This is a genomic window from Pseudoalteromonas sp. XMcav11-Q, assembly GCF_040104525.1.
Lineage (GTDB): Bacteria > Pseudomonadota > Gammaproteobacteria > Enterobacterales > Alteromonadaceae > Pseudoalteromonas.
Map to the genome: position 1 here is coordinate 403,700 of NZ_JBECOX010000001.1, position 57,671 is coordinate 461,370.

The window sequence follows — 57,671 nt, forward strand, 5'->3', positions numbered from 1 at the left end:
GTTTTGCCCGCGCTATCTTCTAACACAACGCCTAAGGCAGTTAGCGCATCACGCGCTTCATCCGCTGCAGCCCAATCTTTATTTTCACGAGCGCTGCGGCGCTTTTCAATCAATGCTTCGATTTGCGCTACTTCGTCGTCGTCTTGTTCACCTTGTAAGAAAGATTCAGGGTCTTGCTGCGCAATACCTAAGACTTCCGCGAGTTTCACAAGAATAAATGCATGCTCACCTGCAGCTTTTGCGTCACTCTCTTTTAAGCGATTCACTTCTTTTGATAATTCAAAAATCACTGGCAGTGCTTCTGGCGTGTTAAAGTCGTCGTTCATTGCTGTCTCAAAACGTTCAGCGTAAACATTACCTTTAAGCTCGACTTCCACCAGCTCAACGCCACGTAGCGCAGTGTAAATACGCTCAAGCGACGAACGTGCTTGTTCAAGGTTTTCTTGTGAATAGTTTAGCTGGCTACGATAATGACCATTGATTAAGAAATAGCGTACTGTTTCTCTATCAAAAGCTTTTAGCACTTCACGTACGGTAAAGAAATTGCCAAGAGACTTAGACATTTTCTCTTTGTTAACTTGTACCATGCCGGTGTGGATCCAGGTGTTCACATAACGGCCATTATTTGCGCAGCAAGATTGGGCAATCTCGTTTTCATGGTGCGGGAATTGCAAATCTGAACCCCCACCGTGAATATCAAAAAATTCACCCAAATGCTTTGAACTCATTGCGCTACATTCAATGTGCCAACCCGGACGACCTTCGCCCCACGGAGATTGCCACGCAGGCTCACCCGCTTTGGCTTTTTTCCACAATACAAAGTCAAGTGGATCATCTTTGTCTTGCGCTACTTCAACGCGTGCACCCGCTTGTAGCATTTCTAAATCTTGCTGAGATAACTGACCATATTGCTCAAACGTTGAAACATCAAACAATACATCCCCGTCCTTCGCAACGTAAGCATGGCCTTTTTCAATCAAGCGCGCGATCATCTCGATGATTTCGTCCATATGCCCTGTTACCGTCGGCTCAATATCCGCAGGCAGCATATTCAACGCAGTAAAGTCTTCATGCATGGCTTTGGTCATGCGAACGGTTAGGTCATTAATCGACTCTTTGTTTTCCGCGGCGCGTTTAATGATTTTGTCATCCACGTCAGTAATATTACGCACATACGTGACGTCATAACCTAAATAACGTAAATAACGGTTCATTACGTCAAATGAAACGTAAGTGCGTGCGTGTCCTACATGACAGAAATCATAGATAGTGATACCACACACGTACATATCAACCTTGCCTTCTTTGAGCGGTTTAAAAGGGGCTTTTTGGCGAGTGAGTGTGTTGAAAATCTGCAACATGTAGTTTTCTTCCTAAGTACGGTTCATTTTTTAACAAAAGTGCTTTTAATCATACCACCTGCATAGCAGCGCCTCTAGATTTTAATAACAAATTACGGCAGTTTTTTGATTTTTTACGCTGATTTTTAAGGAATGCTTTTTCACAAAAGCCCAGTTGATATAAAATAGGGTTTTATCATTCAACACGATGGACACTAACATGGTTGTTTTAGAAACAAATCACGGCGAAATCCGTATTAATCTTTTCGCTGACAAAGCGCCTGAAACGGTAGCTAACTTCCTAAACTACGTAAATAGCGAGTTTTATAACGGTACTATTTTCCACCGTGTAATCGACGGTTTTATGGTTCAAGGTGGCGGATTCGCATCGGGTATGGAACAAAAACCAGTTGAAGCACCGATCAAAAACGAAGCTAACAACGGTGTTGCAAACAAAGTGGGTACCCTAGCAATGGCACGTACGCCAGATCCACACTCTGCAACTGCACAATTTTTTATCAATGTTAACGACAATGACTTCCTTAACTTCTCTAGCGAAACATCGCAAGGTTGGGGTTACTGTGTATTCGGTGAAGTTGTTGAAGGCATGGACGTAGTAAATAAGATTAAAGGTGTTGCTACTGGTTCTTCTGGTTTCCACCAAGACGTACCGCTTGAAGATGTGATCATCGAAAAAGCATACGTTGCTGAGTAATATCCTACTTTTTATTCAAGGCCAGTATTTATGCTGGCCTTATTAGTTTTGAGGTCCCATGGGTAAAACCTATTTTATCGCCGACTTGCATTTAACCGAGCACCGCACTGATATCACCGACGCATTTTTCGCTTTTCTCGACCATCATATGACCGCCGATGTCGACGCTTTATATATTCTGGGTGATTTTTTTGAAGTGTGGATTGGAGACGATGAAAAAGACCCCTACGCCCTGAGTATTGCACAAAAACTGCGAAGCTTGAGTCACCTCGGCATTCAAGTATTTTTTATTCACGGTAACCGTGATTTTTTAATCAAACAAGCCTTTGCTGACGAATGCCAAATGACTTTGCTACCTGAACAAGCGGTGATAGATCTATACGGCACACCAACGGTGATTTTGCACGGCGACGAGATGTGTACACAAGACGAAGCCTATCAAAAGTTTCGCAGGAAGAGCCGCGGCTGGTGGTGGCCAAGGCTGATGCTTGCTATGCCACTTTGGTATCGTCGCAGAGTCGCTGCAAATGCAAGACGTAAGAGTATTGAAAACCAAAAAGGCAAGCCCCTCGAGATTCTAGATGTCACCGAAGAAGCAGTGGCTGAAATGTTCGCAAAACATGGCGTAGACAATATGATCCACGGCCACACCCACAGACCAAAAGTGCACACCTACCAAGGTGGTAAGGTACGCACTGTGCTTGGCGATTGGTATTCACAAAGTTCATATATCGTCGTTGACGAAAGTGGTAAACAGCAGCTCCTTTGCCATCCTTTTGAATAAATTTAGTGCTTAAATAGGCGCACCTGAGTGAAACTTGAAATCGGGGTCCGGCGAGCTGATAAGCTCGTTTTCTACTTGTTGAAATAGTTTAATGCGCCCAGCTACGTCACAGCGCTTAGGATCGGTTGCGTTGGCTACTTGATGCGCCAAATCAATATAGTCTTGGTAATGTCTAGCTTCAGAGCGCAATAGCGACACATAAAACTTAGCAATTTCTTGATCTAAGTGTGGCGCAAGTTTAGCGAAACGCTCACATGAACGAGCCTCAATGTAGGCACCAATGATCAGTTTATCAACCAGAGCTGCGGGTTCATAGGTGCGAATATGTTTGATCATTCCAGACGCATAGCGAGATGCTTGTACGTACTCAACAGGAATATCACGTGCCCTTATGATTTCTAGCACCTGTTCAAAGTGATGTAGCTCTTCTTTGATAAGCCTCACCATCTTACTCAAGATATCTTGATTGTAAGCATATTCAGGTCGTGCAGTTAACTCACCAATCAATTCATTTTTACTGCCTGAAAACTCGCCATCACCAACACTGCGATAAATAAAATCTTCGTAGGGTTGCAACCAACTTAACAATGTTTTTGCAGACGCATCATCTATTGCATATTTGCGAATTAAGAAGGCCGCACTTTGTGCCGCTTTTAACTCACAATGCATATGATCGATAAGCAACAATGGTAAGTGCTCGCTTTGTTTTGCTTTTTCAATCCAAGCTTGCGGGGTTTCACAGCCTAAAAATTGGTTAATAGGCGCAAGTAAATCTGTGTACTTTTCTAACATAACAACAAAAGACTAATGTGTTTGCGCCATTTTATCATAACTTCTCGCTGCAAGGTGCACCACAAGGCTATTCCCCAAGAAGTTTTAGATCATTCTGAAAATAGTAATATTGCTATTCAACTACATTTTCTTGACAAAAATTAACTCATCTCTCATAACTTAATTGAATTGTACAAAAATAGTACAAACCTATATTTGAGGGGCTAACTATGATCTTTAATCATCTATGGGGCTTATATGCTCACCCGCACGAAGAGTGGCAAACAATCGATAACCGTCACGAAAGTATGTTTTACAGTTTGTCACATATCGCACTTGTTGCGCTGATCCCAAGCATTATGGGGTATTATTCTTCGGTCTACTTAGGCTGGAGTGTTGGTACTGGGGATGCTGTCTATTTAACTCATGAGTCGGCAATATTAATTGGTGTTGCAATGTACTGCGCATTAATTGCAGGCGTCTTTATTCTGGCGTATCTCGCCCACTGGATGGCCATCACTTTTGGCTCAACACCGACCTATACACAAACTCTAGAGTTATCGGCTTACACGGCAACGCCAATGTTTATGTCGGCATTTGCGGCATTTTATCCTGAGCTTTGGTTTGTCGTATCGGTTGGGATGGTTGCACTGGCGTACTCCGTTTATCTGCTTTATACGGGCGTGCCTATTCTTATGCATATTCCTGAAGAGCGCGGTTTTATTTATGCCAGCTCGGTTGTGACTTGTGGCCTAGTGCTGTTAGTCATCATTCTTGCTGCAACCGCTATCTTGTGGACTAATGGCATAATTAGCCCTACGTTTACGTAGCCTGAGGGTGGGATAAAAATAGATTAATCTATGTCTGCTAACGCTAGTTGTATTTGCTTGGAAAATGAAAAGACGAACGTTTTCTTGGCTTTTATCCTAAATGATGAATAAAAACGGCGCTTGTTTAGCGCCGTTTTTATTTTGTAGGTCGAAATATGACATGGGGTTGTCGATATTTGTCGACATAAATGTCGACCTACTGTGCTGCGAATACTTCGTCAGTTTTAGCGGCACAAATAAAATCGTTTTTATGAAGACCTTTGATAGAGTGGCTCCACCACGTTACCGTCACTTTACCCCATTCGGTAAGTAAACCTGGGTGATGGCCTTCTTCTTCAGCCATATCGCCCACCTTGTTTGTGAACGCAATTGCTTGTTTAAAGTTTTTAAACTTGTAAACACGCTCAAGCTGCATAATACCATCGCGTACCTCAGGTACCCAATCAGGGATCTGTTTGATCAGAACCGCTAGTTCTTCATCTGATACTTTAGGCGCATCCGCACGACACGCTTCACATTTTTGTGCACTTAAATCAGACATTGATAATTCCTTAACTTGCTAGTTTTTCTTTTGGCGGAAACTTAGGTTCAAATAACCCTAGCTCTTTTGCTTGTTCAACCTGCGACATGATATCCATTTTAGAGATCTCAAATAAGTCGTTGATTGAGTTAATTGTATAGTAAACAGGTTGCATAATGTCGATGCGATAAGGTGTACGTAACACATCTAACACTTTAAGCGGATTAATTTCTGGTTTGTCAGAGTAAACATATTGAGTCTCACCTGGGCTTGACAGCACACCGCCACCATAGATACGTAGACCTTGCTCAGTTTGCATTAAACCGAACTCGACGGTAAACCAGTATAAGCGTGCAAGGTATACGCGATCTTTCTTCTCAGCGGCATAGCCTAGCTGACCATACTTGTGTGTAAACTCAGCGAATGCTGGGTTTGTTAGCATTGCACAGTGGCCAAAAATCTCATGGAAGATATCTGGTTCTTGCAAGTAATCAAATTCTTCTCTGGAGCGAATAAAGGTCGCTACAGGAAACTGTTTGTTGGCAAGTAATCGAAAGAACTCATCAAAATCAATCAGTGCCGGCACTGGTGCTACCTGCCAACCCGTTTCTTTCGCTAGTGCTTCGTTTAATTCACTTAGTTGTGGAATGCGGTCTTTTGGTAAGTTAATTTTCTCAAGGCCCGCCAAATATTCATCACAGGCTTTGCCTTCGATACACGCTAGCTGACGTGCAACTAACTCTGACCAAATTTGGTTCTCTTCATCTGTCCAAGCAATAACGCCATTTTCATCTGGCTGCTTAGATACATATTTACTTGCTTTAGCCATTTTACATTCTCACTTACTTCACCCCGAGTTTATGATCTTGCAATTTCAATTGCCGTCCTGTTGATGGTTCGGAGCGCTTCAACTTGTGACTTTGATACTAAGTAAAAGTGAAGGAAAGTTTAATAGTGCGCACGTTTATCACATTTCGCACAACAAGCATTTTCGTAAACTATAAAATACACACCTGTAAAATTAAAATTACACACATAATAAAAAGGGGCTAAACCCAGCCCCTTTGTAAAAATTAACTTACAGCTATATTTTATCAAACGCCTGCTTAAGATCGTCAATAATGTCTTCTACGTCTTCAAGCCCCACTGAAATCCGAATTAGTCCATCAGAAATTCCCGCAGCTAACCTTTCCTCTTGTGTATAAGGAGAGTGTGTCATTGATGCCGGATGTTGAATGAGCGTTTCCGGATCACCTAGACTTACCGCTAACGTACACAGCTCAGTCGCATTGATAAATTGTTCACCCTGCTCTAGTGAGCCGTTGATTTCAAAAGCAATTACCCCACCAGCCCCTTTCATTTGTTCACCAAGAAATTGGTAACCAGGATGCGAAGGTAAACCAGGGTAGTAGACTTTATTCACTTTAGGGTGCGCTTCTAGGAACTCTGCTACCGTTTGTGCGCTTTGACAGTGGCGTTGTACACGCAAAGCTAAGGTTTTCAACCCTCGATTGATTAACCAAGCATCATGCGGACTGATTGTAGCGCCAATGTCTTTTAACACGGTTAATTTGATAAGTTCTATGTGCTCTTTTGAACCGCACACGAGCCCTGCTACCACATCCCCATGACCATTTAGATACTTGGTTGCGCTGTGCACAATAAGATCAGCACCATAATTCACAGGCTTTTGTAAAAGCGGTGTCATAAAGGTATTGTCAACGACAAACAAGAGCTCGTACTGTTTAGCGATCTCTCCTAACATTTTCAGATCTAATACCGTCATGTTGGGGTTGATCGGCGTTTCGGCAAACAATAGTTTTGTATTTTCCTGTACCGCATCACGTAACGCGTGCTCATCGGTTAAGTCTACAAATGACACCTCAATACCGAATTTAGGCAACATATGCGCAAATAGTGCGAAGCTACAGCCATATAATGCGCTTGATGCAATCATATGGTCGCCTTGCTGCAAAAAGCTCAGCACCGATGCAGACACAGCCCCCATACCAGTGGCGGTCGCCGCAGCATCTTCCATTCCCTCGAGTCGAGCTACTTTTTCTTCTAGCTCTCGCGTCGTAGGGTTGCCTAAGCGAGTATAGATATAGCCGGGCTCTTCACCGGCAAACCGTGCGGCTCCTTGCGCTGCGTCTTTAAAGTGGAATGTTGAGGTTTGATACAAAGGAGCTGTTAACGCCCCATGTGGGTCGTCAAAATGATTGGGTCCGTGAATACACTGACTGTCATCTCTTAATTTTTTCATACTTGCCTGCTGATTTTATTATTGCCAACCAAATAAACATGGTAGTGAATTGATTAGCGTCGTTTTTGTGTAATAACCAATATGTAGGGCAGTTTAGAATAATAGACAAGCATGCCAGATGGGGAGACGGCTAGTTCACTTATTGTGACTAGCCAATTTTACTTAAAGAGGTGTATAAAATTGTTGCCGCTTAATCTTTTTTGCTACGCCTTAATAGCACATCAACGACTGAGCTAATCGCATTTTTTAAAAGACTTTGTTTGTGCTCCAAGCGTGGCAATGGTCGACAAAGTTCCATCGCCTTATAGCCCAAGCGGGCTGTGAATATCCCAGCACTTAGGCCCTGTGCCGAACGGGTAGAAAGCTTGCCAAGTAATTCAGCCCCCACACTGGTCGCAGCAAGGTCGCTTACCAGTTCACTTGCGCCAACAAATACCATTTGCTTCAACAACATTTTATACAAGGTGATGCGGCTACGATACGCTAATCGAATACCATAATGTTTGCTGATCTTTTCCACCAGCACGACTCCGCGCCAAAGCACCGCCAGCATATCCACAAGTGCAAGTGGACTTAAAGCAACTAAGAGCGCCGATGTTGTTGCATGCTCCTGAATTAGCTTTTTAGCTTCAGCATCTTGGCCTCGGAGCAAAGTTTTTTCATATAAAGTGATGACTTCTTTGTCTGTGTGGTGAGGCTGTAACGCCTCTTCAAATGCGGCAACCTTTTGCTCTGGATGCGCTTTTAATAGTGGCCCAAGCCAAGCTCGCGCCTCGCCAATTTGGTCACTCTGTAATAAGCGCAGGGCATCATGCTTAATTTGCTGATGTTGTTTTAGCTTGCTAAGTGCGATGACTTCCGAAAATAAGAACTTAAATAGCGCAAGTAAACCAAGAGACAACACGGTGGTGTATAGACTAAACAGCAGAATATTTTGCTCATAGCTCTCTATCAAGGTCAGTGCTGCTTCCACAATGATAAGTATTAATAGCGCAAGCAAAAAGCACTGCTTAAACCCAAATCGCCAAGGCGATTCGTAAATACGTTCAATTTTCGGTAACTCGGGTTCAGGCACAGCATCAAGGCTTTCACTCACAACCAGCTCGTTGCCGAGAACTTTGCCTTCACCACCCAAATGTTGAGACTCATCTTGGCGTTCAGTATCGATGTTTAAGCGCCTACCCGAGCCTTGGTAAGATTTTGTCTGATCTGTCATCTTAATTTATCTCCAATTAAGAACTGCAAAGCATGATCAAGCCTGATATGCGATAAGTTTCCTTGCCTCGCAGGTAGCGGCTCAAACGCTAAAAACTCAAACCCATTTTGAGGCCAAGCCTGCGCTTTTGGAACGTGATCAGGCGGGGTTGGTGGCACATAATTAATAAACTGCTGCTCGCCGACTGGCTTGCCGTAGATACATTGCACATGTTGCGTCCCCTCTTTCACCGCTCTCGCCTCAACACTTCTCACCGAAGAAAGAGACATCGTGTCCACGGTTACCCCATTGAAGCGCAGCTCATTGGCGCTGTCCACCAGCATTTCATTTAACAACCTTGTCAAATTGGTCTGCTGCTCGTTCAAGACACCATCACATTTGTTGGCGGCAAATAGCACCTTATCTATTTTTGGGTTAAATAAACGAGACAAAAAGCCACTTTTACCATGAGAAAACATGGCGAGGATCTGCTTTAACGCAACTTCTTGCTCTTTCAGTGTGTCATAGCCATCACTTAGGCTACCCAATAGATCAACTAACACGACTTGGCGGTCAAACTGACAAAAGTAATCTTTGTAAAAAGGTGCGACGACTTGCTTTTTGTAGGCTTCAAAACGCTCCACAAGCTGTTGATATTGTGAATGCTCGGTAATGTCGTTTGGGTGAACTTGTACCGGGAAAAACAGCAATATTGGCGCTCCCTCAAGGTCACCTGGGATCAACGCTCTGCCAGGTTGCAAGTTAGATAAACGAGTGTCCCGCTGCAACTGCGCTAAAAGCGCATGGTAACTTTGTGCAAGCATTTTCAGCTTACTTTCATCCACCGCTTCCGTCCCATCAAACTGCTTGAGGAGCTGTAAAAACGTTTGTGCAAATGGCTGGTATTTAGGCTTATTTAATAATGCAAATTGCTGCTCACACCACTCGGGAAAAGTCATTTTAAGTAGCGGCAAGTCCATTAACCATTCACCTGGGTAATCATATAGTTCAAGGTATAGTGTATGGGTTTGCGCTAAGTGCTGTTTGAGTCCGCGTTCACTATGATACCTAAACGCCAGTGTTAAGGTGTTGATACGTTTGGTTGACGCAGGCCATGTTGGCGGCTCTTCCAATAAACAAGTTATCGCTTGCTGATAGTCAAAAGTTGGTACCGCCAGTGCCTTCTGCGGCTCAGGACGACACGCAACAAGACGACCTTCACTCACGACATCTAAAAACGGTAAGTTGTCGGTGCGCGTTTGGGTAGTCAGGTGCTTGATAAGAGCCGTGATAAATGCGGTTTTCCCGCTGCCACTAAACCCGGTTACGGCAAGCTTTATATGCTTATCAAAAGAGCGGTGGAGCGTTTTTTTGGCTTGTTGTTTTAACTTATCTAGGGAAGATGGGGTTCGAAAACGTGACGTAGTCATAAGTAGAAAAGTGCCCCTCAAGAAAATGCCAAGGCGGCCAATACCGCCTTATAGCTTGTCAATTTCTCTGCTAACCGTAAATTCAGGGGAAGTTACGTAGCGTTCCATGTTCTGAATGCGACCATCAAGTCGTGATAATCTGTCTTTTAGGTCGTAAAGTGCCTGTCTTGGCGGCTCGCCTTTTTGCCACACCTTAAACTTCACCGATACTTTATCTTCATCTTTTGCATCAGGTGAACGGTTTGGCGTCACTTCACGTTTATCTAAAATAAACCAGCATGCCACATACACGACGATAAATAATGGACCACCTGATAATAGCACGGCTGTGATGAATAAGATCCTAACAAGCCATAACTCCATGTTGAAGTAATCGCTAAGACCTGCGCATACCCCAGCTATCTTGCCGCGACTTGGGTCACGATATAGCTCTCGCTTTACTCTACTCATAACTTGCGTCTCCATTGTGGTGACTCTTGGTCAAGTAAAGCTTCTAACGTTTCAACACGATCTGCCATTTTTTCTGCCTTGCTGGCTAATTCGATAAGCTGACGATGCTCGTGTTCACTTAACCCTTGGCTTACCTGCTTTTTGCTACGGTAGTGCAAAATCAACCAAAGTGGTGCCACGATGACCATAAAAATAATCAACGGAGCCATTAAAACTTCTGCGTCAAACATAATCTTCTCCTGCCTTCAACCTGGCTGTTATTATTGTAGTTGGTTAGCACCTACCCTGACAGTAGGTGCGACTATTTTCACTTTTCAGCCATTTTCTTTTTCAGCTGTTCAAGCTCATCGTCAATCTTTTCGTTCTTTTGCAGATCAGCAATCTCATCCGCTAAAGATTTCTTACCTAAATCGTAAGATTCGATTTGCGACTCTAGGCCATCGATTTTGCTCTCATAACGCTCAAAGCGATTTAGGGCATCATCTACTTTACTGCTGTCGAGTGCCTTTTTCACCTCTAAACGAGATTCTGCTGAGCGCTGACGTAGTACAATCGCTTTTTGGCGCGCTTTTGCGTCGGCCAGTTTATCTTGTAATGTACTGACTTCTTGCTGCAGCTTTTCAATGTGCGTGTCTACATGCTCTAGCTCTTTTTCAAGGGCTGCAACATCTTCCGCAGACTTTTGCTTTTCAAGTAAAGCAGCACGTGCTAAATCTTCACGTTCCTTACTTAGTGCAAGCTCTGCTTTGGTTTGCCAATCATCTACCTGTGCTTTTAGCTGATCTAGACGGCGTGTTAACTCCTTTTTCTCAGCGAGTGTTTTTGCTGAGGTCGATCTTACTTCGACTAGTGTATCTTCCATTTCTTGGATAATTAGGCGAACCATTTTTTCTGGATCTTCGGCTTTATCCAAAATAGCATTGATATTAGAATTCACTATGTCTGCAAAACGAGAAAAAATTCCCATAGTGGTTACCTCTTTGGTTAATAGCTAAATTGCTTACTTCTATGTATCAAATAGCTTGCCAACTTTAACAAAATTAAAAACACAATAAAATCATAATGTTATTTTATTTTTAAAAAGCCTTTAGTTATCACTTTTTTTAAAATACACTAGTTATTAGTAAAAACCACTAAGAGTTAGGCAATATGAGCCGTTTTCGCCAACAGGATAATTTATTAGGCCAATCTGACAGCTTTTTAGCTGTGCTAGACAAGGTTTCACAGCTCGCTCCTTTAGAAAAGCCCGTGCTTATTATTGGCGAGCGTGGCACAGGTAAAGAGTTAATTGCGGCACGTTTGCATTATCTCTCAGAGCGGTGGGATCAGGAATACGTCAAACTAAACTGTGCAGCCCTAAACGAAAACCTTTTAGAGAGTGAATTATTTGGTCACGAGAGCGGTGCCTTTACTGGTGCAAGCAAGCGCCATGAAGGTCGATTTGAACGCGCTAACAGTGGCACACTGTTTTTGGATGAGTTAGCTAATACCTCTGCGATGGTGCAAGAAAAGCTCTTGCGTGTAATTGAATACGGTGAGTTCGAGCGAGTTGGCGGCAAGCAAACCGTAAAAGTAGATACTCGACTGGTATGCGCTACCAATGAAGACCTCCCCACTCTTGCCGATGCTGGAGAGTTCAGACACGACTTATTGGACCGCCTCGCATTTGACGTCATCACCTTACCGCCATTAAGAGCGAGAAAAGAAGACATCTTATTATTGGCCGAACATTTTGCAATAAATATGGCTCGGGATTTAGGATGGGAGTTATTTAGCGGCTTTACCCGCAAAGCCATCGAGAAACTGCTTGATTACCCGTGGCCCGGTAATGTACGAGAGCTCAAAAATGTGGTGGAGCGTAGTTTATATCGTCATGGCAATGACCAAATTCCGGTTCATGATATTGTGTTTGACCCCTTTGCCAGCCCATTTAGGCCGAGTCAACGGATCAAAGCGCCAAATGCCCAGCCAACAACTGCAGCCACTCATAAAGTTGAGCCTTTGCCTGCAGCGCAACCGAGTAACGAACAACAGGCAGATCCTGCCCTCGAATTCGACTTCCCTTGTGATTTAAAATCGCTTTCCAACGACTATGAAATCACAATGCTGCAAAAAGCACTTGAATTTAGTCAATTTAATCAAAAGAAAACTGCACAAAACCTTGGTTTGACGTATCATCAACTTAGAGGTTATTTGAAAAAATACAACCTACTGGACCAAAACTAAAAACAAGAGGCATAGTGGTGCGTAAATTGTTTTTTGGTGTGCTGTGTACCGCTTTATTTGGCTGTACGGATCAGACGCCAAATAAAGTGAATGATAAGTCACAAGGCTTAGTATATTGTGCAGAAGCGAACCCTGTGTCATTTAATCCACAAGTGACCACAACAGGGTCTACGATTGATATTATTGCCAATCAGCTTTATGACACCTTGATCAGTATTGATCCTGAAAGCGGCGAATTCTTACCTGAGTTGGCAACGTCTTGGCAGGTCAGCGATGACGGTAAATCTTTCACTTTTACCCTGAGGGATGATGTCCAATTTCACGATACCCTCTACTTCACACCAACAAGAAAAATGAATGCCGATGATGTGGTATTCTCATTTAACCGTTTATTTGATGTTTACAATCCGTACCACTTTGTTGGTGATGCAAATTATCCTTATTTTCAAAGTATTGGACTCGACCAACTGATCCGCCAAGTAAAAAAAGTGGATGAACATACCGTTCGCTTTGATCTGTTCAACGCGGAAAGTAGCTTTTTATCCAATATCGCCACAGACTTCGCTGTCATTCTTTCTAAAGAATATGCCGATCAGCTTATACAGCTTGAACATAAGCAAGATTTTGATCAAAAGCCCGTAGGCACAGGTCCGTATAAGTACCGTGAATTTTTACGTGATAACCTGATCCGATATTATCGCCATGAGCATTACTGGAAACACCCGGTATACATGGAACAATTGGTCTACGATATCACCACCAATGGCACTAGCCGCATCGCAAAAATGCTAACTAAAGAATGTGATATTACGGCGCACCCCAGTGCTACCCAGCTCACCGTGCTTGAGCAAAGAAAAGACATAGAAGTTGAAAAGGCCGCAAATCTGAATATAGGCTACTGGGCATTCAACACCGAAAAGCCACCATTTGATAATCCGTTGGTCCGCAAAGCGCTGGCGCACAGCATAGATTTTGAAAAAATCATGCAAGCGGTATTTTACAACAATGGAATTTTAGCCCGCTCGATGCTTCCCCCTTCTTCATGGGCATTTGAAGCACAGCAAAAAATGCCAACATATGACCCTGAAAAAGCCAAAGAGTATTTGAAACAGGCTGGTCTTGAGGGTGGTTTTTCCATGACCTTATGGGCCATGCCGGTGTCGCGAATTTACAATCCTAACGCGCGGAAAATGGCTGAGCTTATTCAACGTGATCTACGTGATATTGGCGTCAATGCCAGAATCGTCGAGTACGAATGGAATACCTTTATTGAACGCGTTGGCCGCCATGAGCATGATAGCGTGTTATTAGGCTGGGCCGCAGATACACCTGATCCAGACAATTTCTTCAGCCCATTATTGAGCTGCACTGCGACATTTAGTGGCAAAAACCCTTCCAACTGGTGTAATCCGGAGTTTGACTTATTGCTCACTCAAGCGTTAGACACCAACGATATGGAAGAAAGAAAATACTATTATCAGCAAGCACAAAAAATGGTCATTGAGCAACTGCCTCTCGTCCCAATTGCGCACGGGCTAAGGTTCCAAGCAACTAGCTCTGATATCAAGGGCGTCTCATTACGTCCATTTGGTGGTATTTCGCTCGCTGAGGCAAGGAGAGACTAACATGTTCGCAAAATATGCTTATCGACGACTGAGCTTGCTTTGCTTTATGTTGTTTACCCTAACGATATTTACTTTCGCCCTCAATTACCTGTTTCCTGGTGAGTTGATCACTAACTTCAGTGGTGAAGTCAACTCGAGTTATGCCCAAACGCAGGCGCTAGTTGAAAAATATCGTATTGAAGAAAATATCTTTGTGCAATATGGCGCGTTTATGACTCGTATGTTTGAAGGCGACTGGGGTTTATCTTTATCATCAGGGCAGCCCGTGCTTTCTCATGTGAAACATCTATTTCCAGCAACGCTTGAGCTGTGTTTATATGCTTTGACGGTTGCAGTCTTGATTGGTGTACCAAGTGGAGTAATAGCCAGCGCTTATCATAAAAAGTGGCCAGATAAGCTCATTAACTCATTAAGCTTGATGGGATTTTCCATTCCAGTTTTTTGGTTAGCCCTGCTGCTTATTATGGCATTTTGTCTGGGCCTTGGGCTTTTCCCCATGTCCGGTAGAATTGGCTTACTTTATGAAATACAGCCCGTTACTCATTTTATTCTGATTGATATTTATCTTGAAGATTTTCCCTATGGTGGTGCCGCATTTTGGGATGCACTTCATCATTTAGCGCTGCCAACCGTTGTGCTAGCTATGTACCCAACGACAGTTTTGATCCGCTTTACTCGCGACTCTATGCTCGAAGTCCTCGACCAGAACTATATTAAAACAGCTAGAGCAAAAGGCCTTAATCGCAGCCAGCTTATCATCCACCACGCGCTGAGAAATGCGCTGCTTCCAGTGATAAAACAAATTGGCCTCCAATTTAGCACGCTCATCACACTTGCGATGATCACTGAGGTGATATTCTCTTGGCCTGGGATCGGTCGATGGTTAATTGAAAGCATCTATCAACGTGATTTCCCCGCCATCCAAGGGGGACTGCTCGCGGTGTCTTTCTTTGTTATCATTGCCAACATGTTGTCTGATTTTATTCACTCGATACTCGATCCGCTCGCAAGGAATCAGGCTCATGGCAAAGTTTAATCTATTTACCGAAGAGTCTAATCGCTCACCTTTATTTAGGTTATGGCGTAAATTCCGCTCAAACCACGTTGCGCTAGTGGGTTTATGGCTGTTTGTTGCTCTGACGGTGTTGGCTTTAACAGCGCCGCTGATCGCGCCCTATGGTGTTAACCAGCAGCATGCTGATGCCCTGTTGCTACCACCTTCTTGGCATGACGATGGCGATGTGCGCTTTATACTCGGTACAGATGATCTAGGGCGAGACATCTTATCGCGCTTAATGAATGGAGCAACCTACACGTTTGGTTTATCTATCATTGCAGCCTTGGTTACCACGGCGCTCGGCGTCGTACTTGGTACGCTTGCTGGCGCCAGTCGAGGCTTAAAATCCAGCTTTCTTAATCACTTATTGGATATTACGCTCGCCATTCCTTCGTTACTGCTGGCCATTATCATCATTGCTATATTGGGGCCAGGTTTGATGAATACAGTGTGGGCAATTATCTTCGCGCTATTGCCACAATACATCCACTCGATTAGAAACTTAGTGGTCACTGAGCTGAGTAAAGACTATATCATCGCCTTTAAGCTTGATGGTGCAACACGCTGGAAACTGCTCGTCCGTGGCATACTGCCTAACATTTACGAGCATATCGTGGTTATCTTCACCATGGCGCTGTCGACTGCTATTTTGGATATTGCGGCACTTGGTTTCTTAAAGCTCGGTGCGCAGCCTCCATCGACCGAATGGGGTGCAATTCTCCAAGAAAACTTAAGTTTAATTTATCTAGCGCCTTGGACTGTAGGTCTCCCAGGTGTATTGCTCTTTTTGGCAGTACTGTCTACCAACTTGGTTGGTGATGGACTGCGTGAAGCGCTGAAACAACGTAAGGCAGATTAATGCAATTACTAGACATTAAGAACCTCACCATTGAACTACGTACCGAAGACGGTGTTATTCGCGCGGTTGATAAGGTCAACCTTAGCCTTAAAGAAGGCGAAGTACATGCGCTTGTCGGTGAGTCTGGCTCTGGTAAAAGTCTAATCGCCAAAGCCATTGTGGGGGTACTCAATCAGCGCTGGACAGTAACCGCAGACCGCATGCACTGGCGTGGCGTTGACCTTATGCGTTTATCTTCAGAAAAGCGCAGAAAGCTCGTCAGCCAAGATATTGCGATGATTTACCAAGAGCCAAGTCGAAGCCTTGACCCAACCGCTACCATTTTCGACCAAGTCGCGGAATCTATTCCCGATAGCGTCTTAAAAGGTGGCTTTTTTGGTCGTAGAAAAGCACGAAAAGAAAAGGTCCGAGCGCTATTGCACAAAGCTGGGATCCGAGACGATAAAAAGATCTGCAGCAGTTACCCACATGAACTTTCTGAGGGGATGTGTCAAAAGATCATGATTGCGATGGCCATCGCCAGAAGCCCTAAATTACTTATTGCCGATGAGCCAACCACCGCACTTGAGAGTACCGCCCGCGCGCAAGTATTTCGATTGCTCAAGGCATTAAACCAGCTTAAGAACATGTCGATATTAATGATTTCGCATGAGCTGGAAGAGATCTCCGACTGGTCTCATGCAATGCATGTGCTCTACTGCGGACAGATGGTTGAAGCAGGTCCTACTCAGGCTATTTTTAAACAGCCATTGCATCCCTACACCCAGGCGCTGGTTAAGAGTTTACCTGACTTTGGTCAAGGGCTCGGCCATAAAGAAGCATTCTATGCCTTGAAAGGCACGATTCCACCATTACAGCATTTACCCATAGGATGCCGCTTGGGGCCTAGATGCCCTCAAGCGCAAAAAGAATGTGTCGTCACGCCAAGGCAAAGTCGCTCGCATGGTCATAGTTACGCTTGCCACTTTCCGTTAATTAAGGTGAAGCAAAAATGCAACCCGTCTTAAAAGTACAGTCTTTAAACAAGTCCTACACTTCTCGTCAAGGACTGTTCAGACGCCGCTCGTTACAGGTACTCAGAGATGTGTCGTTTGCGCTTGCTCCCGGACAAACCCTCGCGATCATAGGCGAGACTGGCTCTGGTAAAAGTACGCTCGCCAAAGTACTTGCCGGTGCCGACATGGCAGACTCAGGACAAATATTACTGAATGGCCAAATTGTAGAAGACGCAGGTATTCGCAATCATGACTGCCGTACTATTCGCCTTATCTTTCAAGACCCAACTCGCTCGCTCAACCCGGGTCTCACCATTGGGGATATGCTTGATGATTGTCTGCAATACAATACAGAACTCACTGAAGAGCAGCGCTATAAGAAAATCCGCATCACGCTCAGCCGCGTCGGGCTACTTGGCGAACACATAGACTATTATCCTCATATGTTTAGTGGCGGGCAGTTACAGCGGGTTGCCTTAGCGCGGGCCCTTATTTTAGACCCAAAAGTGCTGGTATTGGATGAAGCGTTGTCATCATTAGACCCATCCGTACGCGCGCAAACCGTAAATCTGCTGCTAGAGCTACAAGCAGCAACGGGACTTGCATACGTGCTTATCACACATCATTTGAGTTTGGTTCGTCACATGAGTGATGAGATTTTGGTATTAAACCGCGGCAAAGTCGTCGAATATGGCGAAACCGAACGTGTGTTCAATACTCCAAAATCTAAAACCATGCAGAAGCTGCTATCAGCATAATTTCGCGGGGAATAAGTAATGGATTTTAGTGCCCATCTGTTATTTTTCTTCTCACTTATCGGGGTGTTTAATGGCTTTATTCTCAGCGCCCTACTGCTAATAAAATTTCAGGAGGCAAAGGCACTGCGCTGGGTGTCGGTGCTCCTCATTTTACTCTGTATTCGAATTGGTAAATCAGTCCTTTTTTACTTTAACCCAGAGCTGGATAAAACGATCCTGCAAATAGGTTTGAGTGCCTACTTTTTGCTTGGTCCCTGCCTGCTTAATTTTGTACTTGCAAGCTACAGTAAAACCAAAAATCGTTATCTAACAATACACTTTTTGGCATTAAGCGGTTTTATTATTGGATTTGGTATACTTATGCCCTATCAGCTTCACCCTGAAATTTGGCAAATGTGGGGTTACAAAGGCACATCCTATTTTTGGCTAGGTTATTTACTGATAAGTTCTTATACTTTTTATCGTCTAGCTATAGGCAAAAGCGCCAATGGCAACGCTGAGTTTCATCTAACTTTGGTTGTGATCTGCGGTTGCTGGCTCATTTGGGCCGCGTATTTCTTTTCGTCGTTCACTTCTTACATCACAGGAGCACTCACGTTCAGCTTTGTGCTCTATTTAAGCATCCTTTTCGCACCCAAATTACTACGAAAACCAACTGCTAATGAAAAGAAATATGCCAATACGCACATAAGCGACGATGAATACAATCAGCTCATAGCCAAACTTGAGTCGCTAATGTCAGAAAGCAAGCTATTTACTGAGCCGGATTTAACGCTCCCCCGATTGGCCAAACGATTAGGCACGAGCCACAACAAATTATCGCAAATAGTAAATCGCCACTATCATTGTAACTTTAAACAATATCTCAATGGCTTGAGAGTTGAATATGCGAAACACTTGCTTTCGAGCACCAACATGCCGCTGGAACACCTTGCACTGGAGTGTGGTTTTAATTCTGCATCCACATTTTTTGCCGCATTTAAGAAGCTCACGGGGTACTCTCCAAATAGCTTTAAGCACTCCGAGAACATACTATCAGACTCCTAAAATATACTCTAGGTGACTGCTTTAATTAAATAAGTTTATGTTTCTTCTGAGTCATTACAGGAGAAGCTTATGACCCTATCAAAACTAGTACCATTGTTATTTTTACTACTTATCCAAACCAGCATCGCCATCGCTTTTGAGGATGAGACCGCTAAAATTACCGCTACATTAAACCACTACATCGGTGGCACCGCGAATAACCAGCCTGAAATGATAAGAAAAGCGTTTCATCCCGATGCGATACTTATTTTAGAAAAGTCAGACCAAGCGATGTGGCAAGTCCCGTTGAAAGAGTATTTGAGTTGGTATAAAGGTCCGAAAAAAGACACAGGCAGGCGCGCAAAAATTCTAAATATCAGCGTGAATGATCACCTTGCACAGGCCAAAATCCGCATTGATATATTGAAGTCAAACGTGCAGTACATCGATCACCTACTCCTAAAGAAAATAGCTGGCACATGGAAAATCATCAGTAAATCTGCGCAGCAAACCACGCTAACTTCCGAGCAAGTAACGAACTTAGGTCGCCGAGTGCTCATTGTCGCGTCAAGCAAGGCCTTTCACGGCGATAGTCAGCTGCCAGCTGGCACGAGCTTCGAAGAGCTACTCAGTGCCTATGACGTATTTACTCAAGCAGGACTAATTGTTGATTTTGTCAGCACACAAGGTGGCGCGCTAAACCTGAGCTATATAAATACTTCAAACGGCGAACATAAAAAGTACCTTTACCAACCTGACTATATGTATGCGCTCAGCAACACAATGCGCCCAGCTGAAGTCGACCCTAGCCAATATGCGGCAATCTATTATGTAGGCGGCAGTAATGCCATGTATGAAGTAGCAGAAAACCTTACTCTACAGCGTATTGCTATGCATATATATGAACAAAACCAAGGTGTTGTTGCCGCTGTATGCCACGGCACAGCTGGTATCGTTAATTTGCGCTTGAAAAATGGCGAGTATCTCATCAAAGGAAAACAAATCACCGGTTACCCTACCGCATTTGAAAATCCAGATAGAGCGTATTTCAAGCATTTTCCTTTTCAAATTCAGCCTAAAGTGGAAGAGCTTGGAGGGAATTTTGTATATGGAGAGCGGGATGCGTCTTTTATCAAGGTAGATAGCCGCATAGTGACGGGCCAGAATTATCAGTCTTCACAAGCGGTTGCAAGCACCGTACTTGAGCATATTCAATAATACCGATATCCCTTCACAAGGCATAAAAAAGGCGCCGTGTTGGCGCCTTTCTGCTATCTAAAAACGATTATTGCTGCTCTGTGACCTGTAACTGTGGTCTTTTCACTTCAGACTTAGCTTCAAGTGCTGCTAGTAGCTCAAGATAGTTTTTGTTTGCATAAGAAGCCGTGATTGACTGCTTCTGCTGCGCATCAACTTTGCCATCAACTTCAGGCGTGGTTACAGACTTCAGCACCACAAATGCCGAGTCACCATTACCAAGCTCTACAAGTGCAGATTCTGTTTCTGCTACACCAGGCTGAGGCAATTTAAATGCTTCTGCTGCGATAGCTGGCGGTACGTCATAGCTACGACGCTTAAGCTCAGTCACGCTTTTCACTTCGATATTTTGTGCTTTGGCAATCTCAGCTAAAGTAGAACTACCTTGTAGTTGCTCAAATAGTGACTGTGCTTTCTCTGCAATTAATGTCGACGCTTTTTCATTGCTCAACTGCGTTTTGATCTGCGCGCTGACTTCCTCAAGTGGCTTCGTCGCTGCCGCTTTATGCTCAGCAACACGAACCACCACGATATGCTCTGGTGCAACTTCTAACACTTCAGAGTTTACGCGGTCTTCTAGCAGCTCTGGCGTGAAGATAGTATTGCTTATCGCTGGTGAATTCAGTGGCTCAGGAAGCGCATTACGACTTACCAGCTCAGTTGATTTGATTTCAACGCCAGCGGCTTCAGCAGCGTCTTGTAGCGAGTCAGCCATTTCAAAAGCAAGTTCAGCTACACGGGTTTGCTTTTGATAGAACGCATCGATCTTAGCTGCTTTTTCAAGCTCTGCACGAAGGTTGTCTTTTACGTCTTCAAAAGATTGCGCTTGTTGGCGTTGAATGTCCGTTAGCTTGATAATGTGAAAACCAAACTCAGATTCAACCACTTCAGATACATCACCTACCGCGGCAAGCGCAAATGCTGCATCTTCAAACGCCGGATCCATCATGTCCCTTTCAATCCAATCTAGATCACCGCCAAGCTCAGCGCTCACCACGTCGTCAGATTTTTCTTCTGCAACAACGGCAAAATCAGCACCGTTATTCAATTCAGCCAGAATTTCATCTGCTTTTTGTTTAGCGGCTTCAGCATCTTCGCTTGCATCAACAAGAATGTGTGACACGCGGCGTCTTTCAGGTTCAAGATATTGGTTTTTTTGCTCTTCGTAATACGTTTTTAACGCTTCCTCAGTAACTGGTTCTGCAGGCGCTAAATCTTCAGCTTTTAGCTCGATATAGTTAACCGCCACCAATTCTGGAGCTTGGAACTGAGTTTGATTCAAGTCGTAATAGTTCTGAACTTCTTCATCTGATACTGACACTTCATCTTTCACCAACTCTTTGCTTAATACCGCATAGTCGATAGCACGAGTTTGTTGCTGTAGCGCAATAGATTGCTGAAGTTCGTTTTTCAGTACAAAATCAGTGCCAGCAACTGCAGAGATTAACTGCGCACGAGTCATCTCGTCACGAAGATATTCACGGAAGCTATCTGGCTGGAAGTTCATTTGACGGATAACTTGTAAGTAACGGTCGTTACTGAATTCTCCACCAATTTGAAAATATGGCATTTCAACAATCGCTTTTTTAACCTGCTCATCGCTCACACGAAGACCAAGCTCTTTAGCTAATTGAGTTTGTAATTCTTGTTGTACTAATTGATCAACAACACCTTGGCGAATTTGCGCCATATAATTAGGATCGGCTGCAATCTGTGCAAAGTATTCGCCAAACTGTTGCTCTAGTCGTGCGCGTTCATTTGAGTAAGCACGAGAAAACTTGGTTTGTGAAATCTTTACTCCGTTCACTTCTGCGACAGGCTGCTCTGTGGTTTGACCTAGGTAACCACCGATCCCTGCTAACGCAAAAGATAAGATGACTAAACCTAATACGATTTTAGCCGCCGGGCCTTGCGAGCCTTCTCTGATCTTTTCAAGCATTTATTGTTTCTCTTATCTAAGTCAAAGCACTAAAGCACTTTGTGTTTGCTAGATTTGGGTTAAGCATTACACCAATCAGATTAGTGATGGTATAAAAAAAGCGTATCTTAGCAGATACGCCTTTTATCTTGAAGCAGTTCGCGATGACTCTGCACCGCCTAATTCAAATTGAATTAGTTTACTGCGTCTTTAAGCGCTTTACCCGCTTTGAAAGATGGGATGTTAGCTGCTGCGATTTGAATAGTCTCACCAGTTTGTGGGTTACGACCAGAACGTGCAGCACGCTCGCGCACTGAGAAAGTACCAAAACCTACAAGTGCAACAGAGTCACCGTCTTTTAGTGCACCCGTTACAGACTCAATGAATGAATCTAGCGCACGACCAGCAGCCGCTTTAGAAATGTCAGCATCAGCTGCGATTTGATCGATTAATTGAGATTTATTCACAATATCATCCTCTTCCATAGTTATTGTCAAAAGTTACTTCTTACTGGTAACTTTTGCTATTCATTTAGAGACATCACAGCGACTCTCTAATTCTCGAAATCTTTCTCAAGCCTAGTGATTACGGGGCTTCCGAACCAGTAGGCTTGAATACAGTGCCTAACTTAACACACCTTTTAGATTTGAAAAGCCTTTTCACTCAATTTTTTGGCTTTTTTCTTAGTTTTTTTGCGATTCCACACTAAAACTGTCTATTGGGTGCGCTAACGCCAGTGATAATACCTCATCAATCCATGACACCGCATGAATATCAAGCCCTTCAAGAACATTCTCAGGAATTTCTTTTAAGTCGCGCTCGTTCTTTTTCGGTATTAAAACTCGTTTAATTCCACCACGGTGCGCTGCCAATAATTTCTCTTTCAGACCACCGATAGGCAGAACTTCACCACGCAAGGTAATTTCACCTGTCATCGCGACATCTGCACGCACTGGATTGCCAGTGAGGCTTGACACTAAGCCCGTTACCATCGCAATACCGGCGCTCGGACCGTCTTTCGGTGTTGCACCTTCAGGAACATGAACATGAATATCACGTTTCTCGTAGAAATCGTCATTAATGCGTAGTTTGTCAGCACGGTTGCGCACAACCGTCATTGCCGCCTGAATTGACTCTTGCATCACATCGCCCAGCGAGCCGGTGTAAGCAAGTTTGCCTTTACCTGGTACTGCCGCACATTCGATAGTGAGTAAGTCACCCCCTACTTCCGTCCATGCAAGCCCGGTAACTTGACCAACTCTATCGCCGTCTTCCGCCTTGCCGTAGTCGTGACGTTGTACACCTAAGAAGTCTTCAAGATTTTCTTGGTTAATCACAACTTGCTTAACATTTTTATCTAGCAAGATGTTCTTAACGGCTTTTCGGCATAACTTAGAAACTTCGCGCTCTAGATTACGGACACCCGCTTCACGCGTGTAGTAGCGGATAATGCCAATGATCGCACTGTCTTCAATATTGATTTCAGACTCTTTTAATCCATTGCGTTTCACTTGCTTTGGAATTAAGTGCTGCTTGGCAATATTTAGCTTTTCGTCCTCGGTGTAACCAGAAAGACGAATGACTTCCATACGGTCTAATAATGGACCTGGAATGTTAAAGCTATTAGAAGTCGCAACAAACATAACATCAGACAGATCGTAGTCCACTTCTAAATAGTGGTCTGCAAAGTTGCTATTTTGCTCTGGATCTAACACTTCTAGTAGAGCCGATGCAGGATCGCCACGCATATCCGATGACATCTTATCGATTTCATCCAACAAGAAAAGCGGGTTCTTTACGCCAACTTTCGACATGCTTTGGATCAATTTACCCGGCATTGAGCCAATATAAGTTCTTCTGTGACCACGAATTTCAGCTTCGTCGCGCACGCCACCGAGCGCCATACGTACGTACTTACGGCCAGTCGAACGCGCGATAGATTGACCTAAACTGGTTTTACCAACGCCTGGAGGACCAACTAAGCATAATATAGGACCTTTAAGCTTATTGGTGCGCTGCTGTACCGCTAGATATTCGATGATGCGGTCTTTCACTTTCTCAAGACCATAATGATCGGCATCTAGTATCTTTTGTGCACCAGCTAGGTCTTTTTTCACCTTTGAGCGTTTTTTCCAAGGTACATTGATCATCGTCTCAATGTACGAGCGCACAACTGTCGCCTCTGCAGACATAGGTGACATCATTTTAAGTTTGTTAAGCTCTGAAAGCGCTTTTTCTTCCGCTTCTTGCGGCATATTCGCTTCGCTAATACGCTTTTTCAGGGCTTCAAATTCGTCAGGAACATCATCCAGCTCACCAAGCTCTTTCTGAATAGCTTTCATTTGCTCATTCAGATAGTACTCTCGTTGAGATTTCTCCATTTGCTTTTTAACGCGTGAGCGGATCTTCTTCTCTACTTGAAGTAAATCGATCTCGCCTTCCATCAACGCCATCAAATACTCGAGACGCTCAGTCACATCGTTAATTTCTAGCACCTTTTGTTTTTCAGGTACTTTAATTGGCATATGAGCAGCCATCGTATCCGCTAAGCGTGCAGCTTCATCGATACCCGATACTGAAGTTAGTACTTCTGGTGGGATCTTTTTATTTAGCTTCACATAGCCTTCGAACTGGCTAATTGCGCTGCGAACTAATATGTCTTGCTCTTGCTCATCCACATCCTGAGATGGAATGTACTGAGCTTGCGCCAAGAAATATTCGTCTGTAATTAGAAACTCATCTATTTTTGCGCGTTGAGTACCTTCAACTAGCACTTTCACTGTGCCATCAGGTAGTTTGAGTAACTGTAGTACCGTTGCAATGGTACCAGTCTGATAGACATCATCAGTGCTTGGGTCATCAACTGAGGCGTCTTTTTGCGCAACTAAAAAGATTTGCTTGTCATTGTCCATCGCAGCTTCTAGGCATTTTATTGATTTTTCTCGACCTACAAACAGCGGGATCACCATATGCGGATACACCACTACATCGCGTAGCGCTAGCACAGGAATTTCTACTCGATCCGTTCTTTCAAGCGTCATTATGTTCTCTTCGCACTTCAATTAATTTTGGGAATACTGAGCTATATGGGGATAACGCAGATAAAGTTCAATAGTTTATAGTAATCCGCATCAAGTAGAGATCAATTTAACGTATAAAAAGCTTAGTTTTGACACTCAATTTACCGTGGTGAAATGTATGAAATATTCACCCTAAAAACTTGTCTCGCTATTGCCCTTTATTGTTATAGCAATTTGACTATATTGGTTTCTATCTGATGTGGACTAAGAAATAAAAAGGAGCGCTAGGCTCCTTTTTTCAATCTCATACTGAGCTATTCAGACGCCGCCTTTTCTTTACCGTTATTTTCGTAAATCATAATAGGGTCTGATTCGCCTTTGATCACCGTTTCATCAATGACGACTTTACTCACTTCTTCTAGTGAAGGAAGCTCATACATAGTATCAAGCAGTACGCCTTCGACAATCGAACGCAGACCGCGGGCACCCGTTTTACGCTCCATCGCTTTATGAGCAATCGCTCGTAGCGCATCTTCACGGAATTCAAGGTCAACACCTTCCATCTTAAATAGCGCCGCGTATTGCTTAGTGAGTGCATTTTTCGGCTCATTTAGGATTTCAATTAGTGCTTCTTCGTCCAGTTCAGTCAAAGTTGCAACTACAGGCAAACGACCAATAAATTCAGGAATTAAGCCGTACTTAACTAAATCTTCAGGCTCTACGTCTTTAAACGTTTCGCTTAATGAGCGCTCAGAGTCTTTAGACTTAACTTCAGCACCAAACCCAATTCCGGTATTTTTTGTACTGCGCTGCTCGATGACTTTATCTAAGCCTGCAAACGCACCACCACAGATAAACAAGATCTTAGAAGTATCTACTTGTAAAAACTCTTGTTGCGGGTGCTTTCTACCACCTTGTGGCGGAACAGATGCAACCGTGCCTTCAATCAGTTTTAGTAGTGCTTGTTGTACACCTTCACCTGACACATCACGGGTAATTGATGGGTTGTCAGATTTTCTTGAAATTTTGTCGATTTCGTCAATGTAAACAATACCACGCTGTGCTTTCTCAACGTCGTAATCACATTTTTGCAGAAGCTTTTGAATGATGTTTTCAACATCTTCCCCCACATAACCGGCTTCGGTTAATGTCGTTGCATCTGCCATGGTGAATGGGACGTCAAGTAAACGTGCAAGCGTTTCCGCTAGAAGGGTTTTACCACTACCCGTTGGACCAATTAGTAGAATATTACTCTTGCCAAGTTCTACATCACCTTTACCGCCTTGGTTACGCAGGCGCTTGTAGTGATTATAAACCGCAACAGACAAGACTTTTTTAGCGTGGTCTTGACCTATCACATAATCATCTAAGTGATTTCTGATCTCTTTTGGCACAGGTAATTTATCAGACGCGTCATGCTTAGGCGCAATATCTTTGATTTCTTCCCTAATAATGTCGTTACAAAGTTCAACGCACTCGTCACATATATAGACAGATGGACCGGCAATTAACTTACGAACTTCATGCTGGCTCTTACCGCAAAATGAGCAGTAGAGTAGCTTGCTATTCTTATCGCCGTCTGTTGGAGTGTCTGACATTCAGCTACCTCATTCAATTGCTGTTATCTCTAGATAACATCGTATTTCTTTTAACTATACCAAAGAAATTTGGCTTTGGCACAGTAGAAGCCGATGAATTCAATTCATCGGCTAATTCATAATCACTTAAGCTCTCGACGAGAGTGAACCGCATCAATCAGACCATATTCTAACGCTTGATCTGCAGTCATAAAGTTGTCTCGGTCTGTGTCATGCGCAACCACATCATAAGGTTGACCGGTGTGATCCGCCATTAAGCGATTCAATTTTTCTTTGATCGCCAAGATTTCGCGGGCGTGAATTTCAAAATCAGAAGCCTGACCTTGGAAACCACCTAAAGGTTGGTGGATCATCACACGCGAGTTCGGCAAGCAATAACGTTTACCTTTAGCACCGCCAGATAGCAAAAATGCTCCCATACTCGCAGCCTGACCAACACAAACCGTACTAACGTCAGGCTTGATAAAGTTCATCGTGTCGTAGATTGACATTCCAGCAGTCACAGAACCACCTGGCGAGTTGATATACAAGAATATATCTTTGTCAGGGCTTTCTGATTCTAAGAACAGCATCTGCGCCACAATTAGATTGGCCATATGGTCTTCGACTTGACCTGTTAAGAAAATAATACGGTCTTTTAACAGTCGTGAGTAAATATCATAAGAACGCTCGCCTTTAGCCGTTTGCTCCACGACCATAGGTACTAACGCATTGATTGGATCGATCATACCATCATTCATGTTTTTTATTCCTTATTAGCACAGAATCTATTGCCTATTCGCAGCAACTTTCATTGGACTTAGCGCGGTCCATAAAAACATTCTGTGATCGGTGTTTAGGCTAATACTTTTTTGAGCGAATTGAAACGAGTAGATATAACTGTATCAGTAATACTCAACGAAACCTGACTCGTAAAATAAGTATAGCTAATAAAATAAGCCATGCCTCAAGATATAAGTACTTAATGCTTCAATATCAAGGCTTAAAAACAAAAATGGCCCGAATTCTCTATTAGAGTAACTCGAGCCATTTAAACTTCAGCTTAGCTGTAAGTCAATGATTTCTTCAAAGACTTATTGAGCAGCCTGTGGATTCATGATGTCGTCGAATGACTTTTCAACATCAGAAACAGATGCAGCAGCAAGTACAGCTTCAACTGCTAGCTCTTCCATCGCAACGTTGCGCATTTGCTGCATTAGTTGATCGTTTGCTTTGTAGTATGCCACTACTTCACTTGGATCTTCGTATGCAGAAGCAACTGTGTCGATTAGTTCAGCAACTTTATCTTCATCAACTTTGATGTCGTTCGCTTTGATCACTTCACCTAGTAGTAGGCCAGTTTTCACGCGAGTTACTGCTTGCTCGTGGAATAGCTCAGCTGGAAGCTCAGGCATGTTTTGTGCGTTGCCACCAAAACGTTGTGCAGCTTGTTGACGAAGTGCATCGATTTCTTGGTCGATTAGTGCTTTTGGCACTTCAACTTCGTTAGTTTCTAGAAGACCTTTGATAGCTTGATCTTTCACGTTAGCTTTAACCGCTTGGTTTAGCTCACGCTCCATGTTCTTCTTAACTTCTTCTTTAAGTGCGTCAACGCCGCCTTCAGCAACACCAAACTTAGTTGCGAACTCGTCAGTTAGTTCAGGAAGCTCTTGAACTTCAACTTTCTTCACAGTGATTGTGAATTGAGCCGCTTTACCTTTTAGGTTTTCAGCGTGATATTCTTCAGGGAAAGTTACGTCAGAAACAACTTCTTCACCTGCTTTTTTACCAACGATACCGTCTTCGAAACCTGGGATCATACGACCTTGACCAAGCTCTAGAGGGAAGTCTTCAGCTTTACCGCCTTCGAACTCTTCACCGTCGATTGTACCAACGAAATCAACCGTTACACGGTCTTTTTCGCCAGCTGCAGCATCACTCTCAGTCCAAGAAGCGTGTTGCTTACGAAGCGTTTCAAGCATGTTCGCTAGGTCTTCATCAGTGACAGAAACTGCAGGCTTCTCAACCGCAATTTTGTCTAGATCTTTAAGCTCAACTTCTGGGTATACTTCAAAAGTTGCATCGAATTCTAGATCTTTACCCGCTTCTAGTGACTTAGGAGCAAAAGATGGTGCGCCTGCAGGGTTGATTTTCTCTGCAATGATTGCTTCGATATAGTTACGCTGCATCAGATCGCCAGCAACTTCTTGACGTACAGCCGCGCCGTAACGCTTAGTGATGATTGACACTGGAACCTTACCAGGGCGGAAGCCATCGATACGCTGTGTTCTTGACAGTTGTTGTAGGCGTTTTTTAACTTCAGTCTCAACGTTCTCTGCAGGAACGGTGATGGTCAGACGGCGCTCAAGGCCTTGAGTCGTCTCAACAGAAACTTGCATGATTTACCTCAATCTTCATTTTTGGGCGACAAAGCGCCTTCCTTACTAACAAGACAACCATCATGCTTTTATGGGCCTTCGGCTAAATTGCCAAACTCTCCGTTGCATGTGACGCTTGTTGCCTGCCCTACGGGCACTACGTTAATTAATAGACGCGGCATTATAACCTATTCAACGACGGAGTCGAGCAATCAGGTTAAATAATTAGGCATATTGGTGCTAATTGATTAAAAGTTAGTAAATTTGAAATAAAGGACTGAAATACTAGAGAGAAAGTGGTCGGCGATGCAGGATTTGAACCTGCGACCCCTTGGACCCAAACCAAGTGCGCTACCAAGCTGCGCTAATCGCCGAACATATATATTTTGTAGAAGTGGTCGGCGATGCAGGATTTGAACCTGCGACCCCTTGGACCCAAACCAAGTGCGCTACCAAGCTGCGCTAATCGCCGACTGATTTTGGCATGTAGATGGGGCGACTGATGGGACTTGAACCCACGACAACCGGAATCACAATCCAGGGCTCTACCAACTGAGCTACAGCCGCCACTACATGTGGATTAAAATAAGATGGCGCACCCTGAAGGATTCGAACCTTCGACCGACGCCTTAGAAGGGCGTTGCTCTATCCAGCTGAGCTAAGGGCGCAAACTCGTAAACATCTTCATGCTACATTCTTATTTTAAAAGTGGTCGGCGATGCAGGATTTGAACCTGCGACCCCTTGGACCCAAACCAAGTGCGCTACCAAGCTGCGCTAATCGCCGACTGTGACCTTGGAGAACTAAGAACCTTTTTATCGGTGAGTCCTCGTTGGCAACGGGGTGCATAATAGTGATTTGCCCGAAGTAGGTCAAATATTTTTTTTAGTTTTTGTTTCAACTGCCTAATTTTGCCACAAATTGTTGATAAAACAGCTGACTTAAACAATTTTTGAGCGGTTCTTGTAGAACAGATCATGAAAACCTTTGCTTTTACGCAATGCAAACTTGGCGGGCTGGCTGTTTTTTGAGAAAATAGCGGGCAAATGTCCTCCTTTGTTGTAACTAAAGGGACATATAAATAGAGCGACCCCATTTTCATCTTTATTAAGCAATCATTTCATCAATACATGAAAGTGCTTGTATAGAAGAATTTAAAGGCTCTATCATCGTTCAAGTTTTTTAACCCTTAATATAGGTCAATCATGACGGCAAACATCATTGATGGCAAAGCTATCGCGAAACAAGTTCGTTCTACTGTTGCACAACGAGTTCAAGACAGACTAGCGCAAGGCCTAAGAGCGCCTGGCTTGGCTGTGGTATTAGTAGGCCAGGATCCCGCGAGCCAAGTTTATGTTGGTTCAAAGCGTAAAGCCTGTGAAGAAGTCGGATTTGTTTCTAAATCTTTCGACTTACCAGGTGACACAAGCGAAGAGCAATTACTTGCGCTTGTTGATGAGCTTAATGCAGATCCTGAAGTTGATGGGATCTTAGTACAATTGCCGCTACCTGAAGGCCTAGACGCAGAAAAAGTGTTAGAGCGTATTGATCCTCATAAAGACGTCGACGGCTTTCACCCATATAACGTAGGTCGTCTTGCCCAAAGAATGCCAGCACTGAGACCTTGTACGCCAAAAGGGATCATCACCCTACTCGACTCTACCGGTGTACGTTATAAAGGCATGCATGCTGTTGTGGTTGGTGCTTCAAACATCGTTGGTCGTCCTATGTCGCTAGAACTATTACTTGCCGGTTGTACTACAACCGTTTGCCATAAATTTACGCAAGACTTGGAGGCTCACGTTCGTCGCGCCGATCTATTAGTTGTGGCGGTTGGTAAACCTGAGTTTATTCCAGGCGACTGGGTTAAAGAAGGCGCGATTGTCATCGATGTAGGCATTAATCGCTTAGAATCTGGCAAACTGGTAGGTGACGTGCAATACGACATCGCAGAACAAAACGCGAGCTTTATTACCCCAGTGCCAGGTGGTGTGGGCCCAATGACCGTCGCAAGCTTAATCGAAAATACGCTAGAAGCGTGTGAAAAATATCACAGCTAAACGCTGTTAGTTTATAGCTGTAATAAAAGCCTCAGTTGAGGCTTTTATTATTTTAAGCCTCACTAACTCATTAGCGTGTCCTTGTTCGCTTTGTTTTCTTCCTGAGTTACCGCTTCTCTCATCGCTTCTTGTAAGGCAGCCATCCGCTCTTCTAATTCTTCAGGTGAAATTTTTCCCTCAGCCGCAAGCTTTTCAAGTTCTGCCATTTTCTCTTTTAATTCGTCTATTTTCTCTTTATTTGCCCCTAAGCGGCTAAACATTACCGCTTCTCTCATTTTTTCTAGAAATGACTGATTACGCTCCACCACTTCATATTTATATGGCTCGTCGGCTTTATTATCCAGTACAGGGGATGATTGGGTTGCGATGTTAGCAGCCGCGACATAGTCTTGCTCCTGCGCAGCGGTATTAGCTCGTTTAGTTTGGGCAAGGCTTTGCTGCTCTGAAACGGACTCAGTGGTACGAATTGCGGAGTGGGTTTGGTAAGTGATCATGATTGCTCTCCTTGATTTGTCCAAGAAAAGCAATCACTGTGCCAGAATTAGCTTACTGGCTAGATATGACCAGGAATTGGCTTATGCGGCAAATTGACGTCTTGGTTTTGACCACGGTGACGTAATAAGTGATCCATGAGCGTAATAGCCAACATAGCTTCTGCGATTGGAATGGCACGAATACCAACACAAGGATCATGGCGACCCTTCGTCACAACTTCTTGCGGTTGGTTGTGGGTATCAATACTCTGCCCCGGTACCGAGATACTTGAAGTCGGTTTTAGCGCAATTGATGCGATAATATCTTGCCCTGTAGAAATACCCGCTAAAACGCCGCCTGCATGATTAGAAGTAAATCCCTGTGGCGTTAGCTCATCTCTATGCTCAGAGCCCTTTTGCTCAACCACATCAAAGCCATCACCAATCTCTACACCTTTTACGGCATTAATGCTCATCAAGGAGTGCGCTATCTCAGCATCCAGACGGTCAAACACTGGCTCACCTAAACCAACAGGCACATTTTTCGCCACGACTTTTACTTTCGCGCCGACTGAATCACCTTCTTTTTTCAGCGTACGCATATATTCATCTAGCGCTTCTAGCTTAGCTTCATCGGGAAAGAAAAATGGATTGGTCTCAACCGCTGACCAATCATAATGCTCGGCTTTAATCGGGCCTAATTGAGAAAGACAGGCATTGATTTCGATGCCGTGGACTTGCTTGAGATACTTTTTCGCAATTGCACCTGCTGCAACTCGAATGGCAGTTTCACGTGCCGACGACCTACCACCACCGCGATAATCTCTATGCCCGTATTTGTGCCAATAGGTATAGTCGCCGTGACCCGGACGGAACAAGTCTTTGATGTTTGAGTAATCTTTTGAACGTTGGTCGGTATTTTCAATCAACAATCCAATGCTCGTACCTGTGGTCTTGCCTTCAAACACACCCGAGAGAATTTTTATCTCATCGCCCTCTCGGCGCTGTGTTGTGTAGCGGCTTTGACCTGGTTTACGTCTATCTAAATCGATTTGTAAATCAGCTTCAGTGATCTCAAGCCCTGGTGGTACACCATCCACCACGCCACCAAGCGCGGCGCCATGGCTTTCACCAAAGGTCGACACCTTAAATAATTGGCCAATGCTATTGCCTGCCATCGTTTTTCCTCATTCCTAAATAGACGATAGAGAGCATTGGCTCCCTATCAGTTTTTAAAGTATTCCAATAGTTGTTGTTTGGATACGACAAAGACCCCTAAACCACCATGCTCAAAGTCTAACCAAGTAAATGGCGCTTCAGGAAATTGCTGCTCCATATGTACCATAGAATTGCCAACTTCGACAAATAACAAACCATCATCATTTAGATGATCGGCCGCTTCTGCCAGTAGTGTGCGGGTCACATCAAGGCCATCTTCTCCTGACGCCAAGCCAAGCTCTGGCTCATGATGGAACTCCTCTGGCAGATCTGACATATCTTCTGCATCAACATAAGGAGGGTTCGCTACGATTAAATCGTACTTTTGACCCGGTACACCACTAAATACATCAGACTGGATAGCAAAGACTCTGTCTTGCATCATATGCTGATTGATATTGTGATCAGCCACTTCTAAGGCTTCAAAAGAAATATCGACTGCGTCTACTTGTGCGCGCTCAAATGCTTTGGCCAATGCAATCGCAATACAACCAGAACCCGTACACATATCTAAAATACGCGTTACTTTATTCGGTGCAGCTACCCAGGGGGCAAAATGTTTTGCGATTAACTCTGCAAATGGTGAGCGTGGTACTAATACGCGCTCATCAACATAAAACGGCATACCAGCAAACCAAGCTTGATTGGTTAAGTAGGCGACGGGAATACGCTGCTCAATACGTGCTTTGATAAACTCCATCAGATGCGCTTTTTCACTTTGTGTCATACGCGCATGCATGATTTCTTTGGGAGCATCAATTGGCATATGCAGCACGGGAAGCACTAAACTGACCGCTTCGTCCCAAGGATTATCCGTACCATGACCAAAAAATACCTCGTTACTCACAAACTGGCTCGCTGTCCAGCGTACCCAGTCCTGAATGGTATGTAAGTCTTGAAAGGCTTCAACGGCCATTTCTTCGGTAATAAGTGGTTGCGACATTTCCGTCATGATGACTCTCTAAAGATCAAACTATATGGCGCTATTGTAGCGGTTTTTAAGCTAGGTTTTTATGCTTTTTTTATTTAAAATGCCATCATGAACAGAGAATCTAAAACTAATGCTGACCTAAATGACGATTTCGCGATGTTTCGTGAGTCTTTGAATGGTGTAAAACCCCTCAAACAAGATCAGGTGCAGCTCAAACAAAAGAAAAAAATTCAGAGCGTTGAGCTGAAGCAACAAGTCAAGCAGCAGCAATCTGAGTTTTACTTTTCTGACGAGTATATTCCTGATATTGATACCTCGGGAACCATTAATTTCGTAAAGCCCGGAGCTGATCGCTATTTAGCAAAGCAGCTAAGGCGTGGTGACTACGCGCCCGAACTCATCTTAGATTTACACGGACTAAATAAAGAAACGGTAAAACAAGAACTGGCAGCATTAATTCATGCTTGTAAGAAACAGCATATTGCTTGTGCGTGCGTGGTGCATGGAATTGGTGAGCGTGTGCTTAAACATAAAGTACCGCAGTATCTTGTCCAGCATCCAGATATACTGGCGATGCACCAAGCACCTTTAGAATATGGTGGTAAAGGGGCGGTATTAATCTTGGTTGACCTACCTGATGACCCTAACTTTGGCCGTTAATTCGGCCCAAACCTTGTTTTTCATCCTTTCTTACTTCGCTTAATCCAGCCTTAATAAATTTAACTAAATCTTAGCCATTTCACCCATTCTGCACTGGTCAAATTCACCATTCCACTAATTCCCCTGTGCAAAATAAAAATTAAAGCACATAAAAATCAATAAGATAAAATTTAAATTCATTTTGGCACAACCTTTGTAATAGTTATTGCGACTAACAAATTACAAGGAAACTTATTATGACTACTTTAGCGAAAATCACCATGACAACTTTACTGTTTACAGCAAGCATGACAACAACAGCTGCAGAAATTGATGCTTCATTACTTCAAGAAGTAAAAACCAAAGTAACGCAAGCTATCACTGAGTCAATCAAAGCGAATCTAGAAGAAATAAAAATTGAGACCAAACAGTCTTTAGAGAAAGCGTTTCAAACAACCAATAACAACGAGCAAGAAAAAAAGGAAGAGACTAATGATTAATGAACTCGAATTTCTGAGTCTGCTCGCAACTCCCGTGATCAGTTTATTTGCCGCTTACCTAAGCATTCAACTGATAAAATCACTGGGTCAGTTTATCAACTTTAACTAGCATGGCACTTGCTAAAGTAGGCAAGGTAGCCGAGTAGTCAAAGTTTTACCCTGAGAAAGCTATTGAGGTATCAGTAGCCATTAAAAAACCCGCCAATTGGCGGGTTTCTTTTTGATATCAGCGAGATATCACAAAGTCGACACTAAATTATAGTGCGCCTTCGTTTTCAGATAGGAACTTAGCAACACCTTCAGGGCTTGCATCCATACCTGCTTTACCTTCAGTCCAACCAGCTGGACATACTTCACCGTGCTCTTCGTGGAATGCTAGTGCATCAACCATGCGAAGCATTTCGTCGATGTTACGGCCTAGTGGTAGGTCGTTAACTACTTGGTGACGTACATTACCTTCAGCATCGATTAGGAAAGAACCACGGAAAGCAACACCAGCTTCTGGGTGCTCAACGTCGTATGCTTGACAGATTTCGTGCTTAACATCAGCGATTAGATCGTATTTAACTTGACCGATACCGCCTTCGTTTACTGGAGTGTTACGCCATGCGTTGTGTGAGAATTGAGAATCGATAGAAACACCGATCACTTCAACACCACGCTTTTGGAACTCTTCGTAACGCTTGTCGAACGCGATTAGCTCTGAAGGACAAACAAACGTGAAGTCTAGTGGGTAAAAGAAAACAACCGCTTTTTTACCTTTAATACGCTCGTGCAGGTTGTAGCTATCTACGATCTCACCGTTACCTAGTACTGCTGCTGCTGTAAAGTCTGGTGCCTTGCGGCCTACTAATACACCCATTTTTATCTCCAATAGTTAGGTTTATTTCCAATCTTATTTGGTATCTCGTGTCGAGACCAAAATATCTTGTTCATAATATTGTGGCGTGCTTATGAAAAAACAACCCTAGCTAAATTCATAACCAAAGTCTCTTTGTCATTCTCACCGCCAAAAACTGCGCCTAGTGTATTTGGCAAGCGCCATAATTAACAATCGAATTTACCGATAGCACCAATCTATAAATTCGATGAGACAAAAATGCCTCCGCTCAAAATGCCATTCGGAGATCAAAAAAGGCTTCACGAAGAAGCCTTTTTAAGATGTCTATCACTCAGTGGACATTAGTCCATGATATTTTCAGGCATATCACCGCGGATCTGCTGCCAAATTTCACCCGATTGGTGACCATACTTACGCATCAATGAAATAGCACCATCGTGTTCTTGATTTTCTGCCAGTTTGGTTAAATCTGCATAGAACTGTCTCGCCAGTCCTCGTGTTCTTGAATCAGAAAAGTAATGGCAACCAATTTTTGAGTATAAACCTCTGAAGCCATTTAAAATAAGCACATAAATTTTGTTTTGCCCAGCACCTGCCAGCTCATGGTGAACTTGGTAGTCATAATCGGCAAACGCTTCTGCGGTGTCTTCTAGCTCTTCATGCTTAGACAAAATATCGATAACACGCTGCGGATTGAATTTTATCGCCGCACGCGTATAGATAGCACTAATATTGGTACGCGCAGACAGCAGCTGATCGGTCAACTCAGGCATCTTATCTTCATCAAGACGCGCTAAGGTTTCTAATATATTAAGCCCTGACGTTTCCCAAAAGTTATTCACCCGGGTTGGCTTACCATGTTGGATAGTCAACCAGCCATCACGAGCTAGCCTTTGTAATACTTCGCGCAGTGTTGTTCTTGTTACACCAATGAGTTCAGAAAGCTCACGCTCAGCAGGTAGAATGGATCCCGGAGGGAATTCGCCGTTCCAAATTGACTCAACAATATATTCTTCAGCAAATCCAGCTGGGCTCTTGGCTTTGAAAATTCTCATCTCACACCACTTTATTATTACATCAATGCCTTGATTGGCAGGTTGTGCTTGTTAATCCACTGATTGTACCAGATGAAGCTCAACTAACAAGCTACAAATCACCCTAGCTGAAAATAGCCATGTTTAATGCAGATGAGATTGTTACGCGGTGTGAGACTTAGAACTCACTTAAGGCGATATAGACTTGGCCATAACAGGCTCATCTTCGCTCAACACTGAGCTGTTAATGTAAACAAATTGCTCCTCATCAGACCATCCTGCCTCTGCTTTCATTTTGTATAACTCAAATGCTTCGTAGTACGGATCGGTATCGTATTCGTTTTCTACCATCGCCCATGCTATCCAATGCGAAACGGTATAATCGCAACCTGCCAATTGGTATAGCGGCTCACTTAAAAAGAAAAGTGCTTCGTAACCTTCTCCACCACAGTGTTTCTTGATAATTTCAGACAGTGCATCATCTAAATGTATGGTGGGTGGATCCGCATTTTTAAACACTTCACACCTTAGCGTTTCACTGCCTCGATAAACACGACATTTCTCAGTGGAAGACTTTTCTCTATTTAACTCAATAAGTGCTTGATCGCCGAATGCTTGAAGCACAATCTCTATATTTTCATTGAGTTGATTTAGCTTGCTTAAGAGTGTTTCATCATCAGTATCTGTAGATTGCGGACACACTTTTCTGACTTCTTTCACTCTTTTAAGTATTCGCTTGCCATTTGGAAATATTGAAAAGCAGGCTTCGAGCTTTTCATCATCTAGTTTCCATATGTCGAAATGAAGAGCATAATCCTCCCTGATATCAGGCATTGAGTCAGTCGACTCTCCTAATACTTCTCTCCACTTCCTTTGCCAATGTTGTTGATTGCTCATATTGTTTTATGTTTATTACGCCGCAACAGCGGTAAATTATAGTGAAGTATTTTTGTATAGAAAGGCGGAGCTAACACAAAAATGCGTAACAGCGCTTTGCCCGCTAATTGCAATGTGATGCACACTGATTGCTCGTGAGAGAGGTAAGTATATGATCTTCCCATTTACCGGCAATTTTAAGGTACTCATGCGCCAACCCTTCTTTTACAAAAACCCAAACGGTTTAGTAATTTTTCTGACCCCAAATTATAAGGCATGTAGTTTGCCATTATGCGATGAAGTTTTAATGTGTGAAAAGCATAATCAATAGCAGTATTGCACATATTGAAAGCACCAAAAAAATTCGCTCCCTATTTTTAAATCACATAGCGAACTTTATACCTGAGTAACCAAACGTATTAGAGCTCGTTTTGTCTGCTTTCAAGCTTATTCAGCCATGCTTGTTTAAATTCGTGGTCTGATGTCAAAGCGAGATAAAGATCCGTAGCAAAAAAACTATCATTGTAGTCGGGTAACCAACCGGTGTTGAGCAGCTGCGTTAGCGCTTGTTTCGTTTCTGCTACGTCATTGTTAAGTGCAAACCAGTAAGGAGATAACGCTGCATCTAGCTGATTTCCTTGATTAAGGTATTGTGCCAACAACTGTGTTACTCGCTTGAGCTTGCTTTGTTCACCTGTACGTTTCAGCATCAGGGCATAAGTAAGGTATTGTCCTACATTGCCTGCCTCTGGCAATGTAAACGCCGCGATATCAGCAAAATGCTGTTCAAAAAGCGTTAGCGCAGGTTGTATTTTCTGCCGTGCAAGTAAAGCAAGAACATAAGGCATCACATAATGATTACCCTTTGAGTCGAGCTCGTATCGCTGTTTTAAGAGTCCTTCGGCCTTTTCGAAATCGCCTTGTCGCCATGCGATCCCGGCTTCAACATAGAGTCTAAATGCTGTAGAAATAGAACCTAAGTTTGCGGCTTGCTGATATTGCTCCTCAGCTTCTTCTGCGCGCCCTAAACTCAATAATACCAATATGTGACTCAACTGCTGCGCAGGATATAATTTACTATGATGGATGTGATTGTTTTGATACCACAGCAAATATTGTCTTGCCCTATTCTGGTTAAGCGGATAAAAGTCTAGCGCATAGAGCGGATTGTTTTTGGTGTGAGGGGCTACGGCAACGCTACGATCAAAATATTTTCGAGCGAGTACTAACTCTCTAAAATTCAAATAGGCATAGGCTAACCCTCGGATAATCACCGCATCGTTTGGTGCTAACTGATACGCTTGTTTATGCGCAGCAATTGCATCGGATATTTTGTGTTGGTCCCGAAGAAATCGACCGTACCAATGCCATAGGCGAGCATGCTTGGTTGAGAGCTCAAATCCGCGCTTAAAATAATTCTGTGCTTGCTCAATTTCATTCTCCATCACCGCAAAGCGTGCAAGAGAGGTTATCACTTCAATATTTGTATCATCTAAGATCCGTGCTTTTTCTAACAATGGCCGACATAAAGCAAGCGATTCATACTCTGACACCGCGCCATATACGCTTAGCCCCATAAAGACATTGCACAAGCCACTAAGTGCCTCGACATTATCACTTTGTTTAGATAACACTTGTTGATAAATCGTTTTCGCTCGCGCTAACTCTTCCACCGCTGTACTTTGGGATAGGTGTGTGGCAAGAGTGATCTCATCAAAGTACGGGTTGTTTTGTGTCTTGTGCTTTTGATCAGTTTGAATATAAAAAGCAAAAAAAGCGATGAGAGCGAGCAACGTAATGATGACACCAAGCAGCCAAATTCGCTTTTTGCTCACAGGCATCACAGCCGCTTTATGCTCTCTAAGCGCAATGTTTGGATGAATGCGGTAGCCTTGAGCTGATATTCTTTCTATGTATTCTTCGTGTTGCGGATCTGTGTTTAAAATCTTTCTTAACTGCGCAACAGCTTGATAGACCGAATTGTCAGACACCACCTTCGGGTGCCAAACTAACTCGACGAGGGTATCAATACTCAGAGGCTCAGGTTTCGCATCGACCAGCACCAACAGTAATTTCATCACTTTTGGGGTGACGGTATATTCACGGCCAGTCGGATACTCCACAATCTGGTTCAATTTAGGCACGACAAGCCAATTTCCCAAAAGCAAATTTTTCAACCCACGAACACCTTACATTATTGATTGTTATAGTTTTAATTAAATTAAGAAAAATTTCAGAGTTAATTTATATGAAAATTAAAACACAAAGTACCTCGCCAGTTATGCTCGAAGGCATCTAATACGACACTAACTGGTTTTCATTATGAAAAAACAAACATTAATATTTGCGGCCTGTTGCGCCCTGTCTTCTCATGCATTATTTGCAGCAGTGGACCTTCGTATCGACAATGCTACCATTTTAAATCCTATTGATAAGCACCAAGTCAATATCATTTCCAATCATTGGCTCGCCATCCAAGATGGCAAAATTATACAAGTCTCTGACTCAAGTCAAAAACCGGATGCAGCACAGGTCATTGATGCTCATGGTCAATACCTCATACCAGGGTTAACCGATAGCCATGTCCACCTAAAAACAATGCCGGGATTGCTTAACACTTCCCCTAAAGCTCGCCAAATGCAGGCAGCATTTTTACAACGGCAAGGCGCTAATTATCTTTACTATGGCGTCACGCAAGTTATTGACCCGTCAAACACTGCAACCGGCATGACCGAATTTACAGCAAATGGCCCCGCACCCGACGCCTACTTTTGTGGCGCGATGCCGGTTTACCAAGGGTATAATGCTGAAGGCCTTAGTTACTCAAAGCTACATCAACATAAACCCTACTTTGCTGCACAACACGGCGATCCTGCTTATGAGCTGACGCCATCTCAAGCACACGCTCACCAAGGAGCTCAGCCCTTGACGCGAATGAAATCTGACGGTGCAACTTGTGCCAAACTGTACTTTGAAGATGGCTTTGGAGAAAACAGTGCTATACCGCTTATTAACCAAGAAACTGCTAAACAATTAGTCGAGTCCGCAAACTCATTGAAGTTACCCGTAATGGCACATGCGAATGCCGTTGATATGCAACAACTTGCTGTAGATGCCAATATCAACGTTATGGCGCATGGACTTTGGAACTGGTTATCGCCAAATACAGCCCCTAGCGAAAGCGAACTGCCAACCAATGTAAAAGCTGTGCTGGATACCATCATCGAAAAAGGCATCGCATATCAAGCCACATTAAATGTGATGAATGCTCTGGCGAAAGTGACTGACAACACTTTTACCTTCTCCTCTGAATATCGTACCGTATTACCTCCGTTTCAAATTGCTTGGTATCAAAGTGAACCTGGTCGCTGGTTTTCTCGAGAAATGGGTCAAGGCTGGGGTGAAATAAGTAATCAACAAAAGGTCGCTAAACTTGAGCAAGTTTTCTCACAAGGGCAACGAGCACTAAATTATCTATATAAAAATGGCGCAACCTTGCTGCTTGGCTCAGATACGCCACCCGCACCAACTTATGTCTCGCAACCTGGCTTATCGACTTATCAAGAATTAACGATGATGGATCAAGCCGGAGTAGGCCTCGTTAGCTTGCTATCTGCTGCTACCATTAATAATGCGAAAGCATTTGCAATAGACAACCAGTACGGCAGTATCGCTGCTGGGAAAGTGGCAAATCTATTACTTTTAAATAGTAACCCTTTGCAGTCAGTCGCGGCTTATAACGATATTGAATATGTTATCTTACATGGCTCCGCCTTTGAGCGTGCGACTTTTCATATCGATGCCCTCGAGAAAAGTGAATGAGTAAATACGTTAGAATAGAAATGCTGATAATGTCGGTCTCACTTCAATTGACTTAATCAAGTGGTCTGTTTTGATATTTTCGAACTTCTGCAGGTAACAAGAGTCGAAAAATCGTTGCAAAGATAGCGCACACTGCGAAGTAAGGTTGCTCTAACGCGGCCAGATAAAGCATAATAAAACAAAAAGGGTTTCTCTATAATGAAGATTTCATCTTTTCATCTCTCTAGGCAATCTTGGGGATTGCTAGCACTATCCGCTGCTATTTTTGAAGCCGCTGCACTGTATTTCCAATACGGTATGGGTTTAGAGCCCTGTATTATGTGCATCTATCAGCGTTTTGCTATGTTGGGGTTATTAGCAGCTGGTTTAATCGGTATGACTTCTCCTCGCTCATTCGCGCTGCGTAGTCTGGCATTTGTTTCGTGGGGTGTAGGCAGTATTTGGGGTTATTTTATCGCCCGTGAACATATCAGTATGCAAACCACAACGGATCCATTTGCTTTTACCTGTGACTTTGTACCAAACTTTCCTGCGTTTATGCCGCTGCATGAATGGCTACCAAGCTTTTTTGCTGCAACAGGTGACTGCGGCAACATAGATTGGTCTTTTGCAGGATTATCTATGCCTGGATGGATGGAAATTATCTTTGCATTTTATAGTGTTGCATTTATTCTTTTCTTATTTTTCCACGTTACCAAAAGAAGTTGAGATATCACATTCATGCATTTTAGGTTAAGCCAAATTGAGCAACTGAGAGCGTTTAAATTACGTGACAAGCAGATGATCTTACGTCTTGCACTTAGCCACCTTGATGCAAAAACAAAGGTCGTGTTAAGAATAGCCAAGTTGCTACTGCTCACACCATTTTTTGCCTCATTGGTCGTATTTGAAGGCTGGCTGTTATTACCTGTCTTATTGGTAGCAGGACTAATTTATCCGCTACTGACCACACCACTGGAAATACAGTTTGGCAAACCCAAGTTAGCTCAGGCAATCGCTGAGTTTAACGCCTCGAATAAGCCCTAATCTTTAATTTACCTGTGTGCGAGCAGCTAAGCTCGCACACAATAACTACGACTAGACTCTAATTTTCCCCTCCAGTTTTGCCAATATTCCTTTCCCAATTCCTTTTACTTCCAGCAACTCCGTTGTTGTTTTAAAGCGCCCCATTTTCTTGCGGTACTCTACGATGGCTTCAGCTTTACGAATACCAATCCCTGGTAAACTTGAAAGCGCCGAAGCGTCAGCAGAATTAATATCGAGTACAGCACTTTGCTGCTGTGTTTGAAAGACTGACTTTGCTTGCTCCGCAGGTTTTGCGAGCACGCTTGAACAGCTTAAACCTAACGCCAATAAAATAGAAAGTATGGTGGGTTTATTGAACATATATACACTCCTTGTGCGTAAAAAGTATCCAAAGCTTTTTGCATTCCTCTCAATGGATGATTGCAGCAAGCTTTTTAAATAAAGATTGGAATATTGACTTTGTCAAAAAACATTCATTCTTTCAAAAATCAAAACAAACATTAAGATTTTGTTTTTAATGAATTTAATTAATTCCACTTCACTCAACAGCACTTGAAAAATTTTCAAAATAACTTGCTTAATCACTCGATTCGATTTACTGTATAAAAAAACAGTGACTAGGGGAATAACCATGGCCGTTATCATCAAATATGTTGTTGAAAGAAATGGAGTCGAGCGTATGACTTTCACGTCTAAAAAAGAAGCTGATGCTTATGATAAGATGCTAGATGTAGCTGAAGCATTGGAAGACATGCTAACGAAAGTTGACGTGCCGCTAAGTGAACAACAAGTTGAATCCCTAGCGCTTGAAATTGCAAAACAAAAAGATGACTTTGTGTCTGTGTTAAAAGGTGGCAAAGTAGCACCAAAGGCCAATACCAAAAACAAATCTGAAAACGAAAAAGCGTCAGATCCAGATAAAGTGACCAAAATTAAGCAAGCCTAAATGATAATAACCACTTACTTCAGTGGGTGGTTTAGGCTGAAAATAAAAAACCGCATGTTCTGCGGTTTTTTATTTTGTGCTGTGTAGCGTGGTATTATTTAATCACGCTTGCCACTGCGTCAGCAAAGTAGTCAATATTGTCTTTGCTTACGCCAGCTACGTTAACGCGGCTAGAGCCTACCATATAGATAGCATATTCAGTGCGTAGTCTGTCAATTTGCTCTTTATTAATACCCAAGAAAGAGAACATACCGTGCTGACGGTCAATGAACGAGAAGTCTTGCTCAACACCTTTTGCAGCTAGGCTTTCTTTGATCAACGTACGTAGACCATTGATACGACCGCGCATTTCGTCAAGTTCGTCGTACCACATTTGCGTAAGTTCAGTACTGCTTAGAATGGTATTTACAATATCAGCACCGTGTGCTGGCGGCATTGAATAGATACTACGAACCACACTAAGTAATACTGAGTTTGAAACATCAGCAGTTGCACTGTCTTTTGCAATGATTGAACACGCACCGATACGCTCGCGGTATAAACCAAAGTTTTTAGAGCAAGATGAACAGATGATCATTTCATCAACTGTATCCGCAACCGTTCTAAGGCCTTGTGCATCTTCTTCAAGGCTAGTACCAAAGCCTTGGTATGCAATATCAATTAATGGCGTAAAGCCTTGCTCTTTTGCAAGTTCAGCAACCACTTTCCATTGCGCTTGATTTAAGTCCATACCACTTGGGTTATGACAACATGCATGAAGTAGTACTACATCACCTTTAGGTACTTGCTTCAGCGCATTGATCATCTCATCAAACAACAACCCTTTGTTTTCGTAGTCGTAGTAAGGATACTCTTTAACTGTTAGACCAGCTGCTTCAAATAGGCTGATGTGGTTTGCCCAAGTTGGAGTCGTAACCCAAACAGTTGCATTGGTGTTGCAACGTTTAATAAATTCGGCAGCAACACGTAATGCGCCAGTACCACCAGGTGCTTGCGCCGTACGTACGCGATTTGCCAATAATGTACTATGCTCTCCAAGTAACAGTGTTTCCATCTTTTGACAGAAGTCTAAATTACCAGCCAAACCAATATAAGATTTTGTCGTTTCGTTTTCTAAACGAAACGCTTCCGCTTTTTTAACCGCTTTAAGTACCGGCGTGTTTCCCTGCTCGTCCTTATAAACACCTACACCAAGGTCAATTTTGTTTGGGTTAGTGTCCTGTTTATAAGCGGCCATCAGGCCTAAAATAGGATCTGTTGGAAGTGGTTTTAGCTCTGAGAACATGGCTTATCTCTTTTATTTTAATTAATGCAAACTCGAGCGGCTGACGCCCGATTCCAGTAGACTTGATGGTAACATAGAGACTTGCATCTCAGTTACCATATTTATCTAGAATTTTATTCATTTTTGTAAACTTGGCAGCACCACAAAGGCGTCAAGTTTACAGCCGGACATTCCGATAATTATTTGGGTAAATATTCAGGGATTCTCGTACATGCTGCTGCAAGCAATGCTAAAATTTCTTCGTTGAAAAATGACTCAGAAAACGCTTCTGCATCAATAATTCCAATACAATTTTGAGCATCATCGAATAATGGCATACAGGTTTCTGCTTTCACCTTTGGATCGCAAGTGTAGTACTCTCCACCACTGGCGACATATTGAGGGATGTCATTAATCACTCGAGCTTTAGCACTTAATACCGTTTGAATATTATTTGACGTAGCGGCAAAAGCCTCCGTTATTGGGAATAGCGGTCTACTCGGCGCGCCAGAGTACGCTAATTTGAGAAGTTGTTTCCCTTCATTTGTCGCTCTTGCTTGGTATATGCCAAACCAATCAACAGCTGTAAATTCAACTACCGCTGACACTATCGTTTGTAGCTTAGCAAGCGATTGCTCATTCACCGTGTTCTTTTCAACGTAGTCACTCAACAAAAAAGGCGCTTCCTGAAGGTGCCCAAACAAGCTACAAGCGCCTCCTTCCCCAAGCTCAGGGATCTGATATGACCACACAGCAAGGCTTGAGTTTTGCTCAATATAAGCATCTAGTTTTTCTAATTGCAGCAAAAGCAATTCGCGGGAGATAGATAATCCACTCAATGAAATATAATCTGACATTTTAGCCATCTAAACATCTAAAGTTAATGCAACTTTACCACGCTCTTTATACCTTGCCAACACTAAAAAACAGGTACATAGAGTAATAGGAATAGATATTAAACTAAAGCAGAGGTGAAATGCGCTTGAGTGGAATTTAGACCGATTTGGAGGTGAGTGAATAAATCATTTCTACTTCATTTCCAGCACTGTTGTAGCTAACGCTTTGGGCAATCTCGTTAAGTAAGCTAACACCTCGACCGTGGCTATGCTCTTGCTGCGCTTTATTGCGCTCGCTTGATTCAAAACCATTACCTGAATCACAAATGTTGAAGTATAGCTTTAGCTCTTCAGGGCTATAGCGCACAGAAATAATAATTAGCGCTTCTTTTAGCTCCTTCAAAACACTCTCTCGCAGACTATAGAACTCAAAAAACCCATCTTCTTTATTTTTAATCTCAGAATCTAACCCCAGCACACCGTGATCTAAAGAATTATTGTAGGCCTCTGAGAGTAATAAGAAGATGTTAGAGCGATGCGCCGAAATACCGTCAACCTCACTAAGCAAATCCACCAGCTCAAGTACCGGATCTGTCGTTTTCATCTGCTTGGCATCTAAAGATAACGAAATATTAAACGGCAAACTTGAATAATGGTTAGGCACAGAAACAATTGAATCGCTAGCAACACAATTAACAATCGCGATACTTAAGTCATCTTGTTGCTCTGTATTGCCAGAAAACTCGCGAACTTCAGAGATAATTTGATCCGTGGAAATATGCTGCCGACTCGCCAGCAAGCGCTTTAACCGTCGTTCGCCATACATTTCCCCCCGCTCAGACTCAGACTCGATGATACCGTCTGTCGCCATTACGAGGCGTTGGTCGGGGCTAACTTCAAAATGCAGCAGATTACGTTCAAACTCATCGACTTCTAAAATGCCGAGTGCCATATGTTGGCTCTCAATGGTTTTAATAAGGCTACCATTTTGGTCAATCAGATATAAATCTGGCAAACCACCAAGCCAAGCAGAAACACTTTTCCCTGAGCTGCTCAATTCAATGATTGCTGCTGCACAAAACATATGACCGGGTAATAACTCATTAAGGGCGGTATTGAGCTCAACGGCTATATCACTCACCGCCATCCCCTTTTGCACCATAGTATAGAAAATGCGCGACGCAGGAAGCGCGCCGACCGCAGCTGCTAAACCATGGCCAGTAAAATCACCAAGTAAACAATAAAAGCCACCCATCGGGCTCTTGGCCATTAAAAACATATCGCCATTAAACATTGACGCGGGTGACAAGTGATATTCACAAATCTCAGGATATTCAGATTGTTGTGCAAGCGCATTACTAAAGATGTGCTCAACAATCTCGTGCTCTCGCTCTATTTGGTTATAGTGATATTCTAGTTGTCGGCGTTGTTCGTTGCTTTGTTGGCTGAGCCTACGAGTCCTCGCATGCGCTTTGATTTTGGCTGATAAAATGACTTTATCAAACGGCTTATGAATAAAGTCATCGCCTCCTACAGCGAGACACTTTTCAAAGCTGCTTTGATCTTCAAGTGCAGTGATAAAGATGATGGGGAGGTATACGTCGCCCGCATATTGCTTTATTTTGGGGGCAGTCTCAAAGCCATCCATTACGGGCATGACAACGTCTAGCAGCACGATGTCGATGTCCTGACTTTCGAGAATTTTTAATGCATCACGACCATTATGCGCACAAAAAACGGTATAAAATTGTTGCTCAAGCATCGCCTTGAGCAGCTTACAGTTTAATACCTGATCGTCGACTACCAAGATATTCATGAGGGGCTAATCTATCGGCGTTCAGTCAATATCAAACTTCTTATCAAAACGAGAGATCTGGAGGATTTTCTTAAGTTGTGGACGACAATTACTAATTTGAATGCTAGAAACTGAGCTTCCTAGTGTTTTTTTCATATTTAACAGCATACCCAAAGCGGAGCTATCCATATAGTCGGTTTCACGCAGGTCAACAACAACCTTTTCGGTTTGATCATTCACCTCCGCATACGCCTGACGAAACGATTGCACCAAATTAAAGTCGAACTTGCCTCTAATTTGAATGGTTAGTGTCTTACCGTCAGCAGAAGCGTTTTTACTCAAGCTCATCATTAAGCTCCTAAATTATTTTGATTTGTTTCCCCTCACCAATTTAAATATAACGCTTAAAAATCATTTAGCAAAAAATAAAAAACATCTAATCTGCTTTTTGCTATGATCTCTGCAAAGAACCCGTAAGAGGACCAGAATCAATGTCAGAATCAAGACTTGTGTACTCCACAGATGTAGGCCGTATTGACACCAAAGAGCCAAAGCAAGAAGTTCAAGGGAAAGTTTTTAAGGACGGCGCCGTTCGTATTGAAAGACAAACTAAAGGGCGCAAAGGTAAAGGTGTTATGCTTGTTGTTGGCATCGATAGTGAACAGCACGATCTCAAGAAATTGGCAAAAACGCTTAAATCTAAAATGGGTCAAGGTGGTGCAGTTAAAGAAGGCGTTATTGAAATTCAAGGCGATGACAGAGAAAAGCTTAAGCAATTATTAGAAGGCCAAGGCTTCAAAGTGAAAATTGCTGGTGGTTAAGCGCTTATTATTTTCAGCCCCAAGCTTTGGGGCTGAGTCGCTATACCGCTGGGGCAAACCGCAAAATCTCGGCTTCACTTAACGGCGGGCTGTAGTAATAACCTTGTACAATATAGCAGTTATTTTTCGCCAAGAACGTCATCTGAGCCTCAGTTTCCACCCCTTCAGCAATAACCTGCAAATTTAATTTTTGCGCCATCGCAATGATAGCTGCAGTGATTTCCATATCGTTCGGATCTTCAGGGATATCCTTTACAAAGGAGCGGTCTATTTTGAGTATATCAACTGGGAAACGCTTAATGTAACTCAAAGACGAATAGCCTGTACCAAAGTCGTCAATAGACAGTGAAACACCAAGCGCTTTGATATCTTTAAGTTGTATGATTGCCGCTTCCACGTCTCCCATCAGCATACTCTCGGTAAGCTCAAGGTGCAGTAGAGTTGGCTCCATCTCAGTTCTGTCTATAATATCTGACAGCGTGCTGATCAATTGTGCATCTTTAAACTGCCTCGCAGAAAGGTTGATGGATATGTTGGCAATCTTCCCCGCGGCTTTTAAACGACGAGAAAAATGGCACGCTTCTTCTAACACCCATGCACCAAGCTCTACGATTAGGCCTGTCGCTTCAGCAATTGGAATAAACTTACTTGGCGGAATAGTTCCCTCGCTCGGGTGGAACCAGCGAATAAGCGCTTCATAGCCTACAACCTCTCTACTTTCACTGTTCACTTGTGGCTGATAATGCAAGGTAAATTGTTGCGCTTTAATTGCTATACGCAGCTCGTTTTCTATATATAGGCGCTCGTTAGCAGCTTCGTCTAAATCTTGGCTATAGAAATGGTAAGTGTTCCGCCCTTTTGCTTTGGCCTGATACATTGCCAAATCTGCATGTTTAAGCAGCTGCTCCTCTTCTTTACTGTCAAACGGAGCCATGGTGATACCAATACTTGCACTGACGATCACTTCGTTATTCCCCAGTTTTATTGGTTCTGCCAGTGTCTTTTGAATGATATTGGCAACTTCCATGGCATTTTCTCGCTCATTGATGCCACTCAGTAACACCGCAAACTCATCCCCACCCAATCTGGCAATGGTATCTTCTGCACGGAGCCGCTTTTTCAATCTCGTCGCGACTTCAAGCAATAAGCGGTCACCCGCGTCATGTCCCAAGGTATCATTGATGCGTTTAAACTCATCTAAGTCAAAGTAAAATAGAGCAAAGGCGTAATGGCCACGTTCGGCAAGCGCCATGGATTTACGTAACTGCATCCTGAAAAACGTTCGGTTGGCAAGGCCAGTTAAGGTATCAAAGTAAGCCAATTCTTCCATTTTACGCTGGCTTTCTTTTACAAACGAAATATCTTGGGCTGAGGCGACATAACTTGAAATCGCGCCGCCTTCTTCACGGATCGGCGACACACTCAAACTGACCCAAATAGGTGCCTCTCTGTTACCCGCCAACATGGTATCCCCGCGCCAATGATTACGACTGCGTAAGTCAATATCGATATCATCAATGAGAATAGCCATGTCTTTTGAAATAATACTCAAAAGCGGAGAGCCAATAAAATGCTGTTCATCATAGCCCGTCATTTCCTGCATTTTTGGATTGACGTACTCAATTTGAAAATGCTCATTGGTCAATACAACGCCAGTACCAGAAAAAGCCACAGCTTTTGACAAACGGTTTGCCGCCTTTTCTGCGATTTCCTTTTCTGTAATACGTTGATTTAGGCCATTTACAAGCTGTTTTATCTCAACACTCATGTCATTAAATGAGGCGTTCAATTGACCTATTTCGTCATCGGTATGGGGTAAGGTTGGCGTATCCCACTGCCCTCGGCCAAATCCCTTCACTGCTTTAACAAGCGCATTGATGCGTTTGAGTACTAATTGATATAGAACCTGATGCAGTAATATCGCAACAAAAATGGCATACAGAATAAACAAACCAAAGAACTTAACTTTAAGCTCTTCAATGGCCGAGATAGCCGACGCCCGCTTCTTGTAGATCCCAATGTACCAATCTAAATTGGCAATATGGGTCACGTGCATAATATGCCAGTTGTCTTTATACCTAAATTCATCTTGGATATTTGGTAGCTTAGTAATAAGTGCAGTTTGTACTATTTTACTCAAGTCTTCAGGTAGTTTGTTGTGGTCCAGTAGCTGCCCGGTCGTAGCAGTGGTTTTAAACAGACCTGGAGCTGCCAATAACCGACCCTGTTTATCAAAAACGATGAAGCCTTGCTGATGGTCAGATTTAGGTAATTTTTCGAGTAAGGTGGTCAACTCTATATCGCTACCCGTTAACCCAAGGTATTTATCATGTAAGTATAAAGGCACCAAAATACTCACCACCCACTTGTTCCAAACCCTATCAAAATACACGCCCGACCAAACCGCTTCCCTCGTTGGGTTTTGTTCAGCGTGTAAAACAGGCAAGTTATGAAGCTGATTATTTACCAGCCTTGGGTCTTTCGCTAATAAGGCATTAGGAGGTGCAACACGAACAAAGCCGTCTTTTGTAGATAAGTAAAAATTAAAGAAATCTTGTAACAGTGGAGGCGCAAGAATGTTCCAGAGCAATTCAGATTCAGAAAATAGCTTTTGCACTGACTGCAATTTTAAATTGCCAGTATACATAGCTGCAGAGAGGCCATTTTTAGCTGTACTCGCTAAGTTTTCGCCACGCACGTCAACGCTCGCTTGTGCGCCAGATAAATCTTGAACACCGTAAAGTAAGTGTTTGGAAACCACTGAGTTGGCTTGTTCGGCCAAGTTGGCTTTAAGATCGAGGTAATTTGAGAACTGATTGTTCACCTGCGCACTAAAACGCTTGAGCTCATCATACTCTTCATAGATTAACTGCTTTTCTTCAGATTTTAGCATCAATGCCGCAGCAAAAACCCCCGCGATCAAACACACGGCCGAAATCAACATCGACAGCTTTACACTTAAAGAGCTTGCACCATATCTTGATGGGGGACGACGATTGCCCACAAGTTAGCCTATTCTTTTATTTACAGTGGTGGTGTTGCCTGAATATACCAGAATATTTTTCGACTCGCCAATAAGTTACGTTTGATTAACGTACTTAACTCACTGAGATTGGACACTTATCCACCAAATAACTTAGGTTTTTGCGCATACGTCCAAAGTAGTACTTGTTTTCTCGTTTAGTTCTATGCTAATAATGTATTCAGTTTCAAAGTAAGGTTTGAATAAATGAATTTCATCACACGCAACAGCAACACATATTTCTTTTTTAGCTTCTTTAGGTGAAGAGGCTTGACTGTTCGCGAGTGAAAAAGAATAGCTAAGCCTCCCAACTTCGGGAGGCTTTTTTTTTGGCTAAATGGGAGTGAGGACCTATGACACAAAATACATTAGATGCCCTTAGGCATGACATCAATGAGATAGATTCAGAATTACTGATTTTACTGGCAAAGCGACGTCGCATTAGTCATGGCGTGCTGGAATATAAGATTACCAACAACAAACCTATCCGTGATGAAGCACGTGAGCAGGCATTGCTGGAGAAACTGATCCGATATGGTAAATCTCTGGGTCTTGATGCCTTTTATATAAACAGCGTTTTCCAAACTATCTTAGAAGACTCTGTATTAAACCAGCAAGCCATGCTGCAAAAGAACTTAAACCCCGATGCCGTAGGTGATACACACCGCGTTGCCTACTTGGGTGGACAAGGCTCTTATAGCCAGCTTGCTTGTCATAAATACTTCAGTCGTCGTCCCGGTAAGCTTGTGGAAATGGGTTGCCAAAGCTTTGAGCAAATCACCGAGCAGGTAGAGAAAGGCCAAGCTGACTTTGGTATCTTACCTATTGAAAATACCAGTTCAGGCAGTATCAACGAAGTATTCGATTTATTGCAACATGCGCAAGTATCTATTGTGGGCGAAGTAACGCATACCGTAGAGCATTGCCTCCTAGCTTTGCCAGACACAGAATTACAAGCGATCGACAAAATTTATGCGCACCCTCAACCTTTTGCGCAGTGCAGCCGTTTTATTCAAGGTCTTGGGGATATTCAGCATGAAACTTGCGACTCAACCTCTAGTGCATTAAAGCAAGCTGCAGAGCACCCAAATAGTGCCGCGATTGGCTCTGCACAAGCTGGTAAAAATATGGGTCTAGAAGTGGTGAAATCTGGCCTTGCGAATCAGACCGAAAACCATAGCCGCTTTATTGTAGTAGCAAGAAAAGCACTTCAAGTATCTACTCAAATCCCAACGAAAACCAGCTTAATTATGGCCACCAAACAGCAAGTAGGCTCACTTGCTGACGCGCTGATGGTATTTAAACAGCACAATATCAATATGGTTAAGTTAGAGTCACGCCCAGTACCTGGTAACCCTTGGGAAGAAGTCTTTTATGTAGATTTGCTTGCCAATATTGCAGACTCACAAGTCCAAGTAGCACTTGAAGAATTAAAAGACCATACCCAGTTTGTACGCTTGTTGGGCTGCTACCAAAGCGAGTCTTTGCAAGCAGTAGAGGTGTTATAATCCCAATTTGACTCAATACTTGCTCAATTTGAGGGATTAAATCTGACGCTAGCTGCGTTAAAAATTTCTCATTTAGAGCAACTAAATAGCAAAATTTTTGCCTTGCCTACACGGAGGTAGGTACCTTGGCGATAGCAGGACGCGGTAGCGGGGCTATCGACAAGATTTTCTTGCCTCAAAATAGACCACTTAATTAAGTAAATTGGCATAATCAATCATATTAAGTCACTCTCATTGAGAAAAATAAAAAGCCAGAGCGCAAATCGCATTCTGGCTTTTTTTGGTTGAGATTTATTTAACCTTAGGTTATTCAGGCTATTTGCCGCTAAGACCAAGGAGTTCGATTTCTGAGATCTGTACTAGGCCATCGTTATTCGCATTTTTGCTAATATTTAGACGATAACTGCTATAGGCAAAAGCATTGGAGAAAGTAAACGCTCTTCGTTGTAAGCGCTCATCCCAGCTTTCTCCCACCCAAACCGCAACTTCTGTCCACGTCTCACCGCCATCATTAGAACCCAGTAACTGGAAGTTTTCGGGATCGCGTTCTGGTGCATCATTAGCACTGGTGATAGCCAAACCACTCACAATCTGTGGCGCAGTAAAATCGGCTTGGATCCAAGATGGTGATTCCTCTGTTGGCGGGCCTTGCCACTCATTGTGATCTAGCCATTTTGTCTCGATATCATTATCAAACGCCTTTTGTTCACTTTCTGCATCTCCAATACGATTACGCGCGGTAAAGCTTGTTCCAGCCAAATCAGATAAATCTTCAAGTGCATACTGAGGTCCAGCGAGTTCAATTTCAGCTACTTGCACTAATCCATCATTATTCGCTTTTTTACTGATAGACAAGCGATAATGTGAGTAAGCCAAACCATTAGCAAACGCGAAGGCACGACGTTCAAAACGCGATTCAAACGATTCTCCTACCCAAGTATTTAATACTTGCCACACTTCCCCATCGTGAGATGCTAAAAGTTGGAAGTTTTCAGGGTCACGCTCCGGCGCATCATTGGCGCTGGTAATGTACAAAGTATTTACCGCTTGCGCTTGCGGCAAGCTAACTTGAACCCAAGCCGGATTTTCAACAGTGGGTGGCCCCTGCCAGTCGTTGTGATCGAGCCATTTAGTCTCAACATTTTTATCAAATGCTTGCGCTGCGCCCTCTGAATCACTAATGCTAAAACGCGCCGAGTAACTCGCACCTTGTACTTGTGCATGATCTAATCCAGAGATTTCTGGACCGATTAATTCAATCTCAGCAAGCTGCATCAAGCCGTCATTATTTTTGTTCTTGGTTATCTCAAGACGATAGCTTTGGTATGGCAATTGATTCGCTACCACAAAGCTTTGACGCTCCCCTCGCGCTTCAAAAGACTCACCAACCCAATTACTCAAATGCTGCCATGTAACCCCGTTATCGTTAGAGCCAAACAAAGCAAAGTTCTCAGGATCTCGCTCTGGTGCATCATTGGCGCTCGTTATCGCAAGCTGATTAACCGCCACCGCCTCATTAAAGTCTACTTGGATCCATGAAGGCGCTTCGACGGTAGGCGGGCCTTGCCAATCATTATGATCTAGCCACTTAGTGGTTGGGTCGTTATCAAATGCCTTATCTTGGTTTTCCGCCTCACCGATACTATTGCTTGCCGTGACCGCAAACGTCTCAGTATCAGTATGGTCAACGCTCGGATAAACCGGCCCAACAAATTGAATTTCTCCAATTTGCAGTAAGCCATCGTTATTTTTGTTCTTTGTCACTGCAATTCGGTAGCTTGTATACTTTTGCGCATTACCAAATACAAAGCCTTGACGTTCAAAGCGCGCTTCAAACGACGCCCCAACCACATTACCCAAATTAACCCAACTCGCACCCTCATCATTAGAAGCTAGTAAAGAGAAATTTTCAGGGTCTCGCTCTGGGGCATCATTAGCACTGGTAATGTAAACACCGCTAATTGCTTGTTGAGTGGGAAAATCCACCTGGATCCAAGATGGCGCTTCCTCAGTAGGTGGCCCCTGCCAGTCATTGTGGTCAAGCCATTTAGTTTGTGGATCGCCATCAAATGCTTTGTCTGCACTCTCGGCATCACCAATAGCATTTCTTGCTGTGATAGTGGCACCTGATGTCACGACTTGCTGCATCGGCCCCGTGGAGACCGGCTCATCAAATAATGGTAACGCTAAGTCCATAATACTATCGGCACTAAGATCTAGCTGCGCAGTTAATGGGTGAGCTTGAAGCGCGTTGTAAATTGGCAATCGAAGCGCTTCAAGTGCAACTTCATCACCGCCAAGTGCGGCGCTAAGATTGCTAGCTGAGTCGCTTAAGACGCCTTGCAAAGAGCCTTGCTCGTCAAACTGTGCAAACGCGGCATTGAATAGAGAAAGCTTTTGCACACTTTCGGAAACATATGTCATCTCGCAACTTTGCTCACCAGAGTCAGAGGTTGTGCAAGTTTCTCCTAATTCAAAATTCGTTAATTGATCAGCGCTAACCACAGGTAACTCAAAAACATTGATGTTCCCGGTTTGCCAGCCAAGGGCCCGAAGCAATAACGCAGACATCTCCACTTTTGCCAATGCCATTAATTCGGGAGTAGAGACATTACGCCCCTCAGCAATTTGCTGCTCCACCAGCATGGTTGCTAGTGTCGTCAAGGCGTTGATTTGTAAGGTAGCATCAGCACTGCCATCGGCATTTGAACCAAACGGTACGGCGACATGACTTAAGGTAGCCAAAGTCACACCAGCAATATACTCGCCACTTACCTGCTCCCCAATTCCTACAGAACCACAGCGACTGGCGTCGCAGCGCATCTGCGAGCCTTCGCTCGTTGTGGCGGTCACTTTAATGGTGGAATTAATGCCAAACCCGGCTTTACCCGTCAGTTCTATAAACAACTCCCCCGATTGACTGGTTGCCGAGTTCTCATCCATCATCATGCTAGAGCCATTGAGCGCCGTCACCGAAATGCGGGCTTGGCTCAACGCGCCTTTTATCACTGAACCTGATACTTCTGCCGTCGTCACAGCAGGGGTTACTGGCACTTCTTCAACTTTTGGGTCATCGCTCCCGCCGCCACATGCAGCCAATAAACTGCTAACGGCAATGAGCGGGATCGCATTTCTTATTTTATTTAACGTTTTCATATTTATCCCTTCTTACATATCAACCAACTCGTGTGACTAGGTTGATATAAACGCACCACAAGCAGGTGATAAGCCGTGATATTGTTTCTCGTTGTGCTGACACGACTTCACCCTGTTTGCATTACTTTATGGTTATCGCCAAAGTTAAAATCGATAGGTGATCCCGGCATAGTAGCGCTGCCCGGTGTAGCTGCTGCTGCGCAATCTCGCTTTAGAATCTTCACCATAAAAGGTTCTCGGTTCTTCTTTGGTTAGGTTGATCACAGACGCGGTTAGGATCAGGTTTTCCATCAAGTTATAAGAAGCGTTCACATCAACTTGTTGGTATGGTTCCTGATATACAGTGAGTCCGTCGGCAAGCCCCAAAGCGGTTTCTCCTCGGCGGTTATATGATGCTCTGACACTAAAAGTGTCATTCTCGTAATAGGCGGAGAAGTTAAATTGATTATCGGCACTGCCAACAAGCGCAGACTCACCGACCTTTTCACCGTCTACGCTAATGTCTGCCTGATTGGTATCGTTTAGGGTGTAGTTAACGTTGAGACCAAAGCCATTGTCGAATGCATGTTGTGCAAACAGCTCTATTCCCCGAGAGGTTGCGTTTGTACCATTGGCGGTGGTGGTAAACGGCGTGACGGTAATATCACCCGGCGGTACAATTTCAACACCGGTAAAAGGGTTATCAAAGCCCTCAAACGGCCTTACTGAGGTAATAATCAAGGGCACGATAAAGTTATCTACGTCTTTGTTGAATACCGCAATGCCAACCGCAGATCCTTCGCCATAATAATACTCCGCAGATAAATCCATCTGTACCGATTCAAATGGTTTTAGCGCTTTGTTACCACCTGAACCACGCCACCCAGGCTCCACAGGGTTACCTCTAAACTCTAGTCTATCGTCTGCCCATTCTTGAGAGATAAAGGTCAGCTGCTCTGGCGCACCCATGTCGTTGAACGGAGCTCGAGACATCGTTTTGGCGATAGCACCACGTATGACAAGATTGTCGCTGGCATCCCAGACAATATTGAAACTAGGTAAAAATTGTGAGTCGGTTACGGTACGCACGGTGGTGGTTTCAACATCAATGAGACGTTCATCACCTAAAATATCCTCTTCGGTGACATCATCAATGTCATCTAAAAAGTAGTTAATTTTATCCGACGACATAATCTGCGTTTCAGTCTCGACATAGCGTACTCCGATGTTTCCTCTAAAATCTCCAAAAGAAAAATCGGCCTGTAGATAGGCGGCCATGATCTCTTCTTCTATGTCGAACACAAAATCAGGCTCACGGCGCGTGTGCTTAACATATTCACTAGTCACGATTTCGCGGTATCGATCCCAATTGATCGTGGGCATCGCATTCACTTCAAAACCGCCTGGGATATTTTGTTCAGACGTTGCATTCAAAATATCCTCCAGTTTTGGCATACCCCCAATCCACTGATAAGACACTTCATCAATGGCACCTTGACTAAATGGATCTAGCTCGCCACTGGCAATTCTGTCAGCCCCATCTTGAGTAATAAAGAAGGTGTTGTTGGTTTCGCGGTGTAGTGTTGCTTTACGATATTTAGCACCGACGCGCAGCGTATCAACGATGCCGTACCCGACGCGATAATCAAGGTCTAACTGAGCATAGTCCTCTTCTAAGTCACTGACGACAAAGCTTGAGCCTGTCGAACCCGGATCGGGATCGCCGGCAATACCAGCCTGAAGGTTAGACAACAAAGCGGGATCAGCGTACAGCGACACTCTGTCACCTAATCGCCACCCTGCAAATGAAGCGGCGTTTTCAACCTGCCCGGAATCGCTGCGACTCGCAGGTTGGCCGCTTTTATACGCCGCACTCCAAGATTCTGAAGGGCCACCGCTGGCTTCAGTGTGACCAAATTTACCGCGTAAG

General features: G+C 43.5%; 51 protein-coding genes, 5 tRNA genes and 1 pseudogene (2 of these 57 running past the window's edge). 20 read left to right on the top strand and 37 right to left on the bottom strand.

Going from position 1 to position 57,671, the window contains the following annotated elements:
* On the bottom strand, positions 1-1,361 hold the 5' portion of the coding sequence (cysS, locus tag ABMY45_RS01940) for a cysteine--tRNA ligase (protein WP_349288330.1). Its footprint begins 19 nt before the window's first position; 1,361 of the gene's 1,380 nt are visible here — the first part of the coding sequence; it begins with the start codon at positions 1,359-1,361; its stop codon lies off the left edge, out of view.
* A 199-nt stretch (positions 1,362-1,560) separates the two neighbouring features.
* Between cysS and ABMY45_RS01945 the strand changes: the two genes are divergently transcribed.
* Complete coding sequence (locus tag ABMY45_RS01945; protein WP_010371206.1) at positions 1,561-2,055, top strand: peptidylprolyl isomerase; 495 nt, start codon at positions 1,561-1,563, stop codon at positions 2,053-2,055.
* 58 nt (positions 2,056-2,113) lie between these two features.
* The gene (locus tag ABMY45_RS01950) at positions 2,114-2,839 is read left to right on the top strand and encodes a UDP-2,3-diacylglucosamine diphosphatase (protein WP_349288331.1); all 726 of its coding nucleotides are present in this window, start codon (positions 2,114-2,116) and stop codon (positions 2,837-2,839) included.
* A gap of 9 nt (positions 2,840-2,848) precedes the next feature.
* Here the strand turns inward: ABMY45_RS01950 and miaE are convergent, their stop codons facing one another.
* On the bottom strand, positions 2,849-3,631 hold the full coding sequence (miaE, locus tag ABMY45_RS01955) for a tRNA isopentenyl-2-thiomethyl-A-37 hydroxylase MiaE (protein WP_211866573.1): 783 nt from the start codon (positions 3,629-3,631) through the stop codon (positions 2,849-2,851).
* A 209-nt stretch (positions 3,632-3,840) separates the two neighbouring features.
* On the opposite strand from miaE, the gene ABMY45_RS01960 reads away from it, so the two are divergent.
* Positions 3,841-4,440, top strand: coding sequence for a Yip1 family protein (locus tag ABMY45_RS01960; RefSeq protein ID WP_010606742.1), 600 nt, complete (start codon positions 3,841-3,843; stop codon positions 4,438-4,440).
* Between the two features lie 196 nt (positions 4,441-4,636).
* Here the strand turns inward: ABMY45_RS01960 and ABMY45_RS01965 are convergent, their stop codons facing one another.
* The 8 genes from ABMY45_RS01965 to pspA form a co-directional block, all read right to left on the bottom strand.
* On the bottom strand, positions 4,637-4,981 hold the full coding sequence (locus ABMY45_RS01965; protein ID WP_010606741.1) for a 4a-hydroxytetrahydrobiopterin dehydratase: 345 nt from the start codon (positions 4,979-4,981) through the stop codon (positions 4,637-4,639).
* A gap of 10 nt (positions 4,982-4,991) precedes the next feature.
* Positions 4,992-5,789 carry a phenylalanine 4-monooxygenase gene (gene phhA, locus ABMY45_RS01970; RefSeq protein WP_010371198.1) on the bottom strand — a complete coding sequence of 266 codons (798 nt, stop codon included), beginning with the start codon at positions 5,787-5,789 and terminating at the stop codon, positions 4,992-4,994.
* Between the two features lie 255 nt (positions 5,790-6,044).
* Complete coding sequence (locus ABMY45_RS01975) at positions 6,045-7,223, bottom strand: aminotransferase class V-fold PLP-dependent enzyme (RefSeq protein ID WP_206471052.1); 1,179 nt, start codon at positions 7,221-7,223, stop codon at positions 6,045-6,047.
* Between the two features lie 190 nt (positions 7,224-7,413).
* Entirely contained in the window at positions 7,414-8,439 is a 1,026-nt protein-coding gene (locus ABMY45_RS01980) for a TIGR01620 family protein (RefSeq protein ID WP_211866577.1), read from the bottom strand.
* Positions 8,436-9,848 (bottom strand): YcjX family protein, encoded by a 1,413-nt coding sequence (locus ABMY45_RS01985; protein WP_349288332.1) that lies wholly within the window; start codon positions 9,846-9,848, stop codon positions 8,436-8,438. Before ABMY45_RS01985 ends, ABMY45_RS01980 begins: the two co-directional genes overlap by 4 nt.
* A 48-nt stretch (positions 9,849-9,896) precedes the next feature.
* A complete protein-coding gene (pspC, locus tag ABMY45_RS01990; protein ID WP_010606736.1) occupies positions 9,897-10,298 on the bottom strand; it encodes an envelope stress response membrane protein PspC in 402 nt (133 codons plus the stop codon).
* Positions 10,295-10,528: an envelope stress response membrane protein PspB gene (pspB, locus tag ABMY45_RS01995; protein ID WP_010371190.1), complete on the bottom strand. Its 234-nt coding sequence runs from the start codon at positions 10,526-10,528 to the stop codon at positions 10,295-10,297. The genes pspC and pspB overlap by 4 nt, the downstream gene beginning before the upstream one ends.
* A gap of 77 nt (positions 10,529-10,605) precedes the next feature.
* Positions 10,606-11,265: a phage shock protein PspA gene (pspA, locus tag ABMY45_RS02000; protein ID WP_010371188.1), complete on the bottom strand. Its 660-nt coding sequence runs from the start codon at positions 11,263-11,265 to the stop codon at positions 10,606-10,608.
* 182 nt (positions 11,266-11,447) lie between these two features.
* On the opposite strand from pspA, the gene pspF reads away from it, so the two are divergent.
* The 8 genes from pspF to ABMY45_RS02040 all read left to right on the top strand — a co-directional run bounded on the left by pspF (position 11,448) and on the right by ABMY45_RS02040 (position 20,062).
* Positions 11,448-12,524 (top strand): phage shock protein operon transcriptional activator, encoded by a 1,077-nt coding sequence (gene pspF / locus ABMY45_RS02005; protein WP_349288333.1) that lies wholly within the window; start codon positions 11,448-11,450, stop codon positions 12,522-12,524.
* 41 nt (positions 12,525-12,565) lie between these two features.
* Positions 12,566-14,149, top strand: a complete 1,584-nt coding sequence (locus ABMY45_RS02010; RefSeq protein ID WP_211200812.1) for an ABC transporter substrate-binding protein — start codon at positions 12,566-12,568, stop codon at positions 14,147-14,149.
* A gap of 1 nt (position 14,150) precedes the next feature.
* The gene (locus tag ABMY45_RS02015) at positions 14,151-15,185 is read left to right on the top strand and encodes an ABC transporter permease subunit (protein ID WP_010606732.1); all 1,035 of its coding nucleotides are present in this window, start codon (positions 14,151-14,153) and stop codon (positions 15,183-15,185) included.
* Complete coding sequence (locus tag ABMY45_RS02020) at positions 15,172-16,065, top strand: ABC transporter permease subunit (RefSeq protein ID WP_010371175.1); 894 nt, start codon at positions 15,172-15,174, stop codon at positions 16,063-16,065. Before ABMY45_RS02015 ends, ABMY45_RS02020 begins: the two co-directional genes overlap by 14 nt.
* The gene (locus tag ABMY45_RS02025) at positions 16,065-17,072 is read left to right on the top strand and encodes an oligopeptide/dipeptide ABC transporter ATP-binding protein (protein WP_010606731.1); all 1,008 of its coding nucleotides are present in this window, start codon (positions 16,065-16,067) and stop codon (positions 17,070-17,072) included. The genes ABMY45_RS02020 and ABMY45_RS02025 overlap by 1 nt, the downstream gene beginning before the upstream one ends.
* Positions 17,057-17,818, top strand: a complete 762-nt coding sequence (locus ABMY45_RS02030) for an ATP-binding cassette domain-containing protein (protein WP_128726417.1) — start codon at positions 17,057-17,059, stop codon at positions 17,816-17,818. Before ABMY45_RS02025 ends, ABMY45_RS02030 begins: the two co-directional genes overlap by 16 nt.
* A gap of 18 nt (positions 17,819-17,836) precedes the next feature.
* On the top strand, positions 17,837-18,865 hold the full coding sequence (locus tag ABMY45_RS02035) for an AraC family transcriptional regulator (protein WP_206471054.1): 1,029 nt from the start codon (positions 17,837-17,839) through the stop codon (positions 18,863-18,865).
* Between the two features lie 69 nt (positions 18,866-18,934).
* Complete coding sequence (locus ABMY45_RS02040; RefSeq protein WP_211866583.1) at positions 18,935-20,062, top strand: nuclear transport factor 2 family protein; 1,128 nt, start codon at positions 18,935-18,937, stop codon at positions 20,060-20,062.
* Positions 20,063-20,129: 67 nt separating this feature from the next.
* On the opposite strand, the gene ABMY45_RS02045 is transcribed toward ABMY45_RS02040, so the two are convergent.
* The 11 genes from ABMY45_RS02045 to ABMY45_RS02095 form a co-directional block, all read right to left on the bottom strand.
* On the bottom strand, positions 20,130-22,040 hold the full coding sequence (locus tag ABMY45_RS02045) for a SurA N-terminal domain-containing protein (RefSeq protein ID WP_174170012.1): 1,911 nt from the start codon (positions 22,038-22,040) through the stop codon (positions 20,130-20,132).
* Between the two features lie 173 nt (positions 22,041-22,213).
* On the bottom strand, positions 22,214-22,486 hold the full coding sequence (gene hupB, locus ABMY45_RS02050) for a nucleoid-associated protein HU-beta (protein WP_010371157.1): 273 nt from the start codon (positions 22,484-22,486) through the stop codon (positions 22,214-22,216).
* A 216-nt stretch (positions 22,487-22,702) separates the two neighbouring features.
* Positions 22,703-25,060, bottom strand: a complete 2,358-nt coding sequence (gene lon / locus ABMY45_RS02055) for an endopeptidase La (protein ID WP_017216125.1) — start codon at positions 25,058-25,060, stop codon at positions 22,703-22,705.
* Between the two features lie 293 nt (positions 25,061-25,353).
* Positions 25,354-26,637, bottom strand: a complete 1,284-nt coding sequence (gene clpX, locus ABMY45_RS02060) for an ATP-dependent protease ATP-binding subunit ClpX (RefSeq protein ID WP_010606725.1) — start codon at positions 26,635-26,637, stop codon at positions 25,354-25,356.
* Between the two features lie 122 nt (positions 26,638-26,759).
* Positions 26,760-27,377: an ATP-dependent Clp endopeptidase proteolytic subunit ClpP gene (gene clpP / locus ABMY45_RS02065; RefSeq protein ID WP_010606724.1), complete on the bottom strand. Its 618-nt coding sequence runs from the start codon at positions 27,375-27,377 to the stop codon at positions 26,760-26,762.
* Positions 27,378-27,710: 333 nt separating this feature from the next.
* Positions 27,711-29,015, bottom strand: coding sequence for a trigger factor (gene tig / locus ABMY45_RS02070; protein ID WP_010371144.1), 1,305 nt, complete (start codon positions 29,013-29,015; stop codon positions 27,711-27,713).
* A 276-nt stretch (positions 29,016-29,291) separates the two neighbouring features.
* Positions 29,292-29,368, bottom strand: a tRNA-Pro gene (locus ABMY45_RS02075).
* Between the two features lie 21 nt (positions 29,369-29,389).
* A tRNA-Pro gene (locus tag ABMY45_RS02080) sits at positions 29,390-29,466 on the bottom strand.
* 19 nt (positions 29,467-29,485) lie between these two features.
* Positions 29,486-29,561 (bottom strand) — tRNA-His (locus tag ABMY45_RS02085).
* Positions 29,562-29,585: 24 nt separating this feature from the next.
* Positions 29,586-29,662: transfer RNA gene (locus ABMY45_RS02090), tRNA-Arg, on the bottom strand.
* Positions 29,663-29,703: 41 nt separating this feature from the next.
* A tRNA-Pro gene (locus ABMY45_RS02095) sits at positions 29,704-29,780 on the bottom strand.
* Between the two features lie 419 nt (positions 29,781-30,199).
* Between ABMY45_RS02095 and folD the strand changes: the two genes are divergently transcribed.
* Complete coding sequence (folD, locus tag ABMY45_RS02100) at positions 30,200-31,054, top strand: bifunctional methylenetetrahydrofolate dehydrogenase/methenyltetrahydrofolate cyclohydrolase FolD (RefSeq protein WP_102057141.1); 855 nt, start codon at positions 30,200-30,202, stop codon at positions 31,052-31,054.
* 62 nt (positions 31,055-31,116) lie between these two features.
* Here folD and ABMY45_RS02105 read toward each other — a convergent pair whose 3' ends face one another.
* Genes ABMY45_RS02105 through prmB form a run of 3 tightly spaced genes read right to left on the bottom strand, consistent with a single transcriptional unit; the run spans position 31,117 to position 33,688 of the window.
* Positions 31,117-31,548: a hypothetical protein gene (locus tag ABMY45_RS02105; RefSeq protein WP_010606721.1), complete on the bottom strand. Its 432-nt coding sequence runs from the start codon at positions 31,546-31,548 to the stop codon at positions 31,117-31,119.
* Between the two features lie 59 nt (positions 31,549-31,607).
* Complete coding sequence (gene aroC, locus ABMY45_RS02110) at positions 31,608-32,705, bottom strand: chorismate synthase (protein WP_010606720.1); 1,098 nt, start codon at positions 32,703-32,705, stop codon at positions 31,608-31,610.
* 47 nt (positions 32,706-32,752) lie between these two features.
* Positions 32,753-33,688, bottom strand: a complete 936-nt coding sequence (gene prmB, locus ABMY45_RS02115; protein ID WP_026000853.1) for a 50S ribosomal protein L3 N(5)-glutamine methyltransferase — start codon at positions 33,686-33,688, stop codon at positions 32,753-32,755.
* A gap of 96 nt (positions 33,689-33,784) precedes the next feature.
* On the opposite strand from prmB, the gene smrB reads away from it, so the two are divergent.
* Both smrB and ABMY45_RS02125 read left to right on the top strand, forming a co-directional pair.
* Positions 33,785-34,336: an endonuclease SmrB gene (gene smrB / locus ABMY45_RS02120; protein WP_010606719.1), complete on the top strand. Its 552-nt coding sequence runs from the start codon at positions 33,785-33,787 to the stop codon at positions 34,334-34,336.
* Between the two features lie 236 nt (positions 34,337-34,572).
* Positions 34,573-34,815, top strand: a complete 243-nt coding sequence (locus ABMY45_RS02125; protein WP_045990797.1) for a hypothetical protein — start codon at positions 34,573-34,575, stop codon at positions 34,813-34,815.
* A 256-nt stretch (positions 34,816-35,071) separates the two neighbouring features.
* On the opposite strand, the gene ABMY45_RS02130 is transcribed toward ABMY45_RS02125, so the two are convergent.
* The 5 genes and pseudogenes from ABMY45_RS02130 to ABMY45_RS02150 all read right to left on the bottom strand — a co-directional run bounded on the left by ABMY45_RS02130 (position 35,072) and on the right by ABMY45_RS02150 (position 39,743).
* The gene (locus ABMY45_RS02130; protein WP_010371125.1) at positions 35,072-35,677 is read right to left on the bottom strand and encodes a peroxiredoxin C; all 606 of its coding nucleotides are present in this window, start codon (positions 35,675-35,677) and stop codon (positions 35,072-35,074) included.
* Between the two features lie 320 nt (positions 35,678-35,997).
* Positions 35,998-36,711, bottom strand: coding sequence for a fatty acid metabolism transcriptional regulator FadR (fadR, locus tag ABMY45_RS02135; RefSeq protein WP_010371123.1), 714 nt, complete (start codon positions 36,709-36,711; stop codon positions 35,998-36,000).
* Positions 36,712-36,879: 168 nt separating this feature from the next.
* Complete coding sequence (locus tag ABMY45_RS02140) at positions 36,880-37,587, bottom strand: hypothetical protein (protein WP_248298615.1); 708 nt, start codon at positions 37,585-37,587, stop codon at positions 36,880-36,882.
* 103 nt (positions 37,588-37,690) lie between these two features.
* Positions 37,691-37,895: pseudogene (locus tag ABMY45_RS02145) on the bottom strand (GCN5 family acetyltransferase); the annotation flags it as partial.
* 90 nt (positions 37,896-37,985) lie between these two features.
* Positions 37,986-39,743, bottom strand: a complete 1,758-nt coding sequence (locus ABMY45_RS02150) for a winged helix-turn-helix domain-containing protein (RefSeq protein ID WP_349288334.1) — start codon at positions 39,741-39,743, stop codon at positions 37,986-37,988.
* Between the two features lie 145 nt (positions 39,744-39,888).
* Here ABMY45_RS02150 and ABMY45_RS02155 point away from each other — a divergent pair, with 145 nt between their 5' ends.
* The 3 genes from ABMY45_RS02155 to ABMY45_RS02165 all read left to right on the top strand — a co-directional run bounded on the left by ABMY45_RS02155 (position 39,889) and on the right by ABMY45_RS02165 (position 42,414).
* Positions 39,889-41,388: an amidohydrolase family protein gene (locus ABMY45_RS02155; protein ID WP_206471059.1), complete on the top strand. Its 1,500-nt coding sequence runs from the start codon at positions 39,889-39,891 to the stop codon at positions 41,386-41,388.
* A 198-nt stretch (positions 41,389-41,586) separates the two neighbouring features.
* Positions 41,587-42,096 (top strand): disulfide bond formation protein DsbB, encoded by a 510-nt coding sequence (gene dsbB, locus ABMY45_RS02160; protein WP_206471060.1) that lies wholly within the window; start codon positions 41,587-41,589, stop codon positions 42,094-42,096.
* A 12-nt stretch (positions 42,097-42,108) separates the two neighbouring features.
* On the top strand, positions 42,109-42,414 hold the full coding sequence (locus ABMY45_RS02165) for a hypothetical protein (protein ID WP_017216140.1): 306 nt from the start codon (positions 42,109-42,111) through the stop codon (positions 42,412-42,414).
* 51 nt (positions 42,415-42,465) lie between these two features.
* On the opposite strand, the gene ABMY45_RS02170 is transcribed toward ABMY45_RS02165, so the two are convergent.
* Positions 42,466-42,774, bottom strand: a complete 309-nt coding sequence (locus ABMY45_RS02170; RefSeq protein ID WP_206471061.1) for a helix-hairpin-helix domain-containing protein — start codon at positions 42,772-42,774, stop codon at positions 42,466-42,468.
* 271 nt (positions 42,775-43,045) lie between these two features.
* On the opposite strand from ABMY45_RS02170, the gene ABMY45_RS02175 reads away from it, so the two are divergent.
* The gene (locus ABMY45_RS02175) at positions 43,046-43,360 is read left to right on the top strand and encodes a YebG family protein (RefSeq protein ID WP_010606713.1); all 315 of its coding nucleotides are present in this window, start codon (positions 43,046-43,048) and stop codon (positions 43,358-43,360) included.
* A 94-nt stretch (positions 43,361-43,454) separates the two neighbouring features.
* On the opposite strand, the gene ABMY45_RS02180 is transcribed toward ABMY45_RS02175, so the two are convergent.
* The 4 genes from ABMY45_RS02180 to ABMY45_RS02195 form a co-directional block, all read right to left on the bottom strand.
* Positions 43,455-44,645, bottom strand: a complete 1,191-nt coding sequence (locus ABMY45_RS02180; RefSeq protein WP_010606712.1) for an amino acid aminotransferase — start codon at positions 44,643-44,645, stop codon at positions 43,455-43,457.
* 179 nt (positions 44,646-44,824) lie between these two features.
* Complete coding sequence (locus ABMY45_RS02185; RefSeq protein WP_174170004.1) at positions 44,825-45,490, bottom strand: GAF domain-containing protein; 666 nt, start codon at positions 45,488-45,490, stop codon at positions 44,825-44,827.
* Positions 45,491-45,617: 127 nt separating this feature from the next.
* A complete protein-coding gene (locus ABMY45_RS02190) occupies positions 45,618-47,276 on the bottom strand; it encodes a fused response regulator/phosphatase (RefSeq protein ID WP_010606710.1) in 1,659 nt (552 codons plus the stop codon).
* A gap of 21 nt (positions 47,277-47,297) precedes the next feature.
* On the bottom strand, positions 47,298-47,603 hold the full coding sequence (locus ABMY45_RS02195; RefSeq protein ID WP_010371095.1) for an STAS domain-containing protein: 306 nt from the start codon (positions 47,601-47,603) through the stop codon (positions 47,298-47,300).
* Between the two features lie 143 nt (positions 47,604-47,746).
* Here ABMY45_RS02195 and ABMY45_RS02200 point away from each other — a divergent pair, with 143 nt between their 5' ends.
* Positions 47,747-48,076 carry a translation initiation factor gene (locus ABMY45_RS02200; protein WP_017216143.1) on the top strand — a complete coding sequence of 110 codons (330 nt, stop codon included), beginning with the start codon at positions 47,747-47,749 and terminating at the stop codon, positions 48,074-48,076.
* 40 nt (positions 48,077-48,116) lie between these two features.
* On the opposite strand, the gene ABMY45_RS02205 is transcribed toward ABMY45_RS02200, so the two are convergent.
* On the bottom strand, positions 48,117-51,080 hold the full coding sequence (locus tag ABMY45_RS02205; protein ID WP_206471063.1) for an EAL domain-containing protein: 2,964 nt from the start codon (positions 51,078-51,080) through the stop codon (positions 48,117-48,119).
* A gap of 371 nt (positions 51,081-51,451) precedes the next feature.
* Between ABMY45_RS02205 and pheA the strand changes: the two genes are divergently transcribed.
* A complete protein-coding gene (gene pheA, locus ABMY45_RS02210; RefSeq protein ID WP_102057158.1) occupies positions 51,452-52,606 on the top strand; it encodes a prephenate dehydratase in 1,155 nt (384 codons plus the stop codon).
* A gap of 315 nt (positions 52,607-52,921) precedes the next feature.
* Here the strand turns inward: pheA and ABMY45_RS02215 are convergent, their stop codons facing one another.
* Together ABMY45_RS02215 and ABMY45_RS02220 are read right to left on the bottom strand one after the other, a co-directional pair.
* On the bottom strand, positions 52,922-55,762 hold the full coding sequence (locus ABMY45_RS02215; RefSeq protein WP_349288335.1) for a discoidin domain-containing protein: 2,841 nt from the start codon (positions 55,760-55,762) through the stop codon (positions 52,922-52,924).
* A 144-nt stretch (positions 55,763-55,906) separates the two neighbouring features.
* A protein-coding gene (locus ABMY45_RS02220) for a TonB-dependent receptor (RefSeq protein WP_349288336.1) crosses the window boundary here: on the bottom strand, positions 55,907-57,671 show its 3' portion. Its footprint extends 1,220 nt past the window's final position; only the last 1,765 of its 2,985 coding nucleotides appear in the window; its start codon lies off the right edge, out of view — the gene reads right to left on this strand; its stop codon occupies positions 55,907-55,909.

What these genes read in the sequence shown, in the direction of transcription:
- ABMY45_RS02040 (WP_211866583.1), top strand. Translation starts at nt 18,935, where the DNA reads ATGACCCTATCAAAACTAGTACCATTGTTATTTTTACTACTTATCCAA.
- ABMY45_RS02030 (WP_128726417.1), top strand. Translation starts at nt 17,057, where the DNA reads ATGCAACCCGTCTTAAAAGTACAGTCTTTAAACAAGTCCTACACTTCT.
- smrB (WP_010606719.1), top strand. Translation starts at nt 33,785, where the DNA reads ATGAACAGAGAATCTAAAACTAATGCTGACCTAAATGACGATTTCGCG.
- pheA (WP_102057158.1), top strand. Translation starts at nt 51,452, where the DNA reads ATGACACAAAATACATTAGATGCCCTTAGGCATGACATCAATGAGATA.
- phhA (WP_010371198.1), bottom strand. Translation starts at nt 5,789, where the DNA reads ATGGCTAAAGCAAGTAAATATGTATCTAAGCAGCCAGATGAAAATGGC.
- pspB (WP_010371190.1), bottom strand. Translation starts at nt 10,528, where the DNA reads ATGTTTGACGCAGAAGTTTTAATGGCTCCGTTGATTATTTTTATGGTC.
- miaE (WP_211866573.1), bottom strand. Translation starts at nt 3,631, where the DNA reads ATGTTAGAAAAGTACACAGATTTACTTGCGCCTATTAACCAATTTTTA.
- pspF (WP_349288333.1), top strand. Translation starts at nt 11,448, where the DNA reads ATGAGCCGTTTTCGCCAACAGGATAATTTATTAGGCCAATCTGACAGC.
- ABMY45_RS02200 (WP_017216143.1), top strand. Translation starts at nt 47,747, where the DNA reads ATGTCAGAATCAAGACTTGTGTACTCCACAGATGTAGGCCGTATTGAC.
- ABMY45_RS01950 (WP_349288331.1), top strand. Translation starts at nt 2,114, where the DNA reads ATGGGTAAAACCTATTTTATCGCCGACTTGCATTTAACCGAGCACCGC.
- ABMY45_RS02180 (WP_010606712.1), bottom strand. Translation starts at nt 44,645, where the DNA reads ATGTTCTCAGAGCTAAAACCACTTCCAACAGATCCTATTTTAGGCCTG.
- fadR (WP_010371123.1), bottom strand. Translation starts at nt 36,711, where the DNA reads ATGAGAATTTTCAAAGCCAAGAGCCCAGCTGGATTTGCTGAAGAATAT.
- ABMY45_RS02130 (WP_010371125.1), bottom strand. Translation starts at nt 35,677, where the DNA reads ATGGGTGTATTAGTAGGCCGCAAGGCACCAGACTTTACAGCAGCAGCA.
- ABMY45_RS01985 (WP_349288332.1), bottom strand. Translation starts at nt 9,848, where the DNA reads ATGACTACGTCACGTTTTCGAACCCCATCTTCCCTAGATAAGTTAAAA.
- aroC (WP_010606720.1), bottom strand. Translation starts at nt 32,705, where the DNA reads ATGGCAGGCAATAGCATTGGCCAATTATTTAAGGTGTCGACCTTTGGT.
- ABMY45_RS02170 (WP_206471061.1), bottom strand. Translation starts at nt 42,774, where the DNA reads ATGTTCAATAAACCCACCATACTTTCTATTTTATTGGCGTTAGGTTTA.
- ABMY45_RS02045 (WP_174170012.1), bottom strand. Translation starts at nt 22,040, where the DNA reads ATGCTTGAAAAGATCAGAGAAGGCTCGCAAGGCCCGGCGGCTAAAATC.
- ABMY45_RS01945 (WP_010371206.1), top strand. Translation starts at nt 1,561, where the DNA reads ATGGTTGTTTTAGAAACAAATCACGGCGAAATCCGTATTAATCTTTTC.
- ABMY45_RS01960 (WP_010606742.1), top strand. Translation starts at nt 3,841, where the DNA reads ATGATCTTTAATCATCTATGGGGCTTATATGCTCACCCGCACGAAGAG.
- ABMY45_RS02140 (WP_248298615.1), bottom strand. Translation starts at nt 37,587, where the DNA reads ATGAGCAATCAACAACATTGGCAAAGGAAGTGGAGAGAAGTATTAGGA.
- ABMY45_RS02175 (WP_010606713.1), top strand. Translation starts at nt 43,046, where the DNA reads ATGGCCGTTATCATCAAATATGTTGTTGAAAGAAATGGAGTCGAGCGT.
- ABMY45_RS02195 (WP_010371095.1), bottom strand. Translation starts at nt 47,603, where the DNA reads ATGAGCTTGAGTAAAAACGCTTCTGCTGACGGTAAGACACTAACCATT.
- ABMY45_RS02190 (WP_010606710.1), bottom strand. Translation starts at nt 47,276, where the DNA reads ATGAATATCTTGGTAGTCGACGATCAGGTATTAAACTGTAAGCTGCTC.
- ABMY45_RS01980 (WP_211866577.1), bottom strand. Translation starts at nt 8,439, where the DNA reads ATGACAGATCAGACAAAATCTTACCAAGGCTCGGGTAGGCGCTTAAAC.
- clpP (WP_010606724.1), bottom strand. Translation starts at nt 27,377, where the DNA reads ATGAATGATGGTATGATCGATCCAATCAATGCGTTAGTACCTATGGTC.
- prmB (WP_026000853.1), bottom strand. Translation starts at nt 33,688, where the DNA reads ATGTCGCAACCACTTATTACCGAAGAAATGGCCGTTGAAGCCTTTCAA.
- lon (WP_017216125.1), bottom strand. Translation starts at nt 25,060, where the DNA reads ATGACGCTTGAAAGAACGGATCGAGTAGAAATTCCTGTGCTAGCGCTA.
- ABMY45_RS02015 (WP_010606732.1), top strand. Translation starts at nt 14,151, where the DNA reads ATGTTCGCAAAATATGCTTATCGACGACTGAGCTTGCTTTGCTTTATG.
- ABMY45_RS02185 (WP_174170004.1), bottom strand. Translation starts at nt 45,490, where the DNA reads ATGGCTAAAATGTCAGATTATATTTCATTGAGTGGATTATCTATCTCC.
- ABMY45_RS02025 (WP_010606731.1), top strand. Translation starts at nt 16,065, where the DNA reads ATGCAATTACTAGACATTAAGAACCTCACCATTGAACTACGTACCGAA.
- ABMY45_RS02035 (WP_206471054.1), top strand. Translation starts at nt 17,837, where the DNA reads ATGGATTTTAGTGCCCATCTGTTATTTTTCTTCTCACTTATCGGGGTG.
- ABMY45_RS02165 (WP_017216140.1), top strand. Translation starts at nt 42,109, where the DNA reads ATGCATTTTAGGTTAAGCCAAATTGAGCAACTGAGAGCGTTTAAATTA.
- tig (WP_010371144.1), bottom strand. Translation starts at nt 29,015, where the DNA reads ATGCAAGTTTCTGTTGAGACGACTCAAGGCCTTGAGCGCCGTCTGACC.
- ABMY45_RS01975 (WP_206471052.1), bottom strand. Translation starts at nt 7,223, where the DNA reads ATGAAAAAATTAAGAGATGACAGTCAGTGTATTCACGGACCCAATCAT.
- pspC (WP_010606736.1), bottom strand. Translation starts at nt 10,298, where the DNA reads ATGAGTAGAGTAAAGCGAGAGCTATATCGTGACCCAAGTCGCGGCAAG.
- ABMY45_RS02215 (WP_349288335.1), bottom strand. Translation starts at nt 55,762, where the DNA reads ATGAAAACGTTAAATAAAATAAGAAATGCGATCCCGCTCATTGCCGTT.
- folD (WP_102057141.1), top strand. Translation starts at nt 30,200, where the DNA reads ATGACGGCAAACATCATTGATGGCAAAGCTATCGCGAAACAAGTTCGT.
- ABMY45_RS02020 (WP_010371175.1), top strand. Translation starts at nt 15,172, where the DNA reads ATGGCAAAGTTTAATCTATTTACCGAAGAGTCTAATCGCTCACCTTTA.
- clpX (WP_010606725.1), bottom strand. Translation starts at nt 26,637, where the DNA reads ATGTCAGACACTCCAACAGACGGCGATAAGAATAGCAAGCTACTCTAC.
- ABMY45_RS02125 (WP_045990797.1), top strand. Translation starts at nt 34,573, where the DNA reads ATGACTACTTTAGCGAAAATCACCATGACAACTTTACTGTTTACAGCA.
- ABMY45_RS01965 (WP_010606741.1), bottom strand. Translation starts at nt 4,981, where the DNA reads ATGTCTGATTTAAGTGCACAAAAATGTGAAGCGTGTCGTGCGGATGCG.
- ABMY45_RS02155 (WP_206471059.1), top strand. Translation starts at nt 39,889, where the DNA reads ATGAAAAAACAAACATTAATATTTGCGGCCTGTTGCGCCCTGTCTTCT.
- ABMY45_RS02105 (WP_010606721.1), bottom strand. Translation starts at nt 31,548, where the DNA reads ATGATCACTTACCAAACCCACTCCGCAATTCGTACCACTGAGTCCGTT.
- dsbB (WP_206471060.1), top strand. Translation starts at nt 41,587, where the DNA reads ATGAAGATTTCATCTTTTCATCTCTCTAGGCAATCTTGGGGATTGCTA.
- pspA (WP_010371188.1), bottom strand. Translation starts at nt 11,265, where the DNA reads ATGGGAATTTTTTCTCGTTTTGCAGACATAGTGAATTCTAATATCAAT.